The 57671-nt window shown below is 29.3% G+C and carries 58 protein-coding genes (1 of these 58 running past the window's edge); 24 read left to right on the top strand and 34 right to left on the bottom strand.

Features of this window, described 5'->3' with window-relative positions; genetic code table 11:
• From BUA86_RS06640 to BUA86_RS06625, 4 genes are all read left to right on the top strand, one after another.
• Positions 1 to 717, top strand: partial view of an OstA-like protein gene (locus BUA86_RS06640; RefSeq protein WP_072931002.1) — the 3' end only. The gene continues 927 nt to the left of window position 1, outside the view; the window shows 717 of its 1644 coding nt (coding positions 928-1644); its start codon lies beyond the left edge, outside the window; its stop codon occupies positions 715 to 717.
• A 40-nt stretch (positions 718 to 757) separates the two neighbouring features.
• On the top strand, positions 758 to 1294 hold the full coding sequence (locus tag BUA86_RS06635; RefSeq protein ID WP_072931000.1) for a hypothetical protein: 537 nt from the start codon (positions 758 to 760) through the stop codon (positions 1292 to 1294).
• 2 nt (positions 1295 to 1296) lie between these two features.
• Complete coding sequence (locus tag BUA86_RS06630; RefSeq protein WP_072930998.1) at positions 1297 to 2484, top strand: aspartate aminotransferase family protein; 1188 nt, start codon at positions 1297 to 1299, stop codon at positions 2482 to 2484.
• 94 nt (positions 2485 to 2578) lie between these two features.
• A complete protein-coding gene (locus BUA86_RS06625) occupies positions 2579 to 3412 on the top strand; it encodes a sulfurtransferase (RefSeq protein ID WP_072930996.1) in 834 nt (277 codons plus the stop codon).
• Between the two features lie 98 nt (positions 3413 to 3510).
• Here BUA86_RS06625 and BUA86_RS06620 read toward each other — a convergent pair whose 3' ends face one another.
• From BUA86_RS06620 to trmD, 9 genes are all read right to left on the bottom strand, one after another.
• A complete protein-coding gene (locus BUA86_RS06620; RefSeq protein ID WP_072930993.1) occupies positions 3511 to 4209 on the bottom strand; it encodes a formyltransferase family protein in 699 nt (232 codons plus the stop codon).
• Between the two features lie 2 nt (positions 4210 to 4211).
• Positions 4212 to 5069, bottom strand: a complete 858-nt coding sequence (locus BUA86_RS06615) for a BadF/BadG/BcrA/BcrD ATPase family protein (protein ID WP_072931469.1) — start codon at positions 5067 to 5069, stop codon at positions 4212 to 4214.
• Between the two features lie 108 nt (positions 5070 to 5177).
• Complete coding sequence (locus BUA86_RS06610) at positions 5178 to 5639, bottom strand: DUF4625 domain-containing protein (protein WP_072930991.1); 462 nt, start codon at positions 5637 to 5639, stop codon at positions 5178 to 5180.
• A gap of 51 nt (positions 5640 to 5690) precedes the next feature.
• Positions 5691 to 6011: a hypothetical protein gene (locus BUA86_RS06605; protein ID WP_072930989.1), complete on the bottom strand. Its 321-nt coding sequence runs from the start codon at positions 6009 to 6011 to the stop codon at positions 5691 to 5693.
• A gap of 4 nt (positions 6012 to 6015) precedes the next feature.
• Positions 6016 to 8403, bottom strand: a complete 2388-nt coding sequence (locus tag BUA86_RS06600) for a TonB-dependent receptor (RefSeq protein WP_072930986.1) — start codon at positions 8401 to 8403, stop codon at positions 6016 to 6018.
• A gap of 49 nt (positions 8404 to 8452) precedes the next feature.
• The gene (locus BUA86_RS06595) at positions 8453 to 8716 is read right to left on the bottom strand and encodes a hypothetical protein (RefSeq protein ID WP_143147254.1); all 264 of its coding nucleotides are present in this window, start codon (positions 8714 to 8716) and stop codon (positions 8453 to 8455) included.
• A gap of 66 nt (positions 8717 to 8782) precedes the next feature.
• Positions 8783 to 9424 (bottom strand): hypothetical protein, encoded by a 642-nt coding sequence (locus BUA86_RS06590; RefSeq protein WP_072930983.1) that lies wholly within the window; start codon positions 9422 to 9424, stop codon positions 8783 to 8785.
• Complete coding sequence (locus BUA86_RS06585) at positions 9424 to 9924, bottom strand: RNA polymerase sigma factor (protein WP_072930982.1); 501 nt, start codon at positions 9922 to 9924, stop codon at positions 9424 to 9426. Before BUA86_RS06585 ends, BUA86_RS06590 begins: the two co-directional genes overlap by 1 nt.
• Before the next feature lie 210 nt (positions 9925 to 10134).
• On the bottom strand, positions 10135 to 10821 hold the full coding sequence (trmD, locus tag BUA86_RS06580; RefSeq protein WP_072930981.1) for a tRNA (guanosine(37)-N1)-methyltransferase TrmD: 687 nt from the start codon (positions 10819 to 10821) through the stop codon (positions 10135 to 10137).
• Positions 10822 to 10954: 133 nt separating this feature from the next.
• Between trmD and hemB the strand changes: the two genes are divergently transcribed.
• Positions 10955 to 11947, top strand: a complete 993-nt coding sequence (gene hemB, locus BUA86_RS06575; RefSeq protein ID WP_072930980.1) for a porphobilinogen synthase — start codon at positions 10955 to 10957, stop codon at positions 11945 to 11947.
• A gap of 243 nt (positions 11948 to 12190) precedes the next feature.
• On the opposite strand, the gene BUA86_RS06570 is transcribed toward hemB, so the two are convergent.
• The 3 genes from BUA86_RS06570 to ligA are packed head-to-tail and all read right to left on the bottom strand — an operon-like array spanning position 12191 to position 15299.
• Positions 12191 to 12736: a hypothetical protein gene (locus BUA86_RS06570; protein ID WP_072930979.1), complete on the bottom strand. Its 546-nt coding sequence runs from the start codon at positions 12734 to 12736 to the stop codon at positions 12191 to 12193.
• An 11-nt stretch (positions 12737 to 12747) separates the two neighbouring features.
• Entirely contained in the window at positions 12748 to 13305 is a 558-nt protein-coding gene (locus BUA86_RS06565; protein WP_072930978.1) for a hypothetical protein, read from the bottom strand.
• Positions 13305 to 15299, bottom strand: coding sequence for an NAD-dependent DNA ligase LigA (gene ligA / locus BUA86_RS06560; RefSeq protein WP_072930977.1), 1995 nt, complete (start codon positions 15297 to 15299; stop codon positions 13305 to 13307). Before ligA ends, BUA86_RS06565 begins: the two co-directional genes overlap by 1 nt.
• A gap of 132 nt (positions 15300 to 15431) precedes the next feature.
• Here ligA and BUA86_RS06555 point away from each other — a divergent pair, with 132 nt between their 5' ends.
• Together BUA86_RS06555 and ffh are read left to right on the top strand one after the other, a co-directional pair.
• Positions 15432 to 15686: a lipopolysaccharide assembly protein LapA domain-containing protein gene (locus BUA86_RS06555; protein WP_072930976.1), complete on the top strand. Its 255-nt coding sequence runs from the start codon at positions 15432 to 15434 to the stop codon at positions 15684 to 15686.
• Positions 15687 to 15790: 104 nt separating this feature from the next.
• Positions 15791 to 17158, top strand: a complete 1368-nt coding sequence (gene ffh, locus BUA86_RS06550; protein WP_072930973.1) for a signal recognition particle protein — start codon at positions 15791 to 15793, stop codon at positions 17156 to 17158.
• A gap of 226 nt (positions 17159 to 17384) precedes the next feature.
• On the opposite strand, the gene BUA86_RS06545 is transcribed toward ffh, so the two are convergent.
• The 7 genes from BUA86_RS06545 to BUA86_RS06515 form a co-directional block, all read right to left on the bottom strand.
• Complete coding sequence (locus tag BUA86_RS06545; protein WP_072930971.1) at positions 17385 to 18986, bottom strand: S8 family serine peptidase; 1602 nt, start codon at positions 18984 to 18986, stop codon at positions 17385 to 17387.
• 4 nt (positions 18987 to 18990) lie between these two features.
• Positions 18991 to 19596, bottom strand: coding sequence for a WbqC family protein (locus tag BUA86_RS06540; protein WP_072930969.1), 606 nt, complete (start codon positions 19594 to 19596; stop codon positions 18991 to 18993).
• A gap of 124 nt (positions 19597 to 19720) precedes the next feature.
• Entirely contained in the window at positions 19721 to 21292 is a 1572-nt protein-coding gene (gene lepB, locus BUA86_RS06535) for a signal peptidase I (protein ID WP_072930966.1), read from the bottom strand.
• 26 nt (positions 21293 to 21318) lie between these two features.
• A complete protein-coding gene (gene dapB, locus BUA86_RS06530) occupies positions 21319 to 22023 on the bottom strand; it encodes a 4-hydroxy-tetrahydrodipicolinate reductase (protein WP_072930964.1) in 705 nt (234 codons plus the stop codon).
• 7 nt (positions 22024 to 22030) lie between these two features.
• Positions 22031 to 22594, bottom strand: a complete 564-nt coding sequence (locus tag BUA86_RS06525; protein ID WP_072930962.1) for a DUF5683 domain-containing protein — start codon at positions 22592 to 22594, stop codon at positions 22031 to 22033.
• Positions 22584 to 23477 (bottom strand): ParB/RepB/Spo0J family partition protein, encoded by an 894-nt coding sequence (locus tag BUA86_RS06520; protein WP_072930960.1) that lies wholly within the window; start codon positions 23475 to 23477, stop codon positions 22584 to 22586. Before BUA86_RS06520 ends, BUA86_RS06525 begins: the two co-directional genes overlap by 11 nt.
• Positions 23478 to 23480: 3 nt before the next feature.
• A complete protein-coding gene (locus BUA86_RS06515) occupies positions 23481 to 24254 on the bottom strand; it encodes a ParA family protein (protein WP_072930958.1) in 774 nt (257 codons plus the stop codon).
• Between the two features lie 418 nt (positions 24255 to 24672).
• On the opposite strand from BUA86_RS06515, the gene BUA86_RS06510 reads away from it, so the two are divergent.
• The 10 genes from BUA86_RS06510 (at position 24673) to BUA86_RS06465 (ending at position 36513) form a co-directional block, all read left to right on the top strand.
• Positions 24673 to 26055 carry a type III PLP-dependent enzyme domain-containing protein gene (locus BUA86_RS06510; protein WP_072930955.1) on the top strand — a complete coding sequence of 461 codons (1383 nt, stop codon included), beginning with the start codon at positions 24673 to 24675 and terminating at the stop codon, positions 26053 to 26055.
• A 36-nt stretch (positions 26056 to 26091) separates the two neighbouring features.
• The gene (locus BUA86_RS06505) at positions 26092 to 27066 is read left to right on the top strand and encodes a deoxyhypusine synthase family protein (RefSeq protein ID WP_072930953.1); all 975 of its coding nucleotides are present in this window, start codon (positions 26092 to 26094) and stop codon (positions 27064 to 27066) included.
• Between the two features lie 188 nt (positions 27067 to 27254).
• A complete protein-coding gene (locus tag BUA86_RS06500) occupies positions 27255 to 28274 on the top strand; it encodes a hypothetical protein (RefSeq protein WP_072930951.1) in 1020 nt (339 codons plus the stop codon).
• Between the two features lie 8 nt (positions 28275 to 28282).
• Complete coding sequence (locus BUA86_RS06495) at positions 28283 to 28939, top strand: hypothetical protein (RefSeq protein WP_143147253.1); 657 nt, start codon at positions 28283 to 28285, stop codon at positions 28937 to 28939.
• A gap of 83 nt (positions 28940 to 29022) precedes the next feature.
• Entirely contained in the window at positions 29023 to 29568 is a 546-nt protein-coding gene (locus tag BUA86_RS06490; protein WP_072930947.1) for a hypothetical protein, read from the top strand.
• Between the two features lie 250 nt (positions 29569 to 29818).
• Entirely contained in the window at positions 29819 to 30313 is a 495-nt protein-coding gene (locus BUA86_RS06485; protein ID WP_072930945.1) for a hypothetical protein, read from the top strand.
• Positions 30314 to 30318: 5 nt separating this feature from the next.
• Positions 30319 to 31560 carry an efflux RND transporter periplasmic adaptor subunit gene (locus BUA86_RS06480; protein ID WP_072930943.1) on the top strand — a complete coding sequence of 414 codons (1242 nt, stop codon included), beginning with the start codon at positions 30319 to 30321 and terminating at the stop codon, positions 31558 to 31560.
• A gap of 12 nt (positions 31561 to 31572) precedes the next feature.
• On the top strand, positions 31573 to 34728 hold the full coding sequence (locus BUA86_RS06475) for an efflux RND transporter permease subunit (protein ID WP_072930941.1): 3156 nt from the start codon (positions 31573 to 31575) through the stop codon (positions 34726 to 34728).
• A gap of 2 nt (positions 34729 to 34730) precedes the next feature.
• Positions 34731 to 36137, top strand: a complete 1407-nt coding sequence (locus BUA86_RS06470; protein WP_072930939.1) for an efflux transporter outer membrane subunit — start codon at positions 34731 to 34733, stop codon at positions 36135 to 36137.
• A gap of 193 nt (positions 36138 to 36330) precedes the next feature.
• Positions 36331 to 36513, top strand: coding sequence for a hypothetical protein (locus BUA86_RS06465; protein ID WP_072930937.1), 183 nt, complete (start codon positions 36331 to 36333; stop codon positions 36511 to 36513).
• Positions 36514 to 36753: 240 nt separating this feature from the next.
• Here BUA86_RS06465 and BUA86_RS06460 read toward each other — a convergent pair whose 3' ends face one another.
• From BUA86_RS06460 to BUA86_RS06445, 4 genes are all read right to left on the bottom strand, one after another.
• Positions 36754 to 37461 carry a ZIP family metal transporter gene (locus BUA86_RS06460; RefSeq protein WP_072930935.1) on the bottom strand — a complete coding sequence of 236 codons (708 nt, stop codon included), beginning with the start codon at positions 37459 to 37461 and terminating at the stop codon, positions 36754 to 36756.
• Positions 37458 to 38186 carry a class I SAM-dependent methyltransferase gene (locus BUA86_RS06455; RefSeq protein WP_072930933.1) on the bottom strand — a complete coding sequence of 243 codons (729 nt, stop codon included), beginning with the start codon at positions 38184 to 38186 and terminating at the stop codon, positions 37458 to 37460. Before BUA86_RS06455 ends, BUA86_RS06460 begins: the two co-directional genes overlap by 4 nt.
• A gap of 9 nt (positions 38187 to 38195) precedes the next feature.
• The gene (locus BUA86_RS06450; protein ID WP_072930931.1) at positions 38196 to 38576 is read right to left on the bottom strand and encodes a Fur family transcriptional regulator; all 381 of its coding nucleotides are present in this window, start codon (positions 38574 to 38576) and stop codon (positions 38196 to 38198) included.
• Between the two features lie 101 nt (positions 38577 to 38677).
• Positions 38678 to 40459 (bottom strand): aminopeptidase P family protein, encoded by a 1782-nt coding sequence (locus BUA86_RS06445; protein WP_072930929.1) that lies wholly within the window; start codon positions 40457 to 40459, stop codon positions 38678 to 38680.
• 441 nt (positions 40460 to 40900) lie between these two features.
• Between BUA86_RS06445 and BUA86_RS06440 the strand changes: the two genes are divergently transcribed.
• The gene (locus BUA86_RS06440) at positions 40901 to 42304 is read left to right on the top strand and encodes a glycosyltransferase family 2 protein (protein ID WP_072930926.1); all 1404 of its coding nucleotides are present in this window, start codon (positions 40901 to 40903) and stop codon (positions 42302 to 42304) included.
• A gap of 91 nt (positions 42305 to 42395) precedes the next feature.
• On the opposite strand, the gene BUA86_RS06435 is transcribed toward BUA86_RS06440, so the two are convergent.
• The gene (locus tag BUA86_RS06435) at positions 42396 to 43091 is read right to left on the bottom strand and encodes a hypothetical protein (RefSeq protein WP_072930924.1); all 696 of its coding nucleotides are present in this window, start codon (positions 43089 to 43091) and stop codon (positions 42396 to 42398) included.
• Positions 43092 to 43260: 169 nt separating this feature from the next.
• Here BUA86_RS06435 and BUA86_RS06430 point away from each other — a divergent pair, with 169 nt between their 5' ends.
• Genes BUA86_RS06430 through BUA86_RS06420 form a run of 3 tightly spaced genes read left to right on the top strand, consistent with a single transcriptional unit; the run spans position 43261 to position 45907 of the window.
• Positions 43261 to 44418, top strand: a complete 1158-nt coding sequence (locus tag BUA86_RS06430) for a THUMP domain-containing class I SAM-dependent RNA methyltransferase (RefSeq protein ID WP_072930922.1) — start codon at positions 43261 to 43263, stop codon at positions 44416 to 44418.
• Between the two features lie 6 nt (positions 44419 to 44424).
• Complete coding sequence (locus BUA86_RS06425) at positions 44425 to 44859, top strand: DUF2750 domain-containing protein (protein ID WP_072930920.1); 435 nt, start codon at positions 44425 to 44427, stop codon at positions 44857 to 44859.
• Positions 44860 to 44866: 7 nt separating this feature from the next.
• Positions 44867 to 45907, top strand: a complete 1041-nt coding sequence (locus BUA86_RS06420; RefSeq protein ID WP_072930918.1) for a glycosyltransferase family 2 protein — start codon at positions 44867 to 44869, stop codon at positions 45905 to 45907.
• A 161-nt stretch (positions 45908 to 46068) separates the two neighbouring features.
• Here BUA86_RS06420 and BUA86_RS06415 read toward each other — a convergent pair whose 3' ends face one another.
• The 8 genes from BUA86_RS06415 to BUA86_RS06380 form a co-directional block, all read right to left on the bottom strand.
• Complete coding sequence (locus tag BUA86_RS06415; RefSeq protein ID WP_072930915.1) at positions 46069 to 46581, bottom strand: hypothetical protein; 513 nt, start codon at positions 46579 to 46581, stop codon at positions 46069 to 46071.
• A gap of 4 nt (positions 46582 to 46585) precedes the next feature.
• Positions 46586 to 47200 carry a hypothetical protein gene (locus BUA86_RS06410; RefSeq protein WP_072930913.1) on the bottom strand — a complete coding sequence of 205 codons (615 nt, stop codon included), beginning with the start codon at positions 47198 to 47200 and terminating at the stop codon, positions 46586 to 46588.
• Between the two features lie 370 nt (positions 47201 to 47570).
• The gene (locus BUA86_RS06405) at positions 47571 to 48029 is read right to left on the bottom strand and encodes a MarR family winged helix-turn-helix transcriptional regulator (RefSeq protein ID WP_072930910.1); all 459 of its coding nucleotides are present in this window, start codon (positions 48027 to 48029) and stop codon (positions 47571 to 47573) included.
• Between the two features lie 2 nt (positions 48030 to 48031).
• Positions 48032 to 48391, bottom strand: coding sequence for a VOC family protein (locus tag BUA86_RS06400; RefSeq protein ID WP_072930908.1), 360 nt, complete (start codon positions 48389 to 48391; stop codon positions 48032 to 48034).
• A 63-nt stretch (positions 48392 to 48454) separates the two neighbouring features.
• Positions 48455 to 50854, bottom strand: a complete 2400-nt coding sequence (locus tag BUA86_RS06395) for a heavy metal translocating P-type ATPase (protein ID WP_072930906.1) — start codon at positions 50852 to 50854, stop codon at positions 48455 to 48457.
• Positions 50855 to 51137: 283 nt separating this feature from the next.
• Positions 51138 to 51896: a DUF4241 domain-containing protein gene (locus tag BUA86_RS06390; protein ID WP_072930905.1), complete on the bottom strand. Its 759-nt coding sequence runs from the start codon at positions 51894 to 51896 to the stop codon at positions 51138 to 51140.
• A 311-nt stretch (positions 51897 to 52207) separates the two neighbouring features.
• Positions 52208 to 52807 carry a hypothetical protein gene (locus BUA86_RS06385; protein WP_072930903.1) on the bottom strand — a complete coding sequence of 200 codons (600 nt, stop codon included), beginning with the start codon at positions 52805 to 52807 and terminating at the stop codon, positions 52208 to 52210.
• The gene (locus BUA86_RS06380) at positions 52800 to 53375 is read right to left on the bottom strand and encodes a Crp/Fnr family transcriptional regulator (protein WP_072930901.1); all 576 of its coding nucleotides are present in this window, start codon (positions 53373 to 53375) and stop codon (positions 52800 to 52802) included. Before BUA86_RS06380 ends, BUA86_RS06385 begins: the two co-directional genes overlap by 8 nt.
• A gap of 109 nt (positions 53376 to 53484) precedes the next feature.
• Between BUA86_RS06380 and BUA86_RS06375 the strand changes: the two genes are divergently transcribed.
• Both BUA86_RS06375 and BUA86_RS06370 read left to right on the top strand, forming a co-directional pair.
• Positions 53485 to 53892, top strand: coding sequence for an RrF2 family transcriptional regulator (locus tag BUA86_RS06375; RefSeq protein WP_072930899.1), 408 nt, complete (start codon positions 53485 to 53487; stop codon positions 53890 to 53892).
• A 165-nt stretch (positions 53893 to 54057) separates the two neighbouring features.
• Positions 54058 to 54486 carry a DUF3592 domain-containing protein gene (locus BUA86_RS06370; RefSeq protein ID WP_072930898.1) on the top strand — a complete coding sequence of 143 codons (429 nt, stop codon included), beginning with the start codon at positions 54058 to 54060 and terminating at the stop codon, positions 54484 to 54486.
• A gap of 112 nt (positions 54487 to 54598) precedes the next feature.
• Here BUA86_RS06370 and BUA86_RS06365 read toward each other — a convergent pair whose 3' ends face one another.
• The gene (locus tag BUA86_RS06365) at positions 54599 to 54964 is read right to left on the bottom strand and encodes a methylglyoxal synthase (protein WP_072930896.1); all 366 of its coding nucleotides are present in this window, start codon (positions 54962 to 54964) and stop codon (positions 54599 to 54601) included.
• A 101-nt stretch (positions 54965 to 55065) separates the two neighbouring features.
• Between BUA86_RS06365 and BUA86_RS06360 the strand changes: the two genes are divergently transcribed.
• The gene (locus tag BUA86_RS06360) at positions 55066 to 56115 is read left to right on the top strand and encodes a 2Fe-2S iron-sulfur cluster-binding protein (protein ID WP_072930894.1); all 1050 of its coding nucleotides are present in this window, start codon (positions 55066 to 55068) and stop codon (positions 56113 to 56115) included.
• A 54-nt stretch (positions 56116 to 56169) separates the two neighbouring features.
• Here BUA86_RS06360 and BUA86_RS06355 read toward each other — a convergent pair whose 3' ends face one another.
• Positions 56170 to 57489: a solute carrier family 23 protein gene (locus BUA86_RS06355; RefSeq protein ID WP_072930892.1), complete on the bottom strand. Its 1320-nt coding sequence runs from the start codon at positions 57487 to 57489 to the stop codon at positions 56170 to 56172.
• Positions 57490 to 57671 lie beyond the last annotated feature (182 nt).

Here is a 57671-nt window from a genome sequence, read left to right as displayed (position 1 = left end):
TATTTAGATTCTGCTTATGTTACTAAAAATGCTTATGCTGTAAAGGCTTTCGAAAAAGATTCTTTATACATTAGTGCTGATACTTTATTGGCAGTAAAACGTCATGATGCAGATTCTACTTCATTAATAAAAGCATCTCACCAAGCACGTTTTTATAAATCTAATGCTAACGGAAAAGCAGATTCTTTGGTTTATAATCAAACAAAAGGATTAATGCAGTTTTATAAAGATCCAATTTTGTTTTCTGGTGATAACCAAATTACTGGAGATTTTATTGAAGCATATATCAACGAAAAAACAGAAAATGTTGATTCAATGAAAGTATTTAATAATGCTTTTGTAATTGCTAAAGTCGATTCATTAGCTGATAATGAATTTCATCAAATCAAAGGGAAATATTTAACGGTTTTATTTCAAGATGATAAAATTGATTTTATTAATGTAGAAGAAAATGCTGTAGCTTTAACTTATATGGATGATACAGATCCTAAAACAAAACAAAGAGAACGCTATGGTATAAATATTTCTTACTGTGGAATTATAGAGGTTGATGTTGTTGGAAAAGATGTAGAACTAGTTGCTTGTCGTATAAAATCTGACGGAAAAATGTATCCATTAACTCAATTTCCTGAAGAAATGCGTTATTTGATAGATTTTAAATGGAGAATTGATGAACGATTAAATAAATGGCAAGATATTTTTATTAAACCGAAATAAAATCTTTTTTACATTTATCCGTTAACCTATAAAATACCGAATGAAAACAACAACTATTATATTTACATTTTTTCTTATTTTATCAAGTTGCTATTCTTACAGAACATTTGACCCTGAAGAATATGCTGCAGAATTAGAAGCCAAAGGAGGTAATAATTCTTCTTCATCTCCGTCTAACAAAATTTCTCGTAATGAGATAAACAATGTAAGAGCAGGTGGTGCAAAAATTATAAAAGAAGATGATATTCTAGATCAAAGAATAAAAGAAAGAGATGCTAAAAAAAATGCACCTAAAATTGATCCTTCTACAATAAAACATACAGATATAATTAAAGAAAATCAGTTTTATAAAGTTACTGTATTAGATAAAGAATATACAATTGAAGCTAAACAATGGAAAGCAGATACATTATATTCTGTTGTAAAAGGGAAACCAAATAAAGAATTAAAGTTTCACAAAAATGAAATAGCTCTTTCTGACGTAAAAATCAGAAAATTTTCTAAAGGTAAATCAGATGCTTTGACAGTTGCAGCTTATGCACTTGGTGGTGTTGGTTTATTTTTATTACTAAAATAAAAATGGGAACATTAAAAGAAGAATTTTTTAAATACCAGGCGCAAACAACAAATTTTGCTTCTGGTTTTGAAGTTGATTACGCGAAAGGCTCTTATATCTATGGTAAAGATGGAAGAGCCTATCTTGATTTTGTAGCAGGAGTTTCAGTTAATACATTGGGTCATAGTCATCCTCGTATTAACGAAGCTATTATTAATCAAGTAAATAAATATATGCATGTTGCTGTTTATGGTGAATATGCACAAGAAAAACCTGTTGAATTATGTAAGCGATTGGTTGATTTAACACCAGAAGGTTTAGATCAAGTTTATTTAGTAAACTCAGGAACAGAAGCTATAGAGGCTTCTTTAAAATTAGCAAAACGTTACACTGGAAGAAGACAATTAGTTTCTTTTAGAAATGCTTATCATGGAAATACACATGGATCTTTAAGTGTTTCTGGAGACGAACGTAAAAAATCTGCATTTAGACCATTATTACCAGAAGTCTATTTTATTGATTTTAATAATGAAGAAGATTTACAGAAAATTACAACAGAAACTGCTGGTGTAATTGTAGAAAGTATTCGTGGCGCATCTGGATTTCGCTTACCCGAAAATGACTTTTTTATAAAACTAAAAAAACGTTGTGAAGAAGTAGGAGCATTATTAATAATGGACGAGATTCAGCCAGGTTTCGGAAGAACTGGAAAATTATTTGGTTTCGAGCATTTTGGTATTGTTCCAGATATTGTTGCAATGGGAAAAGGGATGGCAAGTGGTTTACCAGTAGGCGCTTTTATGACATCTAACGAAATTATGAGTTCTCTTAAACAGAATCCTCAATTGGGTCATATTACGACTTTTGGTGGAAATCCTGTAATTGCTGCTGCATCTTTAGAATTATTGAATGTGATAGAGGATGAGAAATTAATGGAAGATATAGACCGAAAAGAACAATTATTTCGTGAACATCTTCAACATCCAAAAATTAAGAAAATTCATGGTAAAGGTTTAATGCTTGCACCAGAAGTTAAAGATGTAGATTATGCATTACGTGTTGCTGCGGAATGTATGAATAGAGGGTTAATTCTTTTTTGGTTAATGTATAGTATTGAAACATTACGTATTACACCACCAATTAATATTTCGGATGAAGATATTATAAAAGGATGCTCAATTTTAAAAGCTGTTTTAGACGAATTAGATTAATCGTTTTATATTAACAACTTCATATAGTATAAGAATAGAATCCTCATTATTGAGGATTTTTTTATTAAATTTAAATTCATAAAAACACAAAACAATGATCTTTAATTCACCAATTATAACAGCACAGGAATTACATCAAAATTTAAATAATTCATCATTTATTATTTTAGATTGTACAATAGATAAAGTTGGACAATCTATAGCTAAAGAAAATCTAGAAACAATTCCAATGGCTCGCTTTTTTGATTTGGAAGGAAAATTTTCAGATCATTTAAATAGCTTACCTCATACTTTAGTTAGTGAAGATATTTTTACTAAAGAAGCACAAGCATTAGGTATAAATAAAAACTCAGTAATTGTATGTTATGATCGTTGGGGAACATATTCTAGTCCAAGAGTTTGGTGGATGTTTAAAACTATGGGACATGAAAATGTTTTTGTTTTAAATGGTGGTTTACCAGAATGGAAAAAATGTCATTTTTCTACAGAATTAAGTCATTTTATTTCAACAGAAAATGGTGATTTTGTTGCTGATTTTCAGACAGATTGGTATGCTGATAAACAGATTATGTTAAATATAATAAATGATGATTCGAAAATCATTATTGATGCTCGGTCAGAAGGTCGTTTTAATGGGGTTGCTCCAGAGCCAAGAGAAGGTTTAAGAAGTGGACATATTCCAACTTCTAAAAATTTATTTTTCGAAAATGTTTTAGATGGAGAAAAATTTAAAAGTAAAGAAGAATTGATTTCAATTTTCGATAACTTATCAAATCGAACTAAAGAAAATGCTTTTTCGTGTGGTTCTGGAATTACAGCATCTATTCTTGCTTTAGCTTTTACTATTGCAGGTTTTGATAAAGTAAAAGTTTATGATGGATCTTGGTCGGAGTGGGGAGCAGATGAAAATCTACCTGTAGAAAAATAATAAAATGCTTTTATTAAATAGTATATTTATTTTTTTTATATAAAAAAATACCCTCAAAATAGTTTTTTAACTTTTGAGGGTAATTTTATATTTAAGTATTACTCTTTAAATTTTTGTTTGTAAGCTTCGAAAGAGTTTAATAAATCTTTTTCAATAGCTTTTGGCATTCTTCGAGTAGCTTCGTACTCATTAGAAGAAAGTGATTTATACTCGGATAGAGTAGGTATAACTTCTATGGAATTAACCAACATTTCAATTTCTGTTTCATATTGACGTTGTGCTAATAAATGAAATGTATCATTTTCATAAACAGGTATATGCTGTTGTTCTATTAAAAAACCAGCATCTGCTTCTGTATCTACGAAATGGGTTGTAACACCAATTTCAACTCCTTTTACAATAGCCCATTTTAACGAATCTAAACCTCTTGTTAAAGGTAAAAATCCAGGATGCGTATTAATAATTTTAAAGTTTTCTACCAATTCGTCTGGTAATAAACCAGCTCCAGCTATTATAACATAATCTGCATTATATTCTGATAGTTGGTTACTTATTATCTCCTCAGATGTTAAGTCAAATTCATACCCAAAATGATTACAAAAAACATCAATAGCTATATTAATCGCCTTACTAGGGCGATGTTGATAGATTGGTTGAAAAGGATTTTCTCTTTGTACAAATGGTAATGCAAAAACTTTTACAGTTTCATAACCTTTTGCTTTTAATCCATTTAAAACATCTTGTGTTTTGCGGTGCGGTACATTGTATGTTATAACCGCAATTTTGGGTTGTGACATTATTAATTATTCAATAAATAATTGATATGGTAACTAACTAAATTATCTATTGGTTTTCTAATAATATGACCAACAGTTAAGTGATATTCAGCTGCTACAGAACGAATAATATCTTCGTAAATGTGAGCAATAGAACCAATGAAATTTAATTCTGAATGACGAGCTTCTTCGTATGGTAAAATTTGATATTCTATGAATGAAGACATTGCATCATATATAATTTTAATGATATATGGATCGTCTTTGTGCTCTACAACAAATTTATTGAAAGAAGCTAAATAAGTATTCGCAAACTTGTTTTGGTATACATTTTTATTTAACTCTTCTACAGATAATTTATAATAATCATCAAATGCTTTTGCTAAATGTGGAGGCATTTTTTTTGTAAAGAATCCACGTAAAACACGTTTTCCTAAATCGTTACCAGAACCTTCGTCTCCTAAGATGTAAGCTAAAGATTTTGTTTCTTCACGTAAATTTTTACCATCAAAGTAACAAGAATTAGATCCTGTTCCTAAGATACAAACCATTGCAGGATTTCCCATGTAAGTTGCATAACATGCAGCTAATAAATCATGATCAACTACAAAGTCAGCATTTGTAAAGAAATCTTGTAAACCTTCTTTTACAATTTCTTTTAAACTATCACTAGATGTACCAGCACCATAGAAAAAAACTTTTTTAAACTCGCTAGCAATTGGTGCTAAGTCTTCGTTTTTAAGTAATTCTGCAGTAATGTCTTCTGGTTTTACAAAGTATGGATTAAATCCAATTGTATTTGTTCTAAAAACTTCATTAAGTTCGCTATCTAAAACTACCCAATCAGTTTTAGTAGAACCACTATCAGCTATTGCAATCATTTTTCCCTTTTTTTCTTTATTTTGAAGACTGCTAAAATAAGATTCTTTTAACAATAAGCATAAAAAAAATGCCTGATTTTTCAGGCATTTTTTAAAATAAATTATTTTCTAGTGCTCGTGACCGTGATCAGCGATTTCAATTTCGATAAAACTTTCAGTTTCGTTACCTGCTTTATCAGTTAAATGTAAACCTAAATGGTAATGACCAGATGTTACATTATCTGTAGTAATTTGAATGTTGTCTTTTAAAACAAATTCTTTAGAACCTGCAGGAATAGAATACTCTTTGTTGAATGTAAAATCTACTGTTGCATCTGCTGTTTTGTGTTGGTGTGTATGACCATCAGCAGCTGAATGTACTTCTACTTTTACATTTCCTAATTCTACATTATCCTTTAAAATAGCTTCTAAAGAAATAACATCTCCAGGATGAAAATGCGCATCATCTTTTGGAGTTAATAATGAGATTTCTGGTTTAGTTGTATCTAAAGAAGAATCATCACTAGAACAAGATGAAATAAATAATGCTGTAGCTGAAACGAATGTATATTTTAAAATTGAATTTTTCATTTTTATTAATTTTTTTAATTTGAATTATGTTTTTTTAGATTTTGATTGATTTTAGCAAAAAATAAAATTTCTAGGCGGACCACGATTAAAAAACAAACAACTTGTAATGTTCTTAACATTTTCTACAAGTGTTGTTTTTATCTTTAGATTAAATGTTAACTCTTCTTCCTTTTTTATATGTGGATCATCATGTGTATCAAGAAAAACAACATAAAATGTAAAATGATTACATTGATGATGAATAACTTCTTTATTGGTTTTATCAATCGTTTCGAAATGATCTATTAACGAATAATGAAGCTGATTAAAAATTGGAATAGAAATAATGATTAAGCTAAAGAATAGTCCAAAAAATGGATTTTTCTTTTTCATGATCTTATTTTTTACCAAACGGTATTCCTAACATTACTTGTATATTTCTAGCTTGTTCTGGCAATTGTAATGCACGATAAAAACTAGTATGATTAAAATAGTTTTCATTGAATAAGTTAGAAACTTGCACGCTTAAATTAGCTGTAAAATTATTAATCTTTACTGTTGTTTTACCTCCAAGTCCAACTAAGAAATAACTTGGTGTAATATCTTCATTTAATGCAATTTTATCTTGTTCGAAAGTATATTTTCCATTTACGAAAAAGTTAAAATTTTCGAATATTCCAGCCGATTTTTTTATGTTATAATTTACTTGTCCAAACAAATTATTAGCAGGAGTAAAAGGTAAATAATAACCAAATTTATTATTGTCTTGTATCTGACGATTATATAAGTATTCGTAGATAACATTTGCGTCAAAATTTTCGTTTATTTTCTTACGAACTTCAATCTCAAATCCAGTTAACAAAGCCTTACTTTGTGTATATTCATAGATTTGTCCACCATGAGGAAGAATAGAAAATTGTCCCGATGGTTTTAAGAAAATATAATTACTAAAATAATATAAATACGGACTAGCAGAAATTAACCAATCATTTTTATGGAAAGATGCTTTAAAATCTAATGCAAGACCTTTCTCAGTATCTAAATTTTCGTTTCCACGTTCGTGTCTAAAACTACCATGATGAATTCCATTTGCACCAAGTTCTATAGCTGTTGGTAAACGAAAGTTTGTTCCGAAATTTAAATTAAAATCCCATAAATCATTTGGTTGATATGTAGCACCAACCATTGCATTTAAATTACTGTAATTCTTGTTGATTGTTTTGCTTCGGTTAGCGTAATAATCTGCTAACGAAGGAGAGTTGTTTTGAGTAATTAAATAATCGTATAAAATTTGATCAAAATAACCTTGAGATTTAAATGTAGCATAATCATATCGTATACCAGCATTTACTTTCCATGTATTTCCTTTTTTAAATTCTTCTATTAAGAATCCACTAAAAATATTACGGTCATATTCTGGTAACAAGTAGTTATATCCAGCTACGTTATTCGATTGTAATTGTGCTTGAGCACCAATAATTGTTTTAAAATTCTTATTATGATTATGTTCAAATTTTAATTGAGAATCATACGTAGTAAGTTTAAAATCTAATTCTAAATCAGGGTTTTTTGTTGGCGCTTGCTGATTCCCATAATGCGTATGAAAAGCACTAATTTCCTGACGGTGATTATTTTGGTAACTCGTTATAAATTTAATCGTGTTTTTTGTATCTACGCGAAACTCATTTTCAGAGATTGCTTTAAAGTGATTAACACTTTGGTAAGGAAATTCAACATTTCTATAATTACCATCATCTTGTAATCTATCCACTAAAGGAATACCATGAGAACCTGGGAAAAAACCAATTTTCTGATTCACATTAGATAAAGTTAAAATAGAACGGAATTTATCGCCCACAAATCCTGCTTGTACTTCGCTATTAATATCTTGTCCAGCAGTATTTTTTACACGTTTATTATAAATAGGTAGATATCTACTTAAATAATAAATTCTGTCTGCTGTTGTGCGATAATCTGCATAATCAGAATAAGATCCTTTTATTTTATAAAAGAATTTATCGCCACGTGATTTCAGGTTAAAACCAAGTGCATAATTATCGTTAATAGATTGATAAAGCGCTCTTACTTCACCAGAAGTCGAGTTCTTTTTAGGTAAATTATTGTTATTAATTTTTATGACACCAGCAATTGCTTCATTTCCGTACTCTAATGCAGAAGGTCCTTTTATAACTTCTATATCTTCTACATTTAATGCATCAATTTCTAAACCGTGGTCGGCTCCCCATTGTTGACCTTCTTGTTTTACACCATTTTCAGTAACAATTAATCGATTAAAACCTAAACCTCTAATAATAGGTTTTGAAGCAGAAGCTCCAATTCCAGAAGCATTTACACCTGCTATGTTTTCTAAAGATTTAGCTAAAGAACCAGCGTAATTTTCCTGAATAAATGTTTGATCTACTCGCTCTGTATTAGCTGTTGTAAAATCGTGATGATGTCCTAATACAGTAACTTCATCTAATTTATAAGAGCTATGAAATGTTAGTGTAAAAACAATTTTCTGTTGTGTATCAAATGTAACAGTTTGTGAAAAAGGTTCATAACCTTGTTCATTTATTTCTACATGATACTTTCCTTTTGATAAATTTTCAATTTTAAATTTCCCTTCAGCATCAGTATGTATATCTTTTTCATCAAAAGTGAATGTAATGAAAGGAATAGGTCTTTGATTTTTATCTACAATTTGACCTTCAAAAATGTTTTGAGCGAATGCTGTTCCGCATAATAATGTAGCAATTAAACTACATTTTATATTGATTGACATGAATACAATAATTTAATAACGTAAAAAAGTAAGTTGTTTTTTTCTGAAATTAAATTGCGTAGGGGGGTGCTCGTAAACTTTTATGAGCAAATAAAACAGATTGTTTTAAATGAGTTGTATAAAGTGTTTTATCTTTTTGAAGAAGTATTTTAGTCCATTCAAATAATTCTATTTCAGAATTAGTTTCAACAAATTGTTGCGAATAATGACAAATAGTACAATCATGATCGTGTGTAGAATACTTATTCTTCGTTTCTTGATGTTCCTTGTCATTTGCATGTTCCAATATATGCGCAGATTGATACACTGTCATAAACAGCGATATCGATAGCATTAAATATTGGATGAACTTTTTCATTTGGTTACAAAAGTATGACTATTATTTTATTTCTCTTAATTCTTTTAAATTTTGTTGTAATTTTTTTAAGAATAATAAGTAAATAACTGCGTAGTAAATAAGTCCAATAATAACAATAAACATAACAGATGTAAGTATCGCAATCCAACCGTAAATACTAGCATTTTCAACAATAGGTTTTAAATCATTTGCATGTTTAGCAATGTAAATAGATTGTCCCATTTCATAATAAAATGGTGCCGAAGAAGCAATTAAACTAAGAATTGTAAACACAATAAATAAGTTAACTAATCTGCGAAATGCAATAATATTCTTCATCAATTCTACAACAGATTGATTAAGATTAATCTTTTTATAAAACTTATAAGCAATAATAAGAAAGCCAACTGTTATAATGATACTAAAAACAGACGCTATTTCATAATTATTTATAGTATTCGCTTGTACTAGCGAATTTATATCATTGTTAAAAAAGTTTTTTCCAGAAATTAGGATGTATAAATTAAAACCTAAAAAGACAAAGAACTCACATAAAGTAAATATAAACAACCACTTTATTGTTGTACTTGATTTCTTTTTAAGCATTTTAAAAATTTGATTTTGATCAAATTTTTTCTCTTCCTTTATGGAACCCCAAATTGATTTTAAATCGTCTAACTCCATTATTGTTCCATTTTAGACATTATTTCTTTTAATTTAATCTTTACTCTATTCATTTTAACTCTTGCATTAACCTCCGAAATACCTAATGTTTCGGCGATATCTTTATAGGGTAAATCTTCCAAAAATAATAATACTAAGGCTCTTTCAACATCATTTAAAAGTCGAATTGCAGCATATAAAAGTGTAATTCGTTCCTCTAAAAATTCGTCTTTATCATCAGATTTTATATTAATAAATTGAGCTTCGTTAAAATCTGTTTCATTGTATTTCGATTTCTTACGAATTAGAGTAATAGCAGTATTTAAACTAACACGATACATCCAAGTACTAAACTTAGAATCTCCTTTAAAAGAGTCATAAGATCGCCATAATTGCAAAATAATTTCTTGAAATAAATCGTCATGAGAGTCTTTGTCGTCCGTGTAAATACGACAAACTTTGTGAACAATCCCCTGATTTTTTTCAACTAATTCTGTAAATATGCTAGCCTTATTATTCAACCTTTTATTTTTGGTTTTAACTATTTGTAGTAATTAAAGATTAAATGTTACAAATTGTAATTAATTTTTAATTAGATATTAGATATTAGATATTAGATATTAGATATTAGATATTAGATATTAGATATTAGATATTGATTCAGCTTAAACACTTTTGTTTTGCTGAGCCTAGCCTGTCGAAGCATAGTTTCTGCTTCGAATGGTGTCAAATTATTTATTTCGTTTATCTAATAAGTCTGGTCTTCTTTCTTTTGTTCGCTCAACCGCTTTTTCATGCAACCATTCTTCAATTTTAGGGAAATTCCCAGAAAGTAAAACTTCAGGAACTTTTAAACCTTTATATTCTGCTGGTCTTGTATAAATAGGAGGAGCTAATAAATCATCTTGAAAAGAATCTGATAATGCTGAAGTTTCATCACCTATAACACCAGGAAGTAATCGAATAATAGAATCAGCCAAAATAATTGCGCCAAATTCTCCACCAGAAAGTACATAATCACCAATTGATATTTCACGTGTTACATACATATCACGAATACGTTGATCTATTCCTTTATAGTGCCCACAAATCATCATTAAATTTCCTTTTAATGATAAATCGTTTGCAATATTCTGATTTAATGTTTCTCCGTCTGGTGTTAAGTAAATAATTTCATCATATTCTCTTTCTTCCTTTAACTTAGAAATCATTTTATCTAAAGGTTCACACATTAATACCATTCCAGATGTTCCTCCGTAAGGATAATCATCAACATGACGATATCTTCCTTTTCCAAAATCTCGTAAATCATGTACATGTATTTCAGCCAGTCCTTTGTCTTGTGCACGTTTCATGATTGATGCCGAGAATGGGCTAACTAATAATTCTGGTAAAACTGTGATAATATCTATTCGCATGCTGCAAAGATATTTTATTTTATTGTTTATAAAAGAATCATGAATGAAAGAATTTATTTCATAAATAATATTGATATTATTCAGTCTAAAAATCAAACTAAAACAAGTAAATTTGTACTAAATTTTTATAAGAATGCATTTATATAATAGACACAGAAGATTACGCAAAAACGAAGCTATTCGTAGTATGATTCGTGAAAACCATTTAACTCCAAACGATTTTATTCTACCAATTTTTGTTGCTGAAGGCGAAGGTATAAAAGAAGAAATAGCTTCTATGCCTGGAATTTATCGTCATTCTTTAGACAATACAATTAAAGAAGTAAAAGAAATTTGGGATTTAGGAATAAAAGCAGTTAACATTTACTGTAAAGTAAGTGATAACTTAAAAGATAATACTGGAAAAGAAGCTTGGAATCCGAATGGTTTAATGCAAACTACAATAAAAGCAATTAAAGATGCTGTTCCAGAAATGATTGTAATGCCAGATGTAGCTTTGGATCCGTTTTCTATTTATGGACATGATGGAATCATTAAAAATGGTGAAATTGTAAATGATGAAACGGTTGATGCTTTAGTAAAAATGACATTATCTCATGCGGAAGCGGGAGCAGATTTTGTTGCTCCTTCTGATATGATGGACGGTAGAATAGGTGCTATGCGAATGGCATTAGAAGAAAATGGTTATCATAATGTTGGTATTATGTCTTATGCTGCAAAATACGCTTCATCTTTTTATGGTCCTTTTCGTTCTGCTTTAGATTCTGCACCAGTAGATTCTCAAGATATCCCAAGTGATAAAAAAACATACCAAATGGATTATCATAATTCTGAAGAAGCATTACGCGAAGCAATTGCAGATGTGGAAGAAGGAGCTGATATTTTAATGGTAAAACCAGGAATGGCTTATTTGGATATTGTAAAATTAGTAAAAGATAATTTACAAGTTCCTGTTTCTGTTTATCAAGTTTCGGGTGAATATGCTATGATAAAAGCTGCTGTAGAAAAAGGATGGTTAGATAATGATAAAGTTATTTTAGAATCTTTAACTGCTTTTAAAAGAGCTGGAGCAGATTTAATTTCAACTTATTTTGCAAAAGAAGCAGCAAAATTATTGAATAAATAAATTAAGAATTAGATATAATGATAAAGCGAATTTAGAACTTCTAAATTCGCTTTATATTTTTAATAATAATCGTTTTCTTATGCTGATTTCTATGACAGAACGAAATATTATGTAATGATAAATTTAGTTTAAGTCTGGTATGTTATCCTTGTCACATTGAGCTTGTCGAAATGTCGTTTCAGGATCTAATTTCACTAATTATTCTTCGACAGGCTCAGAATGACACTTTATGTCAATCTAAATTCAATAAAATACTAAATCCGATTCTGGAATTTTTTTGATTTTAATATTTTTATCAAGAATATTATTTAAATCAGAAATTAATTCTTCCAAATGATTATAATCTTTTTTACTTGATAATTCATTATCAGAAAAATAGGAAGACATTACAAATTGCCTACTTTTGTCTCTATCTTTAACAAATAATCTTGTTTTTAAGTCAGGTAAAGATATTGATATACTTTTGCTTGTAACATAAATACTATCAAAATTAAACACGCTCGATTTATAGATTAGTTCTTCAATCTCGTTTAATTCTTCCTTATTTAAAACTTGTTCTATCTTGATTGTATCCTCTAAAAAATATCTCTCAAAAGAATTTTTCTTGTAATCAAAAGAAGATGTTTCGCTATTTAAAATTAACGCAAAAGATTCTTTATGTATGTTGTAAATAGGTTTCTTACTATATGTTTTTACAGAATTATTGTAAAAATAATATAATAAAAGGCTAGAAGATAAAAGAATAAAAACAGTAATAGCTATTGTTTGTAGTAAAGTTCTATTTTTCATCTTCCTCTAAATTAATATACTTCCTCTTTTACAAAGAAAACAGTATCGTTATTTTTTCTAAATTTTAATTCAGTATAACGAACAGTATAATCATCAATCTTCCCATAAGTTTCTAGAATATAAAAATTCTTGAAACGATAGTTTCTTTCTCTTCTTTGTTGCGCTTTAGCTCCAAAATCAGTTTTTAAATTAACTAATTTCGGAACAATTTTATAATGAGAATTACTTTCTATTCTAGAAATAATTTTATTTACATCAACTGTATCCATTATAAATCTAGTTTCTTGTTTCTTTATTTTTATTCCAGAAACATCGTTAGAAACTATTTTAATTGGATTTTTAAATCCAATTCCAGCTTTATGTAAATCATCTTTTAGTTCTAAAGAACTGTACATTTTACTACGATAACCATATTTTATTAATGGTATCATAACTACTAAAAAAATAGTAATAGAAACAATACCAGCAGCTTTGTTGTAGCCAGCCATTTTAATACCATAATAAATGAATGGAATTAAAATAAGAAATATAATTCCAAAAATAATTACAGCAATTACACCTGAATCCATTAGTTATTAATCATTGTTAAAAATTCATCTTCTGTTAAAACAATAACAGTTCCTATATCTTCTGCTTTTTTTAATTTACTACCAGCTTTTTCTCCAGCAATTAAATAATTTAGATTTTTAGAAACAGCCGAAATATTTTTTCCTCCATGATCTTCCACCATTTTTTGCGCCTCATTACGCGTAAATTTAGTTAGAGAACCCGTGAATAAAAATGTTTTTCCTTCTAATGAATCTGAGATAGGTTTTGCTTCGTCGCCAATTTCAAAATGTAAACCATATTCGCGTAAACGCTGAATAATCTCTTGGTGTTGTTCGGCTTTAAAATACTCTTTAATAGAAATTGCTATTTTTTCTCCGACATCTGTAACCGAAACCAATTCTTCCATTGTAGCTGCCATTAAACGATCTATTGTCTGGAAATGTTTTACTAATTTCTTTGCAACCGTTTCACCAACGTGTCGAATACCAATCGCATACAATACTTTTTCAAATGGTTGTTCTTTTGATTTTTCAACAGAGTTTATAATATTCTGAGCAGACTTTTCAGCCATTCTTTCCAACGGTAAAATATCTTCTTTTCTAAGCGTATAAAAATCAGCAACATTATGCACTAATCCAGCTTTATGTAATAAAACAGCAGTTTCTCCACCAATACTTTCTATATCCATTGCTTTACGAGAAACAAAATGCTCTAATTTTCCTATAATTTGTGGCTCGCAACCATTTTCGTTTGGACAATAATGTTGTGCTTCGCCTTCTTTTCTAATTAATTCAGTTCCACAAGAAGGACAATTTTTTATAAATTCTATTTCTTGTGTTTCTGGTTGACGAACATCTGTGTTTACACCAACAATTTTAGGAATAATTTCGCCTCCTTTTTCTACATAAACAATATCACCAATTCTGATATCTAGTTTCTTTATAATATCTTCATTATGTACAGATGCACGTTTTACAATTGTTCCTGCTAAAGAAACAGCTGCAAGATTAGCAACAGGAGTTATAGCACCAGTTCTACCAACTTGATAATCTATACTTAATAATTCTGTTTCGGCAGCCTCTGCTTTAAATTTATATGCCATTGCCCAACGTGGAGATTTAGCAGTAAAACCTAACTCATCTTGTTGAGAAAAAGAATTAACTTTTATTACAATACCATCTGTTTCATAAGGAAGATTTCTACGTTCAACATCCCAATATTCTACAAAGGCTAAAACCTCTTCTAAAGAAGTACATAATTTAGATGTAGGTGGAATTTTAAACCCTAATTCGCTTGCTGCTTCTAACATTTCCCATTGTGTCGCATAAGGTAAATTATTCCCTATAAAATAATAAGGGAAACATTGTAAGCCACGTTTAGCAACTTCTGTATTATCTTGTAGTTTTAATGATCCAGAAGCTGTATTTCTTGGATTAGCATATAATTCTAATCCACTGTTAGCTCTTTCATCATTAATAGATTTAAATTTATTAAGAGGAATTGTAATTTCTCCTCGCATATAAAAACGTTCAGGATAATTACCTTTTAATTTTAACGGAATAGATCGTATTGTTCTAATGTTATTTGTAATTTCATCACCTTGTGTTCCGTCTCCACGAGTAACAGCTTGTGTTAATTCCCCGTTTTCATATAAAATAGAAATAGATGCTCCGTCATATTTTAGTTCACAAACAAACTCAATTTTTTCGCCTAAAGATTTTTCAATTCTTTTTTCCCAATCTTGTAAATCTTCTACAGAATAAGAGTTGTCTAAAGAATACATTCTAAATTCATGTATAATCGTTGGAAATTTTTTTGTCACCATTCCACCAACTCGTTGAGTAGGAGAGTTAATGTCGAAAAAAATAGGGTTTTCGTCTTCTAATCGCTTTAATTCTTTCAATTTTAAATCAAATTCAAAATCAGAAATAATAGGATTATCTAGTACGTAGTAATTATAATTATGTTGATTGAGTTCTTCTCTTAATGCTAAAATTTTATCTTGGATTTCCATCTTCTAAATGTTACCGAACAAAGATAAACACTCCATTTTATTTTTGTACAATTTTTAAAATTCTTTGGTTTTATTTAATTTTAGGAATATTTCTTGTAGAAGTTTAGATAAATAATAATAAAACATTAAGCTATGAATAATTTATTAGAAGTTTTAGATACAAAGTCAAAAGCATTTGAAAACACAGTTTCAATTGTAACGACTGGCGCTGCGGCAGGAATAGCTATTTCGAAAGCTATTAATAAAAATGAGAAAGTAGGAGCAGTGGTAGGAATTGGTTTAGGCCTTATGGTTTACGCAATGTTTAGCCCACAAAATAAATTAAAGAAAGAGAATAAAAAGCTAGAAAAGCAAATTCAGAAAATAGAAGCAGAAATTGAAAAATAATGTATTTATAGCATTTAATAATTAGTCATATAGTATCTACATGTTCTAATTTTATTGATTTCGTTATAAATTCTTTATATTTGCGTTTATAAAATTTACTTAAAATGTTCCAAAATCTTCAGGATAAATTAGATAAAGCTTTACATACCCTAAAAGGGAAAGGTCAAATTACAGAAGTTAACGTTGCAGAAACGGTAAAAGAGGTGAGAAGAGCTCTTGTTGATGCCGATGTTAGTTATAAAGTTGCAAAAGATTTTACGAATACTGTAAAAGAAAAAGCACTTGGTGAAAATGTAATTACGTCTTTAAATCCTAGTCAATTAATGGTGAAAATTGTTCACGATGAATTGGCAAAATTAATGGGAGGTGAAGTTACAGAACTTAAAATAGATAATAATCCATCAATTATTTTAGTTGCTGGTTTACAAGGTTCTGGTAAAACAACATTTTCTGGTAAATTAGCAAGTTTCTTAAAAACAAAAAAGAATAAAAAAGTATTATTAGTTGCTGGTGACGTTTATCGTCCGGCAGCCATCAACCAATTACAAGTTCTTGGAGAACAAATTGGAGTAGATGTTTATGCTGATTTAGAAAATAAAAACCCTGTAGAAATTGCACAATCTGCAATTGCGCAAGCTAAACAAAATGGTAATAATGTAATTATTGTCGATACAGCAGGTCGTTTAGCTATAGATGAGCAAATGATGGAGGAAATCCGTAAAGTTCATCAAACAATAAATCCTACAGAAACTTTATTTGTTGTAGATTCTATGACAGGTCAAGATGCTGTAAACACGGCAAAAGCTTTCAACGATGTATTAGATTATAATGGTGTTGTTCTAACAAAATTAGATGGTGATACACGTGGTGGAGCTGCTTTAACTATTCGTTCTGTTGTAGATAAACCAATTAAATTTATCTCTACTGGAGAAAAAATGGAAGCGTTAGACGTTTTCTATCCAGAACGTATGGCAGATCGTATTTTGGGAATGGGTGACGTTGTTTCGTTAGTGGAACGTGCTCAAGAACAATTTGACGAAGAAGAAGCAAAACGTTTACAAAAGAAAATTGCTAAAAATAGCTTCGATTTTGATGATTTCTTAAAACAAATCCAACAAATTAAACGTATGGGTAATATGAAAGATTTAGTTGGAATGATTCCTGGTGCTGGAAAAGCATTAAAGGATGTAGAAGTTGACGATAATGCTTTTAAAGGTGTTGAAGCTATCATTCATTCTATGACAAAAGTAGAACGTAAAAACCCAAATATTATCGATAATTCTCGTAAGAAAAGAATTGCTGCTGGTTCTGGAACATCATTACAAGAAGTGAATCAGTTATTAAAACAATTCTCTGAAATGGGTAAAATGATGAAATTTATGAATTCTGCTAATGGTAAAAAGATGATGGAAACAATGTCTAAAAACATGCCAGCAGGTGGTGGTGGATTCCCAGGAATGCCTAAAATGTAATAGTTTTTCACTATATAAAATTAAACTCCAATATTTTATTGGAGTTTTTTTATGACTATAACTCATCTAACATATAATAAATAAAATAGGCTCCATACAATATGAAGCCTATAATAACTATTTTTTGGGCGACCGAGCGGGCTTTTTGTTACAATCTTTTTACTAAACTTCGAGAGAATCTCAGTTGTAAAAAGGATTTTCACGTCAATCCCTGTCGCTACTTATATTATTTTAATTTACGTTGTTTGTAAATTTCTTCTGCTTTCTGTACAGCTTTGTAAGAATCTACAACACCACCAGATACAGAAATATCTTTTAATTGTTCGTTTTTATTTACAGTTTCCATTAAAATATTACGAATATCTTCTGCAGTTAATTTTGGATAATGAGACCAAACTAAAGCAGCTACACCAGCAACAGCTGGAGAAGCCATAGACGTTCCGTTTAAGAATCTGTATTGATCTACACCTGGGTAAGTAGCATAAATCTCTTGCCCTGGTCCAAAAACATCAACAGATTGTTTACCATAATTAGAAAAACGTGCTTTTAAAGCTTTAGGATCTTTAGTAGATGCACCAACAGTTAAAACAGATTTAGAAACAGGAGCTCCATTTCTAAAGTTTGTAGGATAGTGGATATCTACATCAATATCTTCGTTACTATTTCCTGCAGCTTTAACAATTAATACATTTTTATCAGAAGCATATTTAAATGCATCCCAAACTAATTCTTTATCTGGAGAAAATGTTTTTCCAAAAGACATGTTTAAGATTTTTGCTCCATTATCTACTGCATAGCGAATAGCATTTGCAACATCTTTATCACGCTCATCACCATTTGGCACAGTACGAACAGACATAATTTTTACATTATTTCCACCAACAGTTCCTTCAGAACCTATGTTATTTCCTCTTACAGCACCAATAATTCCTGCAACGTGTGTTCCATGAGAAGATTCTGGTCCATTAGAATCATTGTTTCCGTAAAAACGCTCAGTTTTATCGTTCGGATTATCAACATCTTTACGATCTACAAGATTTAAATTTAAGTGAGAAGTTAAGGCGTCACCTTTTGCAGCACGACGAGCAGAACCTAAATAAGAGTTAGCAACTTCTTTCATTGTTTTTCCAACCCATTGTTCCTCTTTTAACTCACCAAAAATCCATAATGCTTCTAATACTTGAGAGTCTAATGTTTGATAGTTTTTTAAAATATCTTTAGATAATTTAGTATCACCAAATTCTAAAACCATTTTGTTAATTCCACCTTCAACAGCATTTAATCTTGCTTGACCAACTTGTTGATTGTATTTTGCTTTACCAACTTCACTTAAATACTCTTTTTGAACTCTTAAGAATTCAGCATATTCAGTAGGATTTTGACTTGCAGCTGCTTGATTCTTTTTAGAATCAAACGTATTGTATTTATCAGCTAAATGCTTGTAAACACGTGTTATTTCAGTTGTATCGTCGTTGTAATTAATTCCTTTTGCTGTACCTAAAAAAGACCATCCATGTACATCGTCGATGTATCCATTTTTGTCATCATCAATTCCGTTTCCTGGAATTTCTTTAGGATTATTCCACATATTAGCTTTTAAATCTTCGTGGAAATTTTCTACACCGCTGTCTAAAACTCCTACAATTATTGTATTTGCTTTACGCTTGTGTTCTTTTAAGAATTGTAATGCTTGGTCTGTATTTACTCCGTAAACTCCTGTTTGCTTAATACCTACGTGGTACCATTTTTCTTTAGCAACTTCTGCTGTTTGCGCCTGCGCGAAACCTAGAGTAAAAGCAAAACCTAATGCTATAAATAATTTTCTCATGTTGTTATTTTATGACGTTTTTTATATATACTGCGGCACTTGGCCCTTCACTAAATAATAAATCTAAGATACTTAAACCTTCTATGAAATCAAATTTTTCATCAAATACTTGTGCATATTCTGGTAAATGGTATTGTGATGGCTTTTTTGCAGAAAACTGATTTCTAAAATCGTACTCTTTTTCAATTTTCTCGTAAGATTCTGTTGTAGAAATATCTAAATCTAATTTTAATTTCTGATTAATAAACTCAATTGTTTTTAAATTAAAATCGAATAAATACTTTTCCTTTTTCTCATAAAAAGGAGCCAATTCATCTTCATAATATTCGAAATATGGAGAACTACGATAAGCAGATTTTAGCGACTTATAATGTTCTTTTTGCCAATTGTATTCGTAAGATGGTTGCAAGTCCTTCATTAAACGAGGACCATCATGTAAAATAGGGATATTTAACATTAGCTTTCCATTCGCTCCTAATATATTTACACGATTACGATAAGTTTGTTTCTGAAAATTTTCGTGTGCTTCTATATTTAAACTTTCGCTTTTAATCAATTCTGCATAATAATCTATCGGGCCAAAATAAAAAGCGGCAAAAGTATTTTTCATTATTTTTTATATTATTCTGTTATATAAAATTGTGCATTACAATTAAATTATAATGCACAATTTTGATTTATTTTTAAATATTAAAATTGTTTAAAATGTTTCGACTAGCTCAACATTACAAAATTTAATATTTGTTTTTCTTTTTGTCTTTTCTTGCTTTTACAATATCATATCCAATCCATGCAGCTAATGCGATTAAAACATAAATACCATAAGATGTTTTGTTTGGATTATCATTATTGATAGATGTAAAGAAACGATTCCAAATAAACTTTTTAGGCGCAGCAGGTTCAAACATTCCATTCATGTTAGCCCAAATCATTATTGGACGTCCAATGATATGATCTTCTCCTACATAACCGAAGAAACGAGCATCTAATGATTGATTTCTATTATCTCCAACCATGAAGTAATAGTTTTGCTCAATTTCGTATTTATTTGTTTTTTGATTATCAATAAAAATATCATACTTACCATTTGCAGAATCTACACGTAAGCTTTTATGTTCGTATTTACGGATGATATTAATAAACTGAGGTAAAGTTTCTTTTGTTACATCAACAACATCTCCTTTTTTAGGAATGTATAAAGGACCATATTGATCTGGATTCCAATTTTTATTTACTGGGAATATTGTATTTGTACTGTCAATTTTTCCTTTCGAAATATGTTCTGCTTTGCTTCCTACTGGCTGTAAAACTGGTTCTACAGAAACAACATTTGTATTAGATTTCATTGCAGTAACATGTGCATCTGTAAGAGCAGGGAAGATATACACAAAAGTATTATCTTCTGTATTTTTACCGAAAGATCCTGCGTAATCAGAACTAATAATTCCGAAGTTATCGTATAATAATTTCTCACTAAAAGGAGTTTTAACAACTACTTTGTAAGAATGTTGTACTTGCGCATCTTTCTTAGGAATAAATTTCTTTCCATCTACATATAAAATTCCGTTACGAATTTGTACTGTTTGTCCTGGTAAACCAACTAATCTTTTTACATAAGCATCTTTACGATCTATTGCAGAGTAAACAGAATCTGTAGGATAGTTGAATACAACAATATCGTTAGATTTTAAATCTCTCCAACCTGGAAGACGCATATATGGTAAACGTGCTTTGTCTATAAATCCATCTCTATAAATAAACTCAGAAAAAGGAATTCCTAGCGGAGTAAATGGAACACGTGCACCATGACTTACTTTTTCTACAAAAAGAGCATCACCAATTTTTATTGTATTTTCCATAGATCCAGTAGGTACAATCATTGGTTGAATAAACCAATTGTGTACTAATGTTGCTAAAACTAAAGCGAAAATTAATGAAGAAATAAATGTTGGTTTGCGTTTTTCTGGTCCTAAGTATTTAGGATTATCAGAATAGTTAATTGCAAAAAGGTATAAACCTAATGTTAAAGCAATAATTACTTTATCTTTAATTTCAATTTTTCCGTAAGCATCACCTAAATCTACAAAGTAAACTAACCAAAATATTGGACCAACAATTGGTAAATAGAAAAGGATAATCCACCATTTTGGACGATGTATTATTTCTAAACCTTTCCAGATATTAAGAAATGGAACGTAAGCTTGCCACGCTTCTTTTCCTGCGTTTTTAAAAAGTTTCCAAGTTCCGGCACCAACAATTAAGTTGAATATTATAAAGCCTATTAACCAATAAATTAATATATTCATAAAGTTTTGATATTAAGTATTTTAAATTAGTTTAATTCAAGTACATCTTTCATAGAAAAAACACCTTGTTTATTCCAAATCCATTCCGCAGCAATTACAGCTCCTAAAGCAAATCCCTGACGAGAATGTGCCGTGTGAGAAATCTCTATTGTATCAACAGCAGAATTATATTGTACGATATGCGTACCTGGAACATTTTCTATTCTTTTTGCTTCTACTGGGATACTATCTTCTGATTTATCTTCCATAGACCACGTATTATATGATGTTTTTTCTATAATTCCTTCGGCAATTGTAATTGCAGTTCCAGAAGGAGCGTCTAGTTTTTGTGTGTGATGAATTTCTTCCAAATTAACTTGGTATTCATTACGATACTTATTCATCATATTTGCTAAAACTTTGTTTAATTCGAAAAATAAATTTACACCTAAACTAAAGTTAGAAGCATATAAAAATGCTGTATTATTATCAATCGCTAATTGATTTATTTCTTCTTGTTGATCTAACCAACCAGTTGTTCCGCATATTGTTGCAACTTTATTCTCAAGTAATACTTTAAGATTATTATATGCAAATTCTGGAATAGAAAATTCTATAGCAACATCAATATTTTTTAATTCTTCAGGATTAGGAGTTCTAGAAATTTTAAGAGCAACATCATGTCCTCTCTGAATTAAAATTTCTTCTATGGCTTTACCCATTCTTCCATATCCTATTAAAGCAATTCTCATTTTTTAATTAAAATTTTAAATTAAAAGCCAAACCAAAAACTGGCTCTGGCGTCATTTCTCCTTGTATTATTGTTGGTTTAAAAGACATTTCAGAATCGTGTCTAATTGTAAATAAATGTGCATCTACCGTTGCATCTACAACATTTAATAAATAAGCCAATACTGTTAAAGCTACACTATAATCACGTTTTCTTTTAAAATCATCCTGAATAACGGCTAATTGTTCAGGAGTTAAAATCCCCGTAAATTCATTTGGAGTTCCTTCTCGTACTGCAATATAAGCTCTTCTATATCTTTTATATAAATTATTATAATAAATTGTAAAACCTGTACCTGTACCAACTAAACCTAATGCGATAGGAGCTTTTAACCATTTTTTATTGTATAACTGTCCCGCTCCAGGTAAAATTGCAGAATATAAAGAAGCTCGCATTGGACTTTTCTCCATTGTAACTTCTTCGCTAATTTTTACACTATCTTTTATAACTAATGTAGAGTCTATAACAGTTTGAGCAGATGATAAAGTTGACAACGAAACCATTAAGCCAATAAATAATGTTTTAATTCTCATTTAAAAATTTGCTTAATCGTTCAAAATCTTCATCAGAAGTAAAATTTAAAATAATTTTACCTTTTCCATTCTGCGCACGTTTAATTTCTACTTTAGTTTTTAGAGAAGTAGAAATAGAACTTAATGCCTCCTTATATTGTGTTGGTAATTCAACTACTTTTTTAGCAGTTTTATCATCACCTTCTTTTATAGATTTTATTAATTTTTCTGTATCACGAACTGATAGATTATTTTTTACAATCTTCTCATAAATTTCAAATTGTAAATCTGTATCCTCAATTGCAATTAAGGCACGTCCATGTCCCATAGAAATCATTCCATCGCGAATTCCTGTTTGGATGATAGGGTCTAATTTTAATAAACGTAAATAATTTGTAATAGAAGAACGATCTTTTCCGACACGTTTACTTAATTCCTCTTGTGTTAGCTTAATTTCATCAATTAATTGTTGATAAGAAAGCGCTATTTCTATCGCATCTAAATCTTGACGTTGAATATTTTCTACCAACGCCATTTCTAACATTTCTTGATCGTTAGCTAAACGTACGTAAGCTGGAATTGTCTTTTTACCTGCTAATTGAGAAGCACGAAAACGTCTTTCTCCAGAAATTAATTCATATTCACCAGTTGCTTTTTTACGAATAGTAATTGGTTGAATAACGCCCAATGTTTTAATTGAGGCTACTAAATCTTCTAAAGCTTTTTTATCAAAATTTGTTCGAGGTTGCCAAGGATTAGTCGTTATCTTTTCTAAATCAATTTCTAAAATATTACCCACTAATTTACGTGCACCTTCATCTTGTGCAGTTTTTACAGTAGGTTCATCTTTTAAAAGAGCAGATAATCCACGTCCTAAGCGATTATTTTTATTTGGCTTTGCCATTTTTTAAACTGTATCGTTATTATTGATTAAAAATTCACGCGCTAAATTTAGGTAATTTTCAGCACCTTTACTTGCCGCGTCGTACTGAATAATTGTTTCTCCAAAACTTGGAGCTTCAGATAATCGTACATTTCGTGTAATAATTGTTTTAAAAACCATTTGTGGAAAATGATTATTAACTTCCTCTAATACTTGATTAGAAAGACGTAAACGAGAATCATACATAGTTAATAATAAACCTTCTATGTCTAATTCTTTGTTATGATGTTGTTGTATTCCTTTAATTGTATTTAATAATTTCCCTAATCCTTCTAATGCAAAATATTCGCATTGTATAGGAATTATAACCGAATCAGAAGCTGTTAAAGCATTTAAAGTAATTAAACCTAAAGAAGGAGCACAGTCTATTATAATATAATCATACTGATCCTTTACTTCATTTAAAGCAGTTTTCAGCATATACTCTCTGTTATCGTAATCTACAATTTCTATTTCAGCAGCAACTAAGTCCAAGTGCGCTGGCATTAAATCTAGGTTAGGCGATTCTGATTGTAAAATAGCTTCGCTTGCAGCAATTTGATTTTCTAATACTTCATAAGTTCCGACAGAAATTTCATCTAAATCGAAACCTAAACCAGAAGTTGCATTTGCTTGCGGATCTGCATCTATTAATAAAACTTTTTTCTCTAATACTCCTAATGAAGCAGCAAGGTTTAACGAAGTTGTTGTTTTTCCTACGCCACCTTTCTGATTAGCTATAGCAATTATTTTACCCATAATTTACGTTCAAAACGAATTCAAAAATACAATATTTAACATTGCTAAACCTTAAAGAAAAAATAATTTTTTTGAATATGTTAATAAAATTTTAAGAAGCACTTCTATTTAATGCACATATACGTTTAAATTTTAAGAGGATTTATCATCTAAACACGATTAAAAGCATTATATTTGCACCTAACATTTTTATAATTTTTTCAAGAAAAAAGTTGATGAATTTTAACCTTTTATTCAAAAGCGTTGAAAACAGTAAAAGCTTCGACGCCGCTTTAATAACGAATAGAAAAGGAAACAAAAATTATTCTTTTCCGTTATTGCTTCGCAATGTATTTTATGCAATACGTCTGTAATACCCTAAATAATTATCACAATTTTTTTTGAATTATTTAAACACACGTAATATTTATATAGCATAATGAAAACAAAATACATAGATTTAATCACACAATCTTTTGACTTTCCTCAAGATGAATTTGAATTGGATGGAGAGCACTTAAAATTTAATGGAATTGATTTAAAAGCCTTAGTTGAAGAACATGGTACTCCATTAAAATTTACTTATTTGCCAAAAATCTCTGAAAATATACAGAGGGCAAAACATTGGTTTGAAAAAGCCCGTGAAGAATTAAACTATGAAGGCTCATACAATTATTGTTATTGTACAAAGAGCTCACATTTTCGCCATATTCTTGGTGAAGCCTTAAAAAATGATATCCACATAGAAACATCTTCTGCATTCGACATTAATATTGTAGAAAATTTAATTAAAGAAGGTTTAATTAATGAAGATCAATATGTCGTATGTAACGGTTTTAAACGTGAGGAATATGTAGAAAACATAGCTCGTTTAGTAAACAGTGGTCACCGTAAAACAATTACTGTAATTGATAATTACGAAGAAGTAGATCTTTTCTCTGAAGCTATTGAAGGTGATTTCGAAATCGGAATTAGAATTGCATCTGAAGAAGAACCAAAATTCGAATTTTATACTTCTCGTTTAGGAATTGGATATAAAGATATCGTTCCTTTTTACCAAACAATGGTAAAACCTAATGAACGCATAAAACTTAAAATGCTTCATTTCTTTATTAATACTGGAATTAAAGATAATTCTTATTACTGGAACGAATTAACAAAGTGTTTAAAGGTTTATGTAAACCTGAAAAAAGTTTGTCCAGAATTAGATAGTTTAAATATTGGTGGAGGATTTCCTATTAAAAACTCGTTAAGCTTTACATATGATTACGAGTATATGGCAAAAGAAATCTTATTACAAATAAAAACGATTTGTGATGAAGAGGGAATTCCTGTTCCTAATATTTTTACAGAGTTCGGATCATTTACTGTTGGAGAAAGTGGTGGAATTATCTATAAAATACTTTATCAAAAGAAACAAAATGATAAGGAATATTGGGATATGATAGATTCTTCTTTTATGACAACATTACCTGATGCATGGGCTATTTCTAAAAGATTTGTTATGTTGCCTGTTAACCGTTGGTACGACAAGTATGAGCGTGTTTTATTGGGAGGATTAACATGTGATTCTGATGATTATTACAATTCTGAACAACATGTAAATGCAATCTATTTACCAAAATACGATTCTGCAAAACCATTGTATATCGGTTTCTTTAATACAGGTGCTTATCAAGATAATATTAGTGGATTTGGTGGAATTAATCACTGTTTAATTCCGCAACCAAAATATATTTTGATTGATGAGAATTATGAAACCAAAGTATATTCTGAAGAACAAACACATCAAAATGTTTTAGAAACATTAGGATATAAGTAATAGAAAATTTTAAATTAAAAATAAAAAAATAATAAGATGAGTAAAGGACCAATTAGTCAATTCATTGAGCATAATTACAGACACTTTAATGCAGCTGCTTTAGTAGATGCTGCAAAAGGTTATGAAAAACATTTATTAGAAGGAGGAAAGATGTTAATCTCTTTAGGAGGAGCAATGTCTACTGCAGAATTAGGTGTTTCTTTAGCAGAAATGATTCGTCAAGATAAAGTTCAAATTATTTCTTGTACAGGTGCAAACTTAGAAGAAGATGTAATGAATTTAGTTGCACATTCTCATTACAAAAGAATTCCTAATTATAGAGATTTAACACCAGAACAAGAACGTGAATTATTAGATGCTCATTATAATAGAGTAACGGATACTTGTATTCCAGAAGAGGAGGCTTTTCGTCGTTTACAACAACATTTAGAAGATGCTTGGCACGCTGCGGAAGAAAAAGGAGAGCGCTATTTACCACACGAATTTTTATACCAAGTTGTTAATTCAGGTGTTTTAGAGCAGTATTATGAAATTGATCCTAAAGATTCTTGGATTGTAGCAGCTGCAGAAAAAAACTTACCTATTGTTTGTCCAGGATGGGAAGATTCTACAACAGGTAATATTTTTGCTGCAAATGTAATTAAAGGTAACTTACAAGCTTCTACAGTAAAATCTGGTATAGAATACATGATTTACTTAACAGAATGGTACCGTGCAAATTCTGATGGAAAAGGAGTAGGGTTCTTCCAAATTGCTGGTGGAATTTCTGGAGATTTCCCTATTTGTGTTGTTCCTATGATGTACCAAGATTTAGAGTGGGAAGATGTTCCATTTTGGTCATACTTCTGTCAGATTTCTGATTCTACAACTTCTTATGGTTCTTATTCTGGAGCAGTTCCTAATGAGAAAATTACATGGGGGAAATTAGATATTGATACGCCAAAATTTATGATAGAATCTGATGCAACAATTGTAGCTCCATTAATTTTTAGCTATATATTAGGTCATTAATTTTTGATATAACAAATTATAATATAAAAGCTACTTTTTAAGTAGCTTTTATTATTTATTTAAAAAGTAAGACAAATACACTATTAAGATTTATTGTTTTTAATATTTTTTTGTATATTAGTGTTGGTTAGTATTAAATAAGGTTAGATAGGTTAACACCTGTTTATGCATCTTATTAGTATCAACCTATGAAAAAAATACCCTATAGTTTTTTTATTCCTATAGTATATATTCTATATCAACATTATTGTGAAAAAGGAGATTATTTTGCAAACTCTAAAACTGTTTTATATTCTTATAATAATGTATCTGAATCTAATTTCCCTTACCAAATAGTTAGTTTAAAAAAAGTTACAGAAAATAAGGCTGTAAACAATCTTATCCATGAGTCAAATGGTTTTAAGCTCTTAAAAAAAGATCATGAGTTACATGATATTTTATTGAAACCAGAAGATGTAATTGCTGTTGATTCATTAAAAATTATTGAAGATGATGTTGTTTACACAGAATCTCCATCATCTTGTCATTCTCTATCAATCCAATTGGATACACAATTAGATAAAATAAAATCTTTAGAAAAATTAGCAAACATTAGTAATACAGAAGAAGGCTACATGGAAGCTAGAAATATAAAGGTTATAAAACCTTGTGTGTTTGTAGATCCAATTAAACAGCAAAAACAAACGATCATGTTTAGAATAGCAGTTGGTACTGTTGGTTTTGCACATTCGCATACGTTGGGTGGAACAACACGTGGTTTCTATTCTGACGCAGATGTAAAAGTTTTTCTTCAATTGGCATATTTAACCTATGAAAACATTAAAAATGAAAAGATAAAAACATATAGTATTTACGATTTGTATTCTATTTTAATCTATGGAAATCAAATATATTCTATGAAGATTGATAATTTATCGCTCTATAAAAAATTTCACGAAAATGAAAACAATATTAAACTTAGAATGATGAATAGGTTGGATATAATGTATAGAAATGCAGATATTCATTTTAATTTTTTTAAAGATAATTATTACTCATATCCAGACGAAAATAAAGATGCATTAAATGAACTAGGAAGTAAAGTTTTATCAAAAATAGGTGTTAGAATTTATCGTTTAGAAAATTATGATAAGAAGAACAAGACCCCGAGATGGAGGAAGCTGTTGACTAGAGAAAATGGTAATGGTGTATTTGTAAACCCTTGTTAAAAAAAGATATGAAAACAATAAAAATAATTTCAGCCTTATTATTTATTTTAAATAGTGTCCATCAATTAAAAGCTCAACACTTAGATCGTGATGGAACTAGAAAAACATTGTCTACTAGCATATCAGATTTTTTTCCTTTTCCTGGTGTATGGACTGCAGAAAGTGATAATAAAATTATAAAAATTGATTTAAAATTAGATTGGATTTTAATTGATAAAGATGCAATTGTATCAACAAATAAATCGATACCAAATTATAAAATGTTATTAAGTTACCAAGTAATTGATAAGAATAGTAAAACAGTACTTGCAACAGATAAAGATGGAGAAAAAATTTACGATAAATATTCAGTGTGGTCAACCGTAAATATGAATATTTTAGCAGATCCTGTTGATTATCCATTACAATTAATAAATAAAACAAATTTAAATCACAGTTATTCGTTTCAATTAATGGATTATAAAAACTGTTTTACTTATGTTGCTGCAAAATTGACTATACTTCCTTCTAAACCCAATCAACTTATTTGGATAAGTGAAATAATGAATGAAGATAATCAGGACAATGATATGGAGGAATATTTAAACTGTAAAATTATAAATGACAATTCTAAAATGACTATACCCAGTATATTAATTTTTAAAAGAGATAATACTTCATATTAATTAAGCAAATATTTATATGAAAATCAATCACTATCCATTATCTCTACTTTATAATCCTTATCTTTACATCACTAATAACTGATATGAAATTAAGAGATTTACCAGAATTAAAATTGTCTATTTTAGATTTATCACAGAAAGAGAAAGATAAACTTTTATTACGCTTAATTGCGAAAGATGATGTTTTGGTGGAACAATTACATTTTCAGTTATTAGAAGATGGAAGTGACTTACAGAAAAGAATACAAACTGTTTTTCAGAAAATAGATGAGTTGTTTGATGACGCAACTAAATCTATTAATCCTAGAAATATAAATACTGGTCAAAGATTATTATTACTACTTCAAAAATCTCAAAGTGGATTGGTAAATTTCCATAGTCAGATTACAAAAGATAAACTTTCCGAATTTGAGTTGAGAGTTTATATCTTAAAACAATCTTTTGAACGTTTTGGTTTTTTATATGAAGATAAAATGATTGGAACAAATGCTGAAAAACTTTTAAAATATCAGCAAGCCAGATTACAATTAATTACCAAGCTATTTTATCAATTTCATGAAGATGTTCAGTTCGATTATAAGAACGATTTTGATTTTATTTCAACTTTTATTAATGATTTAAGAGGCTAAATGATTGTCTTTTTACTCTTTTTTTAATAAAAATCAAACAAATGTTTAATTAATTATCAAATATTTATTTTCGCTTACTTTATTGTAAGTATTTGTTTTACATTTATAAAGATTTTTAAAATCAACATGAAATATAAAGATTTGCATGATTATAAATATTATTTATAAAAATTATAAATAAATAAAATAATTAGTTCTGTAAAAAACGAACTAACTAATATACATTTGCTCCGTCTTATATTAAAACATTATGAATATAGATAATAATCCATGTAATACAGATCTTTTTTGTTGCTTTAGCGCGCACATAGAAAAGACATATAAATTAGCACCTTTAACTTCTAAGTTGCAAGCTTATATGATTTTAGAATGTAACGAAGAAGGTGTCACATTTGAAGAGTTACTAGACGTTTTTAATGTTAGCAAGAGTTCGTTATCGAACTCAATAAATTTTCTACTATCTACCAATCAAATTGAATACATCAATAAGATTGATTCTCGTAAGAGGTACTTTAGAATGAATGCGAATTATTTGAAAGAAAAATTAGATTTTGTTCATGAAATGATTTCTCAGGATATTATTTACACGAATAGAATAAATGAGTACAAAATGCAAAATAATTCATTTCCAAAAAACTTTAATATGGATATATTAAATGTTTACCTAAATCACCTTAATGAAACAAAGAAAATTTTAAGTGAAACTATAGAAACTATTAATCAAATTCAACTAGAAAATAAATAAGTAATATGAAAAACGTTAACGTTATGATGGTTGGTGCTTTGGCGATAGCATTAAGTTCTTGTGGTAAAAAGGACGATGCAGCTGCACAACAAGCACAAGGTCCAGCTCCATATCCGGTAGTTGATGTACCTACAAAAGTGGTAACTAGTTATGATGAATACCCTACAAATATTCAAGGGATTGTAAATAATGATGTTCGTGCAAAAATCCAAGGATATATAACTGAGGTTTATGTGGATGAAGGTCAATACGTAAAAGCTGGTCAGCCATTATTTAAGTTAGAAACAAATGTTTTAACTCAAAATGCTGATGCATCTAAATCTGCTGTTGGTGCTGCTCAAGCTAGTGTACAAGCTGCACAAGCAAATGTTAGTGCTGCTAAAGCTGCTGTAAATGCTGCACAAGTAGAGGTAAATAAATTGATCCCTTTAGTTCAAAAAAATATTATTAGTAATATTCAATTAGAAACTGCAAAAGCTAATTTAGCAAAAGCAGAAGCTAGTTACAATCAAACTGTTGCAGCATTAGCACAAGCAAAAGCTGGTGTAACACAAGCTAATGCAACATACAAAGGATCACAAGCAAACGTAGACTACTCTGTAGTTCGTGCCCCTGTTAGTGGAGTAGTTGGAGCAATTACATCTCGTCAAGGATCATTAGTTGGTCCAACAGATCAAAGTCCAATTACAGTTGTTTCTAATACAAGTAAAGTTTATGCTTATTTCTCTATGAACGAGAGAGATTATTTAAACTTTATCTCAAAATCTGAAGGAGCAACTTTAAAAGATAAATTAAATAAAATTCCAGCAGTAGAATTAGTTTTAGCAAACGGTGAAATTTATCCTGAAAAAGGAAAAATCCAAACTGTAACTGGTCAAATTAATCCTGTAACAGGAACAATTGATTTCCGTGTAACATTTAATAATGAAGCAAAATTATTAGCTAACGGAAACTCTGGACGTATTCGCGTTCCTAAAACTTATGTAGACGCATTAGTTGTACCATCTGCTGCAACATTCGAGCAACAAGGTTTAACTTATGTTTACAAAGTTAGAAATGATTCTGCTATCGCAACTTCTATTAACGTATTAGATAAAACTAATAATCTTGTAGTAATAAAAGATGGTGTTAAGAAAGGAGAAAAAGTAGTAGCACAAGGAGTAGGTAAATTAAGAGATAAAACTCCAATTAAACCAACACCTGCAAATTTTGATCAAATTGTAGAATCTACAAAAACAATTTTCTAAAATACGAATTGTATGTTAAAAAAGTTTATTGAAAGACCCGTATTATCTACGGTAATTTCTATTATTATATTAATATTGGGTATATTGGGATTGATTATCATTCCAGTAACTCAGTATCCTGATATTGCTCCCGCAACTGTACAGATCACTGCATCTTATCCTGGTGCAAATGCTAAGACAGTTATGGAGTCTGTTGTTATTCCAATAGAAGAGCAAGTAAATGGTGTTGAAGGGATGGATTATATTCAATCTACAGCATCTAATAATGGATCTGCAACAACTACTGTTGTTTTTAAACCAGGAGTAGACGGAGATATTGCACAGGTAAACGTGCAAAACCGTGTTGCTAGAGCAACGCCATTATTACCAGCAGAGGTAACGCGTTCTGGAGTTGTTACACAGAAACAACAAACATCTGCATTGATGTTTACTTCTGTAAGTTCAACAAACCCAAAGTATGACCAAACATATATTCAAAATTACTTGAATATTAATGTTATACCTTCTTTAAAAAGGGTAAGTGGTGTAGGGGATGCAACAGTATTTGGTGCGATGACTTATTCTATGCGTATTTGGTTAAACCCATCTCGTATGGCAAGTTACGGATTAGTTCCTGCTGATGTTTCAGCTGCATTATCTCAAGAATCTTTAGAAGCTGCAGCTGGTGCTTTAGGGCAAAATGCTGGACAATCTTTTGAGTACGCAATTACTTATTCTGGACGTTACAAAACAGAAGATCAGTACCGTAATATCGTAATAAAATCATTAGGTAATGGTCAAGTATTACGTTTACAAGATGTAGCTGATATTGAGTTTGGTGCACAAACTTATTCAAGTACATCTGAAATGAATGGTAACCCATCTGCTGTATTTGCAGTATACCAAACACCAGGATCTAATGCACAAGATATCATTAACAATTTAAGAACTGAACTTGAAAAGGCTTCTAAACAATTCCCAGAAGGAATTACGTATACAATCTTAATGGATACAAATACGTTCTTAGATGCTTCTATTGAGAAAGTAATTCATACAATGATTGAGGCATTTATATTGGTATTTATTGTTGTGTATATCTTCTTACAAGATTTCCGTTCAACATTAGTTCCATTAATTGCTGTACCTGTTTCTATTATTGGTACATTCTTTTTCTTAAATTTAGCAGGTTTCTCATTAAACTTGTTAACGTTATTTGCCTTAGTTCTCGCCATTGGTATTGTGGTGGATGATGCCATTGTTGTTGTGGAAGCTGTTCATGCTAGGATGGAATCTCATCATGAAACACCATTAGATGCAACGAAAAATGCAATGGATGAAATATCTGGAGCCATTATCTCTATTACATTAGTAATGTGTGCGGTATTTGTACCCGTAACATTTATCTCGGGTCCAACAGGAGTTTTCTATAAACAATTTGGTATTACATTAATTGTTTCTATTTTAATTTCTGCATTAAATGCCTTAACATTATCTCCAGCTTTATGTGCATTATTCTTAAAAGCACATGAAGAAGGTGAACGCAAACGTAATTTTGTTCAACGTTTCTTTGATGCTTTCAATACAGCGTTTGATACAATGACAAATAAATATGGAAGATCATTTAAGTTTTTATTCAAACACAAATGGATTTCATTTATAATCATCATTGCATCTGGTTTTGGAATTTACGGAATAGGAAAAATGATGCCATCAGGATTCGTTCCAACAGAGGATAATGGATTTATTATTGGTAATATCGAATTGCCTGCTGGTGCTTCTATGGACCGTGTTTATGAAGTTGAGAGAGAATTTCAACAAAAAATTAAAGACATTCCTGGAGTAGATAAAGCAACAATTATCTCTGGTAACTCTATTATTAATGGTGCGGGATCTAACTACGGTATGATGTTCGTTAAATTAAAACCTTTCGAAGAGCGTACAACAGACGATTTACAGGTAAATACAATTATTGGTAAATTATTTGGGGCTGCTGCTCAAATTCCAGATGCTCAAATGATTTTCTTCCAACCACCAGCAATTCCTGGTTTTGGTATGTCATCTGGTTTCGAGTTAAAATTGATGGATAAAACAGGAGGAGAGATTAATGACTTTAATAAATTCGCTAACGAGTACATTGGAGCATTAATGCAAAGACCTGAGATTTTATATGCTCAATCTTCTTTAAATACTAATTTCCCACAATATGAAATTGATGTAAATATTGAAAGAGCTAAACAATCAGGAGTTTCTGTGAGTTCTATCTTCTCTACATTACAAGGTTATATTGGAGGTTTATATGCAGCAGATTTCACTCGTTTCGGTAAACAATATCGTGTATATATACAAGCTTTACCAGAAGATCGTATTAATGAAATGAGTTTAAATAAAATGTTTGTTAAAACAACAGACGGAACAATGACTCCAGTATCACAATTTGTGACATTAAAAAGAGTATATGGACCTAACTCTGTTAACCGTTTTAACTTATTTACAAATACAAATATTAGTGGTGCTGTAAAACCTGGTTATTCTACAGGGGATGCAATTAATGCGATTAATGAAGTAAATGCACAAACATTATCTCCAAGTTATGGAACAGACTTCGCTGGTTTAACACGTGAAGAGGTTAATGCAGGTTCGCAAACAGTATTAATATTTGCTTTATGTATCGTGTTTGTATACTTTATTTTATCTGCACAGTACGAATCTTACGTTTTACCATTAGCAGTATTATTATCTGTGCCATGTGGTATTATGGGAGCTTACTTATCTCAATGGTTAGCTGGATTAGAAAATAATATTTATTTCCAGATTGCCTTAATCATGTTAGTTGGTTTATTAGCCAAGAATGCGATTTTGATTGTGGAGTTCGCTTTACAAAGACGTGCACACGGAATGAGTATTGTACAAGCTGCGATAGAAGGAGCGAAAGCACGTTTACGTCCAATCTTAATGACATCTTTTGCCTTTATTTTAGGTTTAATGCCATTAGTTGTAGCAACAGGAGTTTCTTCTGCTGGTAACCGTTCTGTTGGTACTGGAGCTGCATTTGGATTATTAATCGGAACAATTTTAGGGGTATTTGTAATTCCAGTATTGTTTGTTATTTTCCAAACATTACAAGAGAAAATTAAGCCAATGAAATTTGACCGTCCACAAGGAGAAGTTGAACATAATAATTCAATCTAATTATGAAAAAGTATAGAATATTAAATATTACTTTAATTGCTGCTGGATTGTTTGCCGTTCAATCATGTTTCGTAGCAAAAGACTATAAACGTCCGGAAGCTGTAGTAAACGAAGCAAACTTTAGAACTGATGTTATCGCTAAAGATAGTGCAAGTGTAGCAACAGTTTCTTGGAAACAGATTTTTAAAGATTCGCAATTACAAACTTTGATTAATCAAGGTTTAGAAAATAACTTAGACATACGTACAGCACTGCAAAATATTGCAGTTGCTGAGGCGTATGCAAAACAAGGAAGAGCTGGTTATTTACCAACTTTAACAATTGGTCCTAAATATAGTTTTAATGAAACTTCTGCTAATACACAATTTGGTGCAATTGCAGGAAAACAATCGTTAAGTCAATATGAACTTTCTGGTGCTTTAAGCTGGGAAGCAGATATTTGGGGAAAAATAAGAAGTAACCAAAGAGGAGTTGCTGCAACATATTTACAAACTGTTGAAGCGCACAAAGCTGTAAAAACTCAAATTGTAGCTTCTATTGCAAATGCTTATTATAAGTTACTAGCATTAGATGAGCAGAAAAGTATTTTAGATCAGACTTTAATTAACCGTGAGCAAAGCTTAGAAACAACAAAAGCTTTAAAAGAAGCTGGTAATGTTACAGAAGTAGCTGTTAACCAAACAGAGGCTCAGTTGTATAATGCAAAGTCTATGTTAGTTGATGTTGAAAACAACATCAAATTAAACGAAAATATTTTAAGTGTTTTACTAGGAGCAACGCCACAAGCAATAACACGTAGTACTTTAGAATCTCAGAACATAGATGCAAAATTATCTGTTGGGGTTCCTGCTCAGTTATTAGAAAATCGTCCTGATGTGAGAGCTGCTGAATTTGGTTTAATAAATTCATTTGAAGGTGTAAATATTGCTAATGCAAGTTTTTATCCATCATTAACAATTTCTGCTACAAGTGGGGTTCAAGGTATTGATATTGATAAACTTTTTGATGCGCAATCTGTTTTTGCTACAATTATAGCAAACCTGACACAACCAATTTTACAGCAACGTAAATTACGTACGCAAAAAGAAGTTGCTTTAGCAAATCAAGAAATTGCATTAATTAATTATAAGAATAAAATATTAACGGCAAGTAAAGAAGTTTCTGATGCTTTATATACGTATGATGCTTCTGTAAAGAAAGCAGAGTATAAGCAAAAAGAATTTCAGTTATACGATCAAGCAATTACATATTCTGAAGAATTGTTAAACTACGGTATGGCAAATTATTTAGAAGTAATTACAGCAAAAGACAATGGTCTTAATGCTGAGCTAAATGTAGTTGATGCTAAGTTAGCTTCTCTTTCTTCTATGGTAGAATTATACCGTGCAGTAGGAGGAGGATGGCAATAACATCTTATTTATCTAGTTTTAATGAAGGCGAACCATTGGTTCGCCTTTTTTTATATAAAACAATAGTAGTTAATGGTTTTAATCTATTGATTACCATTGTATTAAATCTAGTGTTTTATAATTTGTAATTAATCATTCTCAATTTATTGTTACTATATTTGGCAGCAATAAAACTAACCTAAATTTAAATTATATGAATAAAAGTTCATTCTTAGCTTCACTCCTTATTTTATTTTTTGTATTTTCTTGTTCACAAGATGATGGTGTAGATGTTAATGCAAAGCATAATAATAGTAAACCGATAGAAGGAGGTTCTGAAACAAATAAGGATAATTGTACTAAATATCAAGATTGTACTTATACTAATAATAATTAGCGTGAAAATTCTACTGCTAGATCAAATCAGTAATAAAAAGAAAAACCTTTAGTATTTACAATAATGCTTTTATTTAAATTAATTAACAATGTATATCAAGTTGAATTTAATTCAATTTCTCATCGCGTTAAAACATAATCAAGTAAAAGAAATAAAAAATAAAAAAAACCTCGAGAAGTAACTCTCGAGGTTTTATATTTTTTAGTAAAATCTTGTGTTTATAAGATTTTATTCCTTGTTTTAATGAGAATGTACATGCATTGATACGGTAACGTAAGCTAAAATAAAGCCGACGATTATCGATCCGAATTTTTTCAAATTAAATTTATGACCTTCATTTGTTTCAAATAAAATAACAGTCGAAATATGTAAGAATATTCCAGAAACTATAGCGCTCATTTCTAATGAATAATTAGAAATAATAGTATGTTTTCCTAGTAAATATCCAAATGGTGCAGCCAAAGCAAACAATGTCATAAATAAAAATCGTTTAAAATATGATGGCGTATGCTGAGCTAATGAACTGTAGAGTATCATAGAAACAGGAATATTGTGTACAAAAATTGCCCACATAAAATCATTCGAATCAGAAGTTGCAACAGGAATACCTTCTATAATAGAATGTAAAAATAATCCACTAAAAATTCCTACAGGAAATTGTTCTTTCTTATGTAAATGAATATGTCCATGTTCAACCCCTTTACTTATTGTTTCTAGAATATATTGTACTACAACTCCAAATAAGACATATAAACCAATAGAATGATGTTTATCATCAGCTGCTGGATGCCCATAAACTTGTGGTAGAATTTCTAAAACAGTCATGGCTAAAAAATAAGCTCCACTAAACGTTAAAAGTAATTTAGAATTATGCTTGTTTTTTAAAAATAGTTTAGAAAATAGAACCCCAATAATAACACTTGAAATTAGTATAAGACTCTCGATCATTTTTTAAGAATAAGTATTAATCGATCTGAATTCTTTTCATCAAAAGCATCTAAATTATAATTACCAAATTGTTTATCTAATTTAAACCCTTCTTTTTCATATATCTCTTTAAAATCCTTCGCATAAATTAAGCGAACATACTCTTCAAAATGGAAACTTTCTCCTTTGTCTTCAAAATCAATTTCTTTTTTGATGAAGCCATTTTCAATAGATTTTGTAATTTTAAATACAATTCCATCAATTATTTTTTCCTCATAAGGAATCATTTGAGCAACAACTTTTTCAGCATTTAAATAATCAAAAACAAAAATACCTGTCGTTTTCAATTGTTGTTTTACAGCTTCAAAAACTTTAAAATTATCTTGATATTCTTTGAAATAACCAAAACTTGTAAAAAGATTAACAATAACATCAAATTCATTTGGATGATAAACTTCTCGCATATCATGCACTTCAAATTTTAATGTTTCATTTTCAAATTGTTTAGCAAATTCTATACTTGCAGTTGCTAAATCAATTCCTAAAACATCAAATCCTAATTTATTTAAAGTAATAGAGTGTCTTCCTTTTCCACAAGCTAAATCTAATATTTTAGTGTTTGGAGCAAGTTCTAAGTAAGTTGTAATTTTTTTTATAAAATCTTCGGCTTCAGTTAAGCTTCTATTTTTGTATAATATGTGGTAGTATGGCGAGTTAAACCATTTTACAAACCATTGTAAATCCATAAGTTGTTGTTAGTTTTGACATTTAGCACAAGTTCCTGTTATAACGCAATTATAGTTTTGCATCTTATATCCTTGTGGTAAATTAATTATAATATTTTCTTGTAAACAAGTTAATTGATTACATTTGGTACATCGAAAATGAAAATGATCGTGATGATGTTTTGCTTCTTCGCAACAGTTTTTACACATTGCAAAATAATTTACACCGTCATCTGCCACAACTTTGTGCATCATTCCATCTTCGCAGAAACTGTTCAGAATACGATAAATCGTTGCTCTGTCCATTTTCCCTTTTAATTGTGTTTCAATTTGTTCTTGATTGAGTGCAGTAGAACACGAATCGAATAAATCTAAAACAGCTTGTTTTGTTGGTGTATTTCGTCTTTTCATTTCTTAATGCAAATAGTTTGCAATAATACGACTATTCGTTGATATAAAAAAATCCTATCTAATTTTTTTAGATAGGATTACTTGTTATTGTTTCTTCTAACTTAAACGATAGCCTCACACTTTTCTTTTAACCAATTTGTCTCTTTCTCGTCTAATAAAGGTTGTAATTTATCAAAAACGATTTGATGATAGATATTTAACCACATTATTTCATTTTCAGTTAACAGATTAGTATCAATTAATGTTTTATCGATAGGAGCAATTGTGATTGTTTCGAAATTATAAAACTCTCCAAATTCTGTAGTAACTAAAGGTTTAACAACAATTAAATTTTCTATACGAATTCCATATTCACCATCACGGTATAATCCTGGTTCGTTAGAAAGAATCATTCCTGGTTTTAAAGTAACTGCATTTTCTTCCATACGTATACTTTGTGGTCCTTCGTGCACACATAAATAATGACCAATACCATGTCCAGTTCCATGCCCAAAGTTTAAACCATTTTCCCAAAGATCTTTACGTGCCAATACATCTATTTGAGAGCCACGTGTGTTGGCTGGAAAAACAGCCTGAGATAAAGCAATATTACCTTTTAAAACTAAGGTATAATCTGTTTTTTGTTGTTGTGTTGGTTCTCCTAAAATTAAGGTACGTGTTATATCTGTTGTTCCTTCTAAAAATTGAGCACCAGAATCTATTAACAACATTTTGTCTGTTCCAATTTTATAAGCTGTTTCTGGCGTTGCAGAATAATGATTCATTGCACCATGATCTGCATAACCACAAATAGTTCCGAAACTTGGGCCTTTAAAATTTTCTTGTGTAGCTCTGAATTCAATTAATTTCTCAGAAATTGTAACTTCATCAATGTTATTTTGAGCCACGTTTTCCTCTAACCAAATAAAGAATTTTGTTAAGGCAACACCATCTTTAACCATTGCATTTCTGAAACCTTCTAATTCTGTTTCATTTTTTATTGCTTTGAGATTAGTCACAATAGATGTTGCTAATTTTACAGTTGAAGTTGTCGGAATAGTTTCAAATAAAGATTGATTGATTCTATTACCATCAACAAAAACATGTGCTTTATTAGATAGATTTTCTAAATAATTATAGATATCTAAATAGTCTTTTATTTCAATTCCTTGCTCATTTAAAGCAACTATTATTTCGTTAGAAACCTTCTTTTCATCAATAAATAGATAAGCTTTCTCTGTGTCTACAGCTGCATAAGAAATAGCCAATGGATTAAAATTTACATCATTCCCACGAATATTGTATAACCAAGCAATTTCATCTAACGAATTCATAATATAAACATTCGTTTTTGCTTGTTTCATTTCCTTTCTTACTTCAGCAATTTTTTCTGAGGCAGATTTACCAGCGTATTTTACATCAAATAAAAATATAGGATTTTGTGGTAATTCAGCTCTATTTTGCCATGCTTCATCTATTAAATCTAAAGATTTTACATTAATGTTGTTGAAAGTAAAATCATTATAATTTTCTAAAAATGCATTATGAGAAAACATCTGAGGGTTTAATCCTACTGTGTCTCCCTCGTTTAATTGTTGAATAATCCAATCGTTAATAGAAGGAGTTTCTGGCATTTTCATTTTCATCAATTCAAATGTTGTATCTTTTAATTGATCTTCTGCCTGAATAAAATAACGAGAATCTGTCCAAAGAGCGGCTTTTTCTAATGTAACAACAGCAGTCCCTGCAGATCCATTAAAACCAGAAATCCATGTTCTTTCTTTCCATTTATTTGGTAGATATTCGCTTCCATGAGGATCTGTTCCAGGAATTATTGTTGCACTAATTCCATTTTGTTTCATTACTTCTCTTAAGCTAGCAAGACGATCTAAGATTTTTTCCATTTTACGTGAATTCTAAAAAATATTATTGTTTGATAGTCGAAAGGTACAAAGAATACAATGATAAATGTTTAATGAATTGAGAGAAGTTTCGCGTAAAAGAAGGTTATATAAAGTTAAAAAATACCTAAAAAAATGTGAAAATATTAGTTTAATTTATTAATTCATTTCTAAAAAACACTTTTAAAAGTGTTATAAAAATGCTCAAATAGGGATTATTTATTTTAAAAAATAAACCTTCTAAGCATGAGTGAGTTGGTAATAATTTTATTGGACTATTTTTTAATATTTCATACAAAAATTAACAATTTCAGAGTTTCTTAATTTTATCTTAAAATTACAAAACCTCTATTTATGAGTGTTTAGAGTGGCATAATACTTGAAAATTTGCAGATGTAACTTGAGGCAAATAACAAACTAACATCGCTTCTTAAATTTAAACACATGTCAAATACTGTATATCACTCCACCGAGAAAAGTCTTAGTCGATCGAGATTTTTAGATCAACTTTCTTTTAATTCATTAAAGGTTAAAGATTATGTAGTTATTACCAGCACTTTAATAGTTATGGTATTGTCTATTTTTGCTTTTATTTATTTTAAGCCAGATATAGAAAGAATTCACTTTGAACGTATGAGTACGTGGTGGGGAGCAACAATTAATTACATTGCGGTAACCTTACTTGTTTTACAATTAGCATTCCTAGCTTATCTATTATTTCTTTATATAAAATACAAACCAATAAAATCTGTTTCAGACGAGGAATTACCTCTGATTAGTGTAATTGTGCCAGCTTATAATGAAGGTAAGTTAGTATATGAAACACTATTAAGCTTAGCAGAAAGCGATTATCCTAAAGAAAAATTACAGATATTATCTATTGATGATGGAAGTAAAGATGATACTTGGGCGTGGATGTTGAAAGCAAAAGCACTTATAGGAGATCGATTAACGATATATCAGCAACCAAAAAACATGGGTAAAAGACATGCTTTATACAGAGCCTTTAAAGAAGGTAATGGAGAAGTATTTGTTACTGTTGATAGTGATTCTATTGTAAAAGAAGATACATTAAGAATTATGGTTAGTCCATTTGTTGTTAATGAAAAATGTGGTGCTGTTGCAGGAAATGTAAGAGTATTAAACAAACAAGATAGTTTAATTCCTAAAATGCTTAATGTAAGTTTTGTATTTAGTTTTGAATTTGTAAGATCTGCACAAAGTGCAATTGGTTCTGTTTTATGTACACCTGGTGCTTTAGCTGCTTATCGTAGAGACGCTGTAATGAACTGTTTAGAAAACTGGATTAATCAGAAATTTAACGGTAAGCGAAGCGATATTGGAGAAGATAGAGCAATGACCAATATGATTCTTAAACAAGGTTTACATGTGTTGTTTCAGAAAAAGGCTTACGTATACACAAATACACCTGTAGAATATAAAGGTTTGTATAAAATGTTTATTAGATGGGAGAGAAGTAATGTTCGTGAGAATATAATGATGAGTAAATTTGCATTTACAAAATTTAGAGAAGAATCTACAACTGGTTCAAGAATCTTATTAAGTATGCAATGGTTAAAAGTTATTATGGCTTATCCATTAATCTTATTACTTTTTTCTTTTGTCATTACACACCCAATCATATTTTTATGTACAAGTTTAACTGGAGCATTTATTTTCTCTAGTGTACAAATGTTTTTCTATGCAAAAAAATATAATATTTCCGAAGGTTTCTTAGCCTATACGTACAGTATATTTTATTTATTTACTTTATTCTGGATTACACCATATGCTATTGCAACTGCAAGTAGAAGTGGTTGGTTAACTAGAGAATTGCCAACAGCATAGTTGACTTAGTTGAATTTGAATTGAAAACGATTTTTAATTAGATATTATCAAACCTAATTAAAAATCGTTTTTTTTATACGCATTTGTTACATTAATCGATTCCTATTACATTAACAGGAATATGAAATTTAGAAACAACTTTCTTATTTTTTTCTCTTGCAGGAATCCATTTCGGCATTTTTTTTACAATTCTTTCCATTTCTGCTTTTACTTTAGGCTGGTCGCTTCCAGTAACATTTCTTAAAATAGCAGTTCCTTTTTCATCAACATCAATTTCTAAAGATAATTTAAGATTTCCCATAGGAGACAATAGCAATAACTTTTGAGCATCTAAATTAGTTTGTACCCATTGTCTTAATTTTACAACACCACCTTCAAATTGTGCTGGATATGTATTTTCATCAGGCATATCTACAGTTAAATTATCATATTCTAATCCTTTAACTAAATTTCCTTTTGGACTAATAAATACACGATTTATAGCGTATAATGTTTGATCTTTTTTCTTTAAAGTAATTTTAAATGTAAATACACTATCAATCATTTTAAAAGTAGAATTATAATCTTCTAAATCATTTTTATAGCTTTTAATAATTTCTATTTTAGATAAAACAGAATCATTTAAAACTTTTTGAACTTCATATAGTTTTTCTTCTTTATTATTTGGTGATACTGTTTCAATAACTTTAAAATCGATTCCATTTACTGTTAATTTTTCAACTAACTTTTCTTGTGAAAAACCGATAAGACTAAAGAGTAGGAGTGTGATAGAAAAAATAGTTTTCATTACTTTTTTAGTTAGATAAATTAATATTAGATATGTTACTTCTCTATTTTATAAAGATTATTTCTTAGCATTTTCAATCCAAAATATACAATAGGTTTACTATAATAACCAAATATAGTCATTACAACTTCTCAATTTCCTTTATTTCTCGTACTTTTGTAAAAATATTATTTCCTTGGAAAATTTCAGAATGATTGCGAAAACCTTTTTTGGTTTCGAAGAGATATTAGCGCAAGAACTAAAAGCGTTAGGAGCGGCAGATGTAAATATTCAGAACAGAATGGTTGAATTTTACGGAGACTTAGGTTTTATGTACAAAGCAAACTATAGTCTGCGTACAGCATTAAGAATTCAGAAACCAATCCTTACATTTTCTGCAAAAACAGAAGGGCAATTGTATGAAAAATTTAAAAAATTTCATTGGGAAAATCATTTAGATGTCAATCAAACTTTTATGATTGATCCTACTGTGCATTCAGATTACTTTACGCATTCACATTATGCAGCATTAAAAGTAAAAGATGCAATTGTGGATCGTTTTAAAGAAAAAGACGGTAGAAGACCAAGCATTGATAAAGATTCTCCAGATGTGCGTTTTAATCTGCATATTTCACATGATAAAGTAACATTATCTTTAGATTCTTCAGGAGATTCTTTACACAAACGTGGTTATCGCGATGAAACTGGACCTGCACCAATTAACGAGGTTTTAGCAGCTGGTTTATTACAAATTGCTGGTTATGATGGAAAAGGAAATTATTTAGATCCAATGTGTGGTTCTGGTACAATGTTAATAGAAGCAGCTATGATTGCGAATAATATACCACCACAAATTCACCGTAAACATTTTGCTTTTCAGAATTGGCCAGATTATGATGAAACGTTATTTACACAAATAAGAAATACACGTTTAAATCGTATAAAAGAATCTGAATATAAAATTGTTGGATATGAAATTTCTCCAATGATGGTAAAAATTGCTCAATTAAATATTAAATCTGCTGATTTAGAAGATTTTATTGAAATTAGACACCAAGATTTCTTTACATCTAAAAAAGAAATGTTCCCCGTTTTATTAGTTTTTAATCCGCCTTATGATGAGCGAATAGAAAACAATAATCAGGATTTTTATAAACAAATTGGGGATACTCTAAAATCGAGTTATCCAAATACATTGGCTTGGTTTATCACATCAGATTTACAAGCAAAAAAATATGTTGGCTTACGTCCTTCTCGCAAAACAAAAGTATTTAATGGGAAATTAGAATGTGATTTCTTACAATATGAAATGTACGAAGGAAGTAAAAAAACAAAAAATCAAAACTAATAACACGTGAATCAATTTATAAAAGAAATTTGTCAGGATCAAAAAGTTTATCTTTTAACTTCGGATCAAGGCTTTGCTATTTCATATTCTGAGGAATTTGAATACGAAGACGGATCTAATTTAGAAGTTATTTGTTTTTGGTCGAATGCAGATTTAGCTGAGAAAGCAAAACAAAATCAATGGAAAAATCATAAAATAGATTCAATAGATTTGAATACTTTTTTAGAAGAATGGTTATTTGGAATGATTGAAGAAGTTTCGTTGGTTGGAATTAATTTTGATGAAACGTCAAAAGGAGAGGAGGAAAGCCCTTTAGATACTATTTTGATGATTGTACACGAATTAAGAAGAACGAATTTAGACTTTAAATTAAACCATTTTAAGAGTTTAGATGAAATTCACCAAGTAACATTAGAGTTAAAAGAATCATTTAACCAATAATATTCCATTGAACGTAGAAGATTTAAAACTGTCGATTATTATTGCCGTTTACGAACGTCAAGATGAACTAACTGAATTATTATCGAGTTTAACAAAACAAACTGATTCTAATTTTGAAATTATAATTGTAGACGATGGATCTAAAAATACTTTAGATAACGTTTGTGCAAAATTTAATTCTCAATTAAATCTTCATTATTACTATAAAAGTAATTCTGGCCCAGGGAAATCTAGAAATTACGGAATAGAAAAAGCGACAGGAAATTATTTTATTTTCTTAGATTCGGATACTATTATTCCAGCTACTTACATAGCTTCGGTTAAAAATGAATTAACAAATAATTTTGTTGATGCTTTTGGAGGACCGGACGATGCAGATGATTCGTTTACAGATTTGCAAAAAGCAATTACTTTCTCTATGACATCTTTTTTAACGACTGGTGGAATAAGAGGAGGAAAGAAACAAATAGGAAAATTCCAACCAAGAAGTTTTAATATGGGACTTTCTAAAGCTGCTTATCAAAAAACTGGAGGTTTCGCAGATTTACGAATTGGTGAAGATCCCGATTTATCTATGCGTTTATGGGAAAATGGTTTTGAAACTAGATTGTTTCAAGATTCTAAAGTTATTCATAAAAGAAGAACATCTTTAAAAAAGTTTGCAAAACAAGTGTATCAATTTGGAGTGGCTCGTCCTATTCTTAATCAACGACATCCAAAATATATAAAACCAACATTTTGGTTTCCAAGTTTATTTTTTGTCGGAACTTTAATAGCATTATTATCCTATGCATTTAGTTTATTTTTCGAAGGTAATTTGCAATTTATTTTACAAACTCCATTTGTTTTATGGCTGATTTATTTGTTTATGATTTTCTTACTTTCTACAATACGATTTAGTTCTGCAATTGTAGGGTTGTTATCTATACAAACCACATTAATTCAGTTTTTTAATTATGGTTATGGATTTTTAGAAAGTCAATTTAAATTAAATATTTTAAAGAAGAATCCTAAGAAAAGCTTCCCAAGTCATTTTCATATAGATTAAAAAAACTCAAAAAATAAACCCGTAATTATAGTATTACGGGTTTTATATTTTTAACTGTTATGTTGAGTTTATTGAAACATTTTATAAAACGCTTTGTTATTCTTCGACTGGCTCAGAATTAATAAAAATTATAACAGATTGTAGTAAAAACATTATTATAATTAAAAATTATAAGCATAACCTAAATTAACAGATCCAATATTGTTTCCATTTTTTGACATTCCTTTATAACTTAAATATAATTCAGACTTTTTAAAATCTAACCCTACTTTTGGTTGAAAATAAAAAGCTCCTGTCTCATCACCTCCATCTAAGAAAAAAGCGTAACCAAGGTCAGTTCCAATAAAAAAATCATTTGCAATATTAAATTTTGCAGTAGCAGCCAAAGGAATAATCTGAACATCTTTAATATCAGAATTAAAAGTATAGCCCCAGTATGAAGCAGATACAGTTTTTCCAAAATAATTAGAAAAACCTGTTGTAATACCTAATTCTGTAATGTTGTTTAATTTCCATAGATAGGCGACATCAATACCAAGATTAAAAGAGTAATTATCACTTAATTTTCCTACAGGAAAACCTAAATGTGTTCCTGCTTTAAAATGACCTTCTTGCGCATTAACATTAGATAAGCTAATAAATAGTAATGCAACATATAATAAAATTTTCTTCATTTTCTTAAATTTCTAACCAAGTAATAGTATACGTTCTAGTTACATTTCCATTATTCGTAATTTCATACTCTGTATTATTTAATTTTTTTATACTAAAATTAAATTGAGTATCATTTCCATCACCTCCACAGCCTAAAACATTTTTAAATGTAACAATGATTCGTGGAGAATAACTAGATTCGCTACTTTTAATAGGTTCTATAGTATACTCTGCCGATTTATCTCTTGCGATACCACCTGTTAAAACAACAGAACCATCTGAACTCATGAAACTTGAAATCATATTTCTTCCGCAATTATTTGTACTGGTAATATTAAAATTTGAATTACTGAAAACTTGAGGATTATTAATAATAATACTTTCTCCACTCTTAATGGTTTTATTTGTTCTAAACTTTCTTGCTGTAAAATCTTTTATTATTTTTTCATTTACAATACCATTAGATGATATTGTAAGCACTTTTTCGTCATTTTCCCCATCTCCTCTGTTTGCAATACGAAGATTTCCATTGATGTCTAGAGTAGCTTGAGGATTTTCTGTTCCTATTCCGACTTGAGCTGTAGCTATAGCATTAGTTAATAAAATTAATGCTACAGAAAAAAATAATTTCTTTTTCATAAATATATAGGTTTGTAATATTCTTTATTTAAATAACACACCTATACATAATGATTGCATGATATAATTAGCCTATAAATTTGTTATTTATAGATTTACGTAAATAGATAGGTAGTTAAAATTAAATATGATTCCTGTCTTAACAATATTTATGCCAAAATGTTTTTAATGAAAAAAAATGATATAAATATAGCTTTAATAAGCTTTTATGAGATTTTTTAAAATTAAGTAGTTTAAAAAATGATTAGGATAAATATTTTTATTAAGAATAAATCTAACTAACTGATTAACCTTTTACGATATTAATTGATAATTAGTTTAAAATTTTTGTTTTAATTTTTAGGAAAGAATAGGATAGGTGGTTTTGATATTAATTTTTGTTTTGATTAATTACCTTAATAATATTCTTGTTAAAAGATGCTATATTATCTTCTAAAACCGAGAAAAACTCTTTATCAGCATTTTCTATGGCAGTTAAAGCTTTTTGTAAAACAATAGCTCCGCTATCTGTTAGCTTTATAACTTTAGCTCTTGTATCAGTTAAATGTTCTTCTCTGCTAATAAACTTCTTTTCTTCTAATGTTCTTAAAACTTTAGAAACCATCATTCTATCAGCATTACCTTGATTAGCAATATCTACTTGTGTTACTTGATCATTTTCTCTGGATAACCAGCCTAATGCTGCAAGTAGTACAAATTGAGTTTGTGTGATATTTAATGGATCTAAGACTTTCTTTTGCTTACGTTGCCATAAGGTAGTTAATTGCCCCAGTAAATAACCAGGACTTTCTTCTGGAGACGAAAACTGAAATTCAATTTCCTTACTCATAATTATATTTCGTTTAAAAATGTTAGTTTATAACCATCTATATCTTGTACATGGAATGCTTTTCCAAAAGGCGTTTCGATTATTGGACCAATATTTTGTATTTGATCTTCTATATATTTGTTTCTTAATTCATCTACGTTTTCTTCTACAGCAAACCAAAGTGCAACACCAACTCCTAATTCTCTTTCTTCTAACGCTTCTAATGGAGTTCTAATGGCAAAACTTGCTTGTCCTTTGTTATATTTGAAAACGCATGCATGTGGATTTTCATTATCTATTTCAAAACCTAATTTTTCGACATAGAAATCTCTTGATGCTTTTAAATCTTTTACTTGTAATGATGCAAATGTTAGTTGTTTCATATTATTTATATTTTTGTTGTTGCAAATATAATATATACGACAACATTATGCAAAATAATTGAATTAAATCTTTTTATACTTTAATGATAAGCTATTTGTAACAACACTAACACTACTTAAAGCCATTGCTGCACCAGCTAGCATAGGATTAAGTAAGAAACCATTTATTGGATATAAAATTCCTGCGGCAATTGGAATTCCGATCAAATTATAAATAAATGCCCAGAATAAATTCTGATGAATTGTTTTTACAGTTTGCTTAGATAAATTTATTGCGTGAACAATTTTGGTTAAATCACCACCAATTATAGTTATTTGAGCAACATCTATAGCAATATCAGAACCATTTCCCATCGCAATGGATACATCTGCTTGTGCTAAAGCGGCACTATCATTTATTCCATCACCAACCATTGCTACAATTTTACCTTTCTGTTGTAAATCTTTTATAATTTGTAGCTTGTCATTTGGTAAAGCATTGGCTACAATTTTATCTATTTCAACTTCTTTAGCTATAGCATTAGCAGAAAATTCATTATCACCAGTTACCATAAAAACTTCAATTCCTTTTTGATGGAATAACTTAATCGCTTCTTTAGAACTTGCTTTTACTTCATCAGAAATACCAATTAAACCCAATACTTTTTCATCGTTACCAAAGAAAGAAATCGTATAATTTTTAGCAGAAAACTGCTCTATAATTTCATTTATTTTTCTATCTTTTGTAAGGTTTAATTCATCACTCCAGCTCGTTTTACCTATATAATAATTTTTATTTAAGTAATTTGATTTTAAACCTTTACCCGATATGTTTTCAACTTTTAATTCAATGTTATTTTCTTGCTCTCCAATAAAGTCTACAACAGATTTAGCTAAAGGATGAGTAGAGTTTTTTTCGATATGATAAAGAATATTCTGATAAGATTCATCTATCCAAATTAACTCCTGTACTTTTGGTTTTCCTTGTGTTATAGTTCCTGTTTTATCTAAAATAATAGTGTCTATTTTTTTTGCTTGTTCTAAGCTTTCGGCATTTTTAATTAAAATTCCTTTTTCCGCACCTTTTCCCATTCCAACCATAATTGCAGTTGGTGTTGCTAAACCTAATGCACATGGACATGCTATAACTAATACCGTTATCATAGACAAAAGTGCCATAGTAAATGCGTTTTCAGTTCCTAAAATCATCCAAGTAATAAAAGTTAAAACTGCAATGATTAATACAATTGGAACAAAAATTCCTGCAATTTTATCTACTGTTTTTTGTACAGGCGCTTTACTTCCTTGGGCATTTTTTACAGACTGAATAATTTGTGCTAATAAAGTTTCTTTACCAACCTTAAGTGCTTTGTATTGAATAACCGAATTCTGATTAATTGTTCCAGAGAATACATTTTGATTAATTCCTTTTTCAACAGGAATAGGCTCTCCTGTAAGAGAACTTTCGTCTATAAAAGATTCTCCTTTGATTACTATTCCATCTACAGCAATTTTATCGCCTGGTTTAGCTAACAGTATATCATTTATTTGTACATCTTCTATAGACGTTTCAATATGTTGATCGTTTTTTATAACGATAACTGTTTTAGGTTGTAAACCAATCAGTTTCTTTATAGCTTCTGTTGTATTTCCTTTTGCGCGTTCCTCTAATAATTTACCAATTAAAACAAAAACAATAATTAGTCCAGCAGCTTCAAAATAAGGATGAGCATGCAAACCTTTATTATGCCAATATGTGGGAAATAAAGTATTAAACACACTAAAAATATAGGCAACACTTGTACTAAGAGCAACAAGTGTATCCATATTTGCAGATTTATTTTTTAACTGTCTTAGTGCTCCTACAAAAAATTGTTGTCCAAAAATAAATAGAATAGGAGTGGAAAGTGCCCACATAATATAGTTTGCATAAGGCATATTCATAAAAAACATTCCTATTACAAATAATGGAATACCAAAAACTAAAGAGAAAAGTACATTGTTTTTCAGGATCTGATAACCTTCTTTATTGTATCTTTCTAAATCTTCATCTTTACTTTTATCCTCATCTATTACTAAATCATAACCAACCTCAATTAAAGAGTCTTTTAATTTTTCTGGAGAAGTTAACGTTGGAATAAATTCAATTTTTCCAATTCCGTTTCCATAATTCACTTCTGCATTAACAACCCCTAATTGTCTTTTTAGGTTTGCTTGAGAGCTGCTTGCACAAGATGCACATGTCATATTAAGAACAGGAAAGGATTTTTCTACAGAATCTATTTTATAATTATTTTGTTTAAGGAATTCGTAAACTTTAGAAGATGCTTTAGCAAGCTTTTTAGCTGATAAATGAATTACTTTAGAATCTAAGTCAACGGAATAAGATTCTATATTTTCTAGATTAGCTAAAAAATTCTGAATTTTATCTACATCACCAGATGCTAAGTTAATTATTGGTATATTTAATTGTGTATTATTCATTCTACTATTTTCTAGTTCAAATTTCGGAATAATAATATTGTGTATCGTTATATAATTATAATTTCTATTTACATTATTTAAATTAATTCCAGATTATAAGATATAAGACTAAAAGTGAAAAGATATATGTTCTTAAGTTGATGCGTATTTAAGCCATTTTGTAAGATTGAGTTTGTATAAAACTTAGACTTTTACTCCTGAACATTCTCACTTGTTATAAATAAAAAAAGACTGTTTCACCAGTGTGAGACAGTCTTTTTTGTTTTATTTTATAAATGAGAGTTTATAACCACTCGTCATCATCTTCTGAATCTTCTAATTCTGCATCAATAAATTGAATATAGAATGCTACAACTTCACGTTTTTCATTGTAACCAAAATAAGCAGGGTAAACACCTTCTCCAAAACCAGCTTGGAAAATTGGAGATTTATACTCCGTTCCTGGAATTGTCCAGTTTAACCAATCTCCTTCTTCTGACTGGTATTTAGGATTATTTTTTGCATTCTCTACAAATAACTCATTAAAATAGTCATCATAAAGATTTACATCATTTCCTTTATTTTCAAATTCATCAATAAATTTCACAAAAGACTCCTTTGCTTCAGCATCAACAATAGTAGCTAAACCACTTTCTATTGCAAAACCAAAATATTCACCTTCTTGTAATTCTTCAATTAATTCGATTCCTTTCATTGCTTCTTCGTAACGAACTGGTTTTTCGTTTGTAAAAGCAATTTTAATACAACCAATTAAGTTTTCTACATCACCATCGTCTTCATATTTTACAATACTTGCAGAAACTGGGAAATTCCCTTTTGGAGTTTCTATAAAATATGGATCTTTATCCATTGCTAAGTATTCTCCTAATGGATCATTCACAAAGATTTTTCCAGATGGAAGAGAAACTTCTCCTAAACTGATTTGATCAATCTCAACTCCACCAATTTCTTTATTTGTAAAATATTTTTCTAAATCGTTAGGTGCTAAAGTAAATTCTCTTTTAGCTTCCCAAGTTTTTAACCATTCTGCTGTTGGCTGCATAGCTTATTTTTTTATTTGAAACAAAAATACGTTAATTATTAATAGAAATCTTGTTTTTATTTGTTAGTGATAGGTTAATATTTGGTGTTTTGAAATTAGAAATTTGAATTTTGTCTGATTGAGTGTTTTAGCATCATGTAATACTAAAATAACATTTCGACTAAGCTCAATATAACAAAGAAGACAAACTAAACTAGAAGAGTTTATTACATCAAGTGTCATGTTGAACTTGTTTCAACATCGCATCTAGTAAAAATCAATCTCACTACTAAAATCTAATATCTCAAATCTAATATCTCAAATCTAATTTACTATCTCAATTTTCTATTTAATTCCATTTTATCACTATCACTTTTATATTTTAAAATACTAACTAAATCTTCTTCAGTAAGTAAGTTTTGTTTATAATAGTTGATTAAAATAGATTCTATTTTATTAAATTCTGTTGATGTTTTTTGTAAAAAGTAAACTTCTATAAACTTATTAGCTTTTGTTTTAAGTGTAAGTAAATTATCAACTCCGTTAGAACCCTCAGGATGATCGAATTCTCCAAACTCTTTTATTTTTTTCCCTTTATAATCATCGTTATCTATTAAAATAGAGTATAAGTCTTTTACGGAATAAAAATCGTTATTAATAGCAATACCATCATTAGAAAAAGTTAATTTACCATCAAAACCACCTTTTAAATCATTGGTAGGTTTTTTAAAATAGCCATTTAAATAAGCTACCAATGTTGCTAAAACTCCAACAAAAATATAGTAGTAAGTTTTATTTTTAAAGATTTCTAATTCTAACATTACAAAACTTATAACCGAAACAGCTAAAAAAGATAAGACAACTTTTACAAATTTCATTGTATCTCTTTTCGGTTTAGCAGGTATAAAAATTTCAAAACTATATTTATCCATGTGCTATTTCTTTTCGAACCCTACTTAAACTTTCTGGTGTAATTCCTAGATACGATGCAATCATCCATTGTGGAATACGATTTAATTGATTAGGATATAAACGCATAAACTCTAAATATCTAGTTTTTGCAGTTGCTCCCAATAATAAATTAATTCTGTCTTGTAAACTACGTACATGATTCTGAACAAGCTTGTTTTGAGCTGCTAAATAATCAGGATTTAAGCTTGAAATTAAATTGGTTAATTTCTCATTTAATAGAATAACTTTTGAATCTTCTATTGCCTGAATGTAAAACTTAGATTGTTGTTTGCAAAAAGCACTGTTTCTGTCACTTACAATCCAATTTTCTGTTCCAAATTGTAGAACATGTTCTTTTCCATTCTCATCTATTGTATAGGAACGAATTACACCAGATTCTACAAAGTAATAGTCTTCTGAGTATTCACCCGGAACCATAATAAATTCGTTTTTTTTAACTTGCTTTTCTACCAAAGTATTCTCTATTATTTCCCAACTTTCATCAGAGAAATTAATAATACTTTGTAAATGTTTCTTATAATTTTCCATTACTTTAATAATAGTATCAAACAAATTTACACATTTATAAAGATAAATAATGTAATAAATTTTATTACATTTTATAATCGTAGTATATTTGCAATGTAAAATTATTGTAATGAGTAATTTAAGATTTGCAACTGCAATACATATTTTAGTTTTAACCGAAAAATTTAAAAATCAATTAATTACATCAGAATTTATTGCTGGAAGCATCAATATAAATCCTGTTGTGGTTAGACGTGAAATTAAATTTTTAAGAGAAGCTGGATTAATTGGAGCAAAAAAAGGGAAAGAAGGGGGATGCTTTTTGGCTAAAGATCCGAATGATATTTTAATTGGAGATGTTTATAGAATCGTTAATCAAGAGAATACTTTTGCTAAATTAAATCAAACGAATCCTATTTGTCCTATTGGAAAACAAATGAATGAGAACTTAGAAGATTTATTTAATAAAGCAGAAAGAGATTTAATTAGTTCATTAAATAAGAAAACTTTAAAAGAGTTTTCTAACGAGTTTGAATAATTGAATAACAGTATATTTTACAATATGATAAACGGTAAATAATTGATTATTAAAACAAAATGTTTAACATTATAATTGTTAAAGTATTAAAAAAGAACAATAATATACTTTAAAAAAAAATCATTTGGTACGGTTTATGAATTTAGACAAGTAAATCTAAAAAAAATGAAGTTGTCAATAGGTATAGGATTTGTTCTTATAAGTTTAGGATTGATTTCTCTTTGTTACTTTTTGAATTTTGAAATATTTTTTAATCAAATACTTGGTTTATTTTTTATTTTATCAGGTTTGTTTTTTGCATACTTAGGATTAAAATTCATTTTTGCATATTCCAATTATAACCGATTAATTAAAAAAGGGTTTAAAGTTAAAGCTCATATTACCGAAATTAAAAGAACATTATTAGGAGAAGGAAATTTGCCAGATTATGTTATAGAAGTTTTCTACAAACATCCAGATAATCAAAAAATATATCATACTGAATTTGAGTATTTTGGAGATGTGAATAGTAATAACTTGCTAAAGAAAGGAAAAGAAGTAGATATTTTGATAGATCCTCAGGATCCTGAAAATATTTATTATGAAAGTTTATAAATTCTAAAGCCATCAATAGTTTGATGGCTTTCTTTTTTAATTAAAAAACAACAATTTTTATTCAGTAAAAATTGTTGTTTTCAAATATATTTCAATTATCAGTATAAGTTATTTATTTTAAATGATCTAACAACATTTCTGCTGTTGCAGGATTTGTAGCTAAAGGAATATTATGTACATCGCATAATCTTAATAGCATATTTACATCTGGCTCGTGTGGGTGTTTTCCCATTGGATCGCGAAAAAAGAAAACCATATTCGTTTTTCCTTCAACAACGCGAGCAGCTATTTGAGCATCACCACCAAGAGGACCAGAAAGATAGCGTGTAACTTTTAAGCCTGTTTGTTCTGCATATTTACCAGTTGTACCAGTTGCAATAAATGTAATATTATTCTTACTTAATGCTTCTTTATGTCTCATTAAGAAGTTTACCATTTCTGCTTTTTTTCCATCGTGGGCAATTAATGCTATTTCCATATATTTTTTAATTAAAATCGAAAATCTTACTTTTGTACAAATTTAGTTGAACATTCTTAAATATGAGAATGTTTTAGCATTTATTAAATAGTAAAAAAACTATGAAATTTAACTTACTTACAGTAAATGAAGTTATAAAATTAACAGATGATTCTGTACAAATTAGTTTTGAAATTCCTGAAGATTTACAAAATGATTATAACTTTTTACCTGGACAATATATAACACTTAACATAAATGGAGAACGTAGAGATTATTCATTATGTGTTTCTCCTAACGATAAAAAATGGAGCATAGGAGTAAAGGCTCAGCCAAATGGTAATATTTCTAATTATTTATTTAATACCATAAAAGTAGGTGATCAATTAGAAGTTTCTACACCAAGTGGTCGTTTTACAATACCTACAAAACCAAACGAAAAAAGAACACTTTTAGCTTTTACTGCTGGTAGTGGAATTACTCCAATTATGAGTATGTTGGAGTTTACTTTACAAACAGAAGAATGGGTAAATTTTCATCTGTTTTATGTAAATAGAGATGAAAACTCTGTGATGTTTAAAGAGCGATTAACAGCACTTAAACAACAATATCCGAATAATATTTTTATTCATCATTTTTATACACGACAAGACCAAGATGATTTTATTTACAATGGTCGTATTGATGAGAAAAAATTCGATTTAATTTTAAATCAACTTGTTGATATTAACGAGGTAGATGAAACAATGATATGTGGTCCAGAAGAAATGATTTTAACTTTAGCAAAGAAAATCAATGAAGCTGGAATTATTGAAAAACATATTCATTTCGAAATGTTTAATCCATCAATAAAAACTGAAAACATCTTCACAAAACACGACGAAGGTGCACAAACAGTTCAAGTTACTGTTACATTAGACGGTGAAACTTCTGAAGTAACATGGGACAGAGGTAAAAATTTAATTGATACTTTATTAGAAGCTGATATAGACGCACCATATTCATGTAAAGGAGGTGTTTGTTCTTCTTGTATGTGTAAAGTAACAGAGGGAGAAGTGCATACGGGTGATAACTTTGTATTAACTGATTCTGATTACGAAGAAGGGATGACTTTAGCTTGTATTTCTCGTCCAAAAACAGCTACATTATCAATAGATTTTGATGATGTTTAAATGAAATAATAAAATTATTATATATAAAAAATCCAGCTAAAAAGCTGGATTTTTTTATTCTTCTTTAAACATATTTTTAAATGAAATAAACTCTCTACCTGGGAGAATTAAATTAAGTATAACTCCAATTATAGAAGATAAAGCCATTCCTTCTAAAGAGAATAAATCTCCTATATGTATTGCAGCTCCACCAATACCTATAATTAAAATAACAGATGATATGATTAAGTTTCTTTTTATCTTAAAGTCTACATTATTTTCAATCAACATTCTTAATCCGCTAGAAGCTATAATACCAAATAATAAGATAGAAACACCACCCATTACTGGAGTTGGAATTGTGCTTAATAATGCCGATATTTTTCCACAAAATCCGAACAAAATAGCAAGACAAGCTGCACCAATAAAAACATATATACTAAAAGCTCTTGTAATGGCTAATACACCAATATTTTCTCCGTAAGTTGTGCTAGGAGGTCCTCCTAAACAAGCTGCAACCATTGTTGCTAAGCCATCTCCGAACATAGAACGATCTAATCCTGGATCTTCTATTAAATCTTTATTTACTACTTTACTTAATACCAATTGGTGGCCTATATGTTCTGCAATTGGTACAATTGTAACAGGAATCATTAAAAATATAACGTACCAAGAAAGGGCAGGAGTGTAATCTAAAAATGGAATAGTAAAATCTGGAACCGTTAACCAATTAGCTTCTATAACAGGCTGTAAATCTACAACTCCCATAGCAATAGAAAATAAATAACCACCAATTATTCCAACTAGAATAGGTATAACGCTTAAAAAACCTTTGCTAAAAATCGCTGTAATAATTGTAATAAATAAAGTTATAAATCCAATTGTTACATATGTTAAATCATATTCATTACTTGGGTTATTCATTACCATTTTTATTGCTGTAGAAGCCAATCCAAGACCAATAACCATAATAACTGGTCCAACAACAATTGGTGGTAAAAGTTTCATTAACCATTTTGTACCAGCTTTTGCTATAATTAAGGCTACAAACGAGTAGGTTAATCCAACTAAAAAGCTACCAACTAAGAAGCTTCCAAAAGCAATTTCACTATTCGGATTTGCTTCTAAAGCTTTTAAAGTAATGATTGGATTTATAAAGGCAAATGATGATCCTAAGTAAGATGGAACTTTTCCTTTGGTAATAAGAATAAAAATTAATGTTCCAATACCACTAGAAATTAAAGCAATCGCAGGACTCATTCCTGTAAGTGCTGGTACCAAAACTGTTGCGCCAAACATGGCAAAAAGATGTTGAATGCTTAATAAAATACCTTGTCCAATTTTAGGTTTTTCATTAATAGCTAAAACTATTTTTTGATTATTTTCTTGGTTCATGCGGCAAAGTTAAGTTTAAAATATAATATGGTAACGATTCAAATTACTTAAGATAAATTTATATCGATGGGAAAGTTGATTATTATAAAGTTCAATAGTCTTATTTAACATAATATATATTATAGTATTAATATTTTGTAAGAAATATTAATACAAATAACTTTTATTATGTTAAATAGAAG

It is taken from the genome of Chishuiella changwenlii, assembly GCF_900142565.1.
In the GTDB taxonomy this organism is placed as follows: Bacteria; Bacteroidota; Bacteroidia; order Flavobacteriales; family Weeksellaceae; genus Empedobacter; species Empedobacter changwenlii.
Note: the sequence above shows the minus strand (reverse complement) of the source record. Positions and strands in the feature narration are given on the sequence as shown.

Coding starts and splice junctions, on each gene's coding strand:
- BUA86_RS06470 (WP_072930939.1), top strand. CDS start 34,731: ATGAAAAAGTATAGAATATTAAATATTACTTTAATTGCTGCTGGATTG.
- BUA86_RS06475 (WP_072930941.1), top strand. CDS start 31,573: ATGTTAAAAAAGTTTATTGAAAGACCCGTATTATCTACGGTAATTTCT.
- BUA86_RS06410 (WP_072930913.1), bottom strand. CDS start 47,200: ATGAAAAAGAAATTATTTTTTTCTGTAGCATTAATTTTATTAACTAAT.
- BUA86_RS06520 (WP_072930960.1), bottom strand. CDS start 23,477: ATGGCAAAGCCAAATAAAAATAATCGCTTAGGACGTGGATTATCTGCT.
- BUA86_RS06610 (WP_072930991.1), bottom strand. CDS start 5,639: ATGAAAAATTCAATTTTAAAATATACATTCGTTTCAGCTACAGCATTA.
- hemB (WP_072930980.1), top strand. CDS start 10,955: ATGCATTTATATAATAGACACAGAAGATTACGCAAAAACGAAGCTATT.
- BUA86_RS06555 (WP_072930976.1), top strand. CDS start 15,432: ATGAATAATTTATTAGAAGTTTTAGATACAAAGTCAAAAGCATTTGAA.
- BUA86_RS06590 (WP_072930983.1), bottom strand. CDS start 9,424: ATGGAGTTAGACGATTTAAAATCAATTTGGGGTTCCATAAAGGAAGAG.
- dapB (WP_072930964.1), bottom strand. CDS start 22,023: ATGAGAATTGCTTTAATAGGATATGGAAGAATGGGTAAAGCCATAGAA.
- BUA86_RS06625 (WP_072930996.1), top strand. CDS start 2,579: ATGATCTTTAATTCACCAATTATAACAGCACAGGAATTACATCAAAAT.
- BUA86_RS06600 (WP_072930986.1), bottom strand. CDS start 8,403: ATGTCAATCAATATAAAATGTAGTTTAATTGCTACATTATTATGCGGA.
- BUA86_RS06380 (WP_072930901.1), bottom strand. CDS start 53,375: ATGGAAAATTATAAGAAACATTTACAAAGTATTATTAATTTCTCTGAT.
- ffh (WP_072930973.1), top strand. CDS start 15,791: ATGTTCCAAAATCTTCAGGATAAATTAGATAAAGCTTTACATACCCTA.
- BUA86_RS06395 (WP_072930906.1), bottom strand. CDS start 50,854: ATGAATAATACACAATTAAATATACCAATAATTAACTTAGCATCTGGT.
- BUA86_RS06455 (WP_072930933.1), bottom strand. CDS start 38,186: ATGGATTTACAATGGTTTGTAAAATGGTTTAACTCGCCATACTACCAC.
- BUA86_RS06405 (WP_072930910.1), bottom strand. CDS start 48,029: ATGAGTAAGGAAATTGAATTTCAGTTTTCGTCTCCAGAAGAAAGTCCT.
- BUA86_RS06505 (WP_072930953.1), top strand. CDS start 26,092: ATGAGTAAAGGACCAATTAGTCAATTCATTGAGCATAATTACAGACAC.
- BUA86_RS06620 (WP_072930993.1), bottom strand. CDS start 4,209: ATGTCACAACCCAAAATTGCGGTTATAACATACAATGTACCGCACCGC.
- BUA86_RS06450 (WP_072930931.1), bottom strand. CDS start 38,576: ATGAAAAGACGAAATACACCAACAAAACAAGCTGTTTTAGATTTATTC.
- BUA86_RS06445 (WP_072930929.1), bottom strand. CDS start 40,459: ATGGAAAAAATCTTAGATCGTCTTGCTAGCTTAAGAGAAGTAATGAAA.
- lepB (WP_072930966.1), bottom strand. CDS start 21,292: ATGAATATATTAATTTATTGGTTAATAGGCTTTATAATATTCAACTTA.
- BUA86_RS06510 (WP_072930955.1), top strand. CDS start 24,673: ATGAAAACAAAATACATAGATTTAATCACACAATCTTTTGACTTTCCT.
- BUA86_RS06570 (WP_072930979.1), bottom strand. CDS start 12,736: ATGAAAAATAGAACTTTACTACAAACAATAGCTATTACTGTTTTTATT.
- BUA86_RS06480 (WP_072930943.1), top strand. CDS start 30,319: ATGAAAAACGTTAACGTTATGATGGTTGGTGCTTTGGCGATAGCATTA.
- BUA86_RS06360 (WP_072930894.1), top strand. CDS start 55,066: ATGAAATTTAACTTACTTACAGTAAATGAAGTTATAAAATTAACAGAT.
- BUA86_RS06460 (WP_072930935.1), bottom strand. CDS start 37,461: ATGATCGAGAGTCTTATACTAATTTCAAGTGTTATTATTGGGGTTCTA.
- BUA86_RS06400 (WP_072930908.1), bottom strand. CDS start 48,391: ATGAAACAACTAACATTTGCATCATTACAAGTAAAAGATTTAAAAGCA.
- BUA86_RS06540 (WP_072930969.1), bottom strand. CDS start 19,596: ATGAAAAATACTTTTGCCGCTTTTTATTTTGGCCCGATAGATTATTAT.
- ligA (WP_072930977.1), bottom strand. CDS start 15,299: ATGGAAATCCAAGATAAAATTTTAGCATTAAGAGAAGAACTCAATCAA.
- BUA86_RS06485 (WP_072930945.1), top strand. CDS start 29,819: ATGAATATAGATAATAATCCATGTAATACAGATCTTTTTTGTTGCTTT.
- BUA86_RS06515 (WP_072930958.1), bottom strand. CDS start 24,254: ATGGGTAAAATAATTGCTATAGCTAATCAGAAAGGTGGCGTAGGAAAA.
- BUA86_RS06465 (WP_072930937.1), top strand. CDS start 36,331: ATGAATAAAAGTTCATTCTTAGCTTCACTCCTTATTTTATTTTTTGTA.
- BUA86_RS06365 (WP_072930896.1), bottom strand. CDS start 54,964: ATGGAAATAGCATTAATTGCCCACGATGGAAAAAAAGCAGAAATGGTA.
- BUA86_RS06545 (WP_072930971.1), bottom strand. CDS start 18,986: ATGAGAAAATTATTTATAGCATTAGGTTTTGCTTTTACTCTAGGTTTC.
- BUA86_RS06390 (WP_072930905.1), bottom strand. CDS start 51,896: ATGCAGCCAACAGCAGAATGGTTAAAAACTTGGGAAGCTAAAAGAGAA.
- BUA86_RS06595 (WP_143147254.1), bottom strand. CDS start 8,716: ATGACAGTGTATCAATCTGCGCATATATTGGAACATGCAAATGACAAG.
- BUA86_RS06635 (WP_072931000.1), top strand. CDS start 758: ATGAAAACAACAACTATTATATTTACATTTTTTCTTATTTTATCAAGT.
- trmD (WP_072930981.1), bottom strand. CDS start 10,821: ATGCGAATAGATATTATCACAGTTTTACCAGAATTATTAGTTAGCCCA.
- BUA86_RS06415 (WP_072930915.1), bottom strand. CDS start 46,581: ATGAAGAAAATTTTATTATATGTTGCATTACTATTTATTAGCTTATCT.
- BUA86_RS06370 (WP_072930898.1), top strand. CDS start 54,058: ATGAAGTTGTCAATAGGTATAGGATTTGTTCTTATAAGTTTAGGATTG.
- BUA86_RS06385 (WP_072930903.1), bottom strand. CDS start 52,807: ATGGATAAATATAGTTTTGAAATTTTTATACCTGCTAAACCGAAAAGA.
- BUA86_RS06630 (WP_072930998.1), top strand. CDS start 1,297: ATGGGAACATTAAAAGAAGAATTTTTTAAATACCAGGCGCAAACAACA.
- BUA86_RS06605 (WP_072930989.1), bottom strand. CDS start 6,011: ATGAAAAAGAAAAATCCATTTTTTGGACTATTCTTTAGCTTAATCATT.
- BUA86_RS06375 (WP_072930899.1), top strand. CDS start 53,485: ATGAGTAATTTAAGATTTGCAACTGCAATACATATTTTAGTTTTAACC.
- BUA86_RS06500 (WP_072930951.1), top strand. CDS start 27,255: ATGAAAAAAATACCCTATAGTTTTTTTATTCCTATAGTATATATTCTA.
- BUA86_RS06495 (WP_143147253.1), top strand. CDS start 28,283: ATGAAAACAATAAAAATAATTTCAGCCTTATTATTTATTTTAAATAGT.
- BUA86_RS06490 (WP_072930947.1), top strand. CDS start 29,023: ATGAAATTAAGAGATTTACCAGAATTAAAATTGTCTATTTTAGATTTA.
- BUA86_RS06615 (WP_072931469.1), bottom strand. CDS start 5,069: ATGATTGCAATAGCTGATAGTGGTTCTACTAAAACTGATTGGGTAGTT.
- BUA86_RS06525 (WP_072930962.1), bottom strand. CDS start 22,594: ATGAGAATTAAAACATTATTTATTGGCTTAATGGTTTCGTTGTCAACT.
- BUA86_RS06355 (WP_072930892.1), bottom strand. CDS start 57,489: ATGAACCAAGAAAATAATCAAAAAATAGTTTTAGCTATTAATGAAAAA.
- BUA86_RS06435 (WP_072930924.1), bottom strand. CDS start 43,091: ATGAAAACTATTTTTTCTATCACACTCCTACTCTTTAGTCTTATCGGT.
- BUA86_RS06565 (WP_072930978.1), bottom strand. CDS start 13,305: ATGGATTCAGGTGTAATTGCTGTAATTATTTTTGGAATTATATTTCTT.
- BUA86_RS06440 (WP_072930926.1), top strand. CDS start 40,901: ATGTCAAATACTGTATATCACTCCACCGAGAAAAGTCTTAGTCGATCG.